The 57,671-nt window shown below is 61.6% G+C and carries 49 protein-coding genes, 1 tRNA gene and 1 riboswitch (2 of these 51 cut by a window edge); of the genes, 28 read left to right on the forward strand and 22 right to left on the reverse strand.

Features of this window, described 5'->3' with window-relative positions; all coding sequences use genetic code 11:
* The 13 genes from AC097O_RS00420 to AC097O_RS00480 all read right to left on the reverse strand — a co-directional run.
* Nucleotides 1-3,408, reverse strand: partial view of a YDG domain-containing protein gene (locus tag AC097O_RS00420; RefSeq protein ID WP_479590746.1) — the start only. The gene continues 4,164 nt to the left of window position 1, outside the view; only the first 3,408 of its 7,572 coding nucleotides appear in the window; its start codon is at nucleotides 3,406-3,408; the stop codon falls past the left edge of the window.
* A gap of 11 nt (nucleotides 3,409-3,419) precedes the next feature.
* The gene (locus AC097O_RS00425; protein WP_479590748.1) at nucleotides 3,420-5,171 is read right to left on the reverse strand and encodes a ShlB/FhaC/HecB family hemolysin secretion/activation protein; all 1,752 of its coding nucleotides are present in this window, start codon (nucleotides 5,169-5,171) and stop codon (nucleotides 3,420-3,422) included.
* Between the two features lie 140 nt (nucleotides 5,172-5,311).
* The gene (locus tag AC097O_RS00430; RefSeq protein WP_479590750.1) at nucleotides 5,312-7,951 is read right to left on the reverse strand and encodes a putative bifunctional diguanylate cyclase/phosphodiesterase; all 2,640 of its coding nucleotides are present in this window, start codon (nucleotides 7,949-7,951) and stop codon (nucleotides 5,312-5,314) included.
* Nucleotides 7,952-8,405: 454 nt separating this feature from the next.
* Entirely contained in the window at nucleotides 8,406-9,950 is a 1,545-nt protein-coding gene (ntrC, locus tag AC097O_RS00435; RefSeq protein WP_479590752.1) for a nitrogen regulation protein NR(I), read from the reverse strand.
* A 37-nt stretch (nucleotides 9,951-9,987) separates the two neighbouring features.
* Nucleotides 9,988-11,061, reverse strand: coding sequence for a nitrogen regulation protein NR(II) (gene glnL / locus AC097O_RS00440; protein WP_315186801.1), 1,074 nt, complete (start codon nucleotides 11,059-11,061; stop codon nucleotides 9,988-9,990).
* Complete coding sequence (locus AC097O_RS00445) at nucleotides 11,061-11,561, reverse strand: hypothetical protein (RefSeq protein ID WP_479590755.1); 501 nt, start codon at nucleotides 11,559-11,561, stop codon at nucleotides 11,061-11,063. Before AC097O_RS00445 ends, glnL begins: the two co-directional genes overlap by 1 nt.
* A 161-nt stretch (nucleotides 11,562-11,722) precedes the next feature.
* Entirely contained in the window at nucleotides 11,723-13,138 is a 1,416-nt protein-coding gene (gene glnA / locus AC097O_RS00450) for a type I glutamate--ammonia ligase (protein ID WP_315186806.1), read from the reverse strand.
* 226 nt (nucleotides 13,139-13,364) lie between these two features.
* Nucleotides 13,365-14,204, reverse strand: coding sequence for a competence/damage-inducible protein A (locus tag AC097O_RS00455; RefSeq protein WP_479590757.1), 840 nt, complete (start codon nucleotides 14,202-14,204; stop codon nucleotides 13,365-13,367).
* Complete coding sequence (locus AC097O_RS00460; RefSeq protein ID WP_479590759.1) at nucleotides 14,170-15,066, reverse strand: EI24 domain-containing protein; 897 nt, start codon at nucleotides 15,064-15,066, stop codon at nucleotides 14,170-14,172. The genes AC097O_RS00455 and AC097O_RS00460 overlap by 35 nt, the downstream gene beginning before the upstream one ends.
* Before the next feature lie 24 nt (nucleotides 15,067-15,090).
* On the reverse strand, nucleotides 15,091-16,056 hold the full coding sequence (locus tag AC097O_RS00465; RefSeq protein WP_479590761.1) for a sterol desaturase family protein: 966 nt from the start codon (nucleotides 16,054-16,056) through the stop codon (nucleotides 15,091-15,093).
* Between the two features lie 9 nt (nucleotides 16,057-16,065).
* Nucleotides 16,066-16,887 (reverse strand): polysaccharide deacetylase family protein, encoded by an 822-nt coding sequence (locus tag AC097O_RS00470; RefSeq protein ID WP_479590763.1) that lies wholly within the window; start codon nucleotides 16,885-16,887, stop codon nucleotides 16,066-16,068.
* Nucleotides 16,853-17,812, reverse strand: coding sequence for a YVTN family beta-propeller repeat protein (locus AC097O_RS00475; RefSeq protein WP_479590766.1), 960 nt, complete (start codon nucleotides 17,810-17,812; stop codon nucleotides 16,853-16,855). The genes AC097O_RS00470 and AC097O_RS00475 overlap by 35 nt, the downstream gene beginning before the upstream one ends.
* Before the next feature lie 81 nt (nucleotides 17,813-17,893).
* Nucleotides 17,894-18,649: a 16S rRNA pseudouridine(516) synthase gene (locus AC097O_RS00480; RefSeq protein WP_479590768.1), complete on the reverse strand. Its 756-nt coding sequence runs from the start codon at nucleotides 18,647-18,649 to the stop codon at nucleotides 17,894-17,896.
* 144 nt (nucleotides 18,650-18,793) lie between these two features.
* Here AC097O_RS00480 and AC097O_RS00485 point away from each other — a divergent pair, with 144 nt between their 5' ends.
* The 23 genes from AC097O_RS00485 to AC097O_RS00595 all read left to right on the forward strand — a co-directional run bounded on the left by AC097O_RS00485 (nucleotide 18,794) and on the right by AC097O_RS00595 (nucleotide 42,452).
* A complete protein-coding gene (locus AC097O_RS00485) occupies nucleotides 18,794-19,282 on the forward strand; it encodes a hypothetical protein (protein ID WP_479590770.1) in 489 nt (162 codons plus the stop codon).
* Between the two features lie 78 nt (nucleotides 19,283-19,360).
* Entirely contained in the window at nucleotides 19,361-20,860 is a 1,500-nt protein-coding gene (locus tag AC097O_RS00490) for a Do family serine endopeptidase (protein WP_479590772.1), read from the forward strand.
* A gap of 614 nt (nucleotides 20,861-21,474) precedes the next feature.
* Nucleotides 21,475-22,314: a lytic transglycosylase domain-containing protein gene (locus AC097O_RS00495; protein WP_479590774.1), complete on the forward strand. Its 840-nt coding sequence runs from the start codon at nucleotides 21,475-21,477 to the stop codon at nucleotides 22,312-22,314.
* A 14-nt stretch (nucleotides 22,315-22,328) separates the two neighbouring features.
* Nucleotides 22,329-22,492, forward strand: a riboswitch (ZMP/ZTP riboswitch).
* 48 nt (nucleotides 22,493-22,540) lie between these two features.
* Nucleotides 22,541-23,785 carry a serine hydroxymethyltransferase gene (gene glyA, locus AC097O_RS00500; RefSeq protein WP_479590776.1) on the forward strand — a complete coding sequence of 415 codons (1,245 nt, stop codon included), beginning with the start codon at nucleotides 22,541-22,543 and terminating at the stop codon, nucleotides 23,783-23,785.
* 19 nt (nucleotides 23,786-23,804) lie between these two features.
* On the forward strand, nucleotides 23,805-24,248 hold the full coding sequence (gene nrdR, locus AC097O_RS00505; RefSeq protein WP_479590778.1) for a transcriptional regulator NrdR: 444 nt from the start codon (nucleotides 23,805-23,807) through the stop codon (nucleotides 24,246-24,248).
* A gap of 93 nt (nucleotides 24,249-24,341) precedes the next feature.
* On the forward strand, nucleotides 24,342-24,968 hold the full coding sequence (locus AC097O_RS00510) for a GspH/FimT family pseudopilin (RefSeq protein ID WP_479590780.1): 627 nt from the start codon (nucleotides 24,342-24,344) through the stop codon (nucleotides 24,966-24,968).
* Between the two features lie 12 nt (nucleotides 24,969-24,980).
* Entirely contained in the window at nucleotides 24,981-25,760 is a 780-nt protein-coding gene (pilV, locus tag AC097O_RS00515) for a type IV pilus modification protein PilV (RefSeq protein ID WP_479590782.1), read from the forward strand.
* On the forward strand, nucleotides 25,757-26,869 hold the full coding sequence (locus AC097O_RS00520; RefSeq protein WP_479590784.1) for a PilW family protein: 1,113 nt from the start codon (nucleotides 25,757-25,759) through the stop codon (nucleotides 26,867-26,869). Before pilV ends, AC097O_RS00520 begins: the two co-directional genes overlap by 4 nt.
* Before the next feature lie 9 nt (nucleotides 26,870-26,878).
* Entirely contained in the window at nucleotides 26,879-27,589 is a 711-nt protein-coding gene (locus AC097O_RS00525) for a pilus assembly PilX family protein (protein ID WP_479590786.1), read from the forward strand.
* Nucleotides 27,590-27,757: 168 nt separating this feature from the next.
* The gene (locus tag AC097O_RS00530) at nucleotides 27,758-32,875 is read left to right on the forward strand and encodes a pilus assembly protein (RefSeq protein ID WP_479590788.1); all 5,118 of its coding nucleotides are present in this window, start codon (nucleotides 27,758-27,760) and stop codon (nucleotides 32,873-32,875) included.
* Nucleotides 32,872-33,357 (forward strand): type IV pilin protein, encoded by a 486-nt coding sequence (locus tag AC097O_RS00535; RefSeq protein WP_479589438.1) that lies wholly within the window; start codon nucleotides 32,872-32,874, stop codon nucleotides 33,355-33,357. The genes AC097O_RS00530 and AC097O_RS00535 overlap by 4 nt, the downstream gene beginning before the upstream one ends.
* A gap of 207 nt (nucleotides 33,358-33,564) precedes the next feature.
* Nucleotides 33,565-33,993, forward strand: a complete 429-nt coding sequence (locus AC097O_RS00540; protein WP_479590790.1) for a hypothetical protein — start codon at nucleotides 33,565-33,567, stop codon at nucleotides 33,991-33,993.
* A gap of 67 nt (nucleotides 33,994-34,060) precedes the next feature.
* Nucleotides 34,061-35,146, forward strand: a complete 1,086-nt coding sequence (gene ribD / locus AC097O_RS00545) for a bifunctional diaminohydroxyphosphoribosylaminopyrimidine deaminase/5-amino-6-(5-phosphoribosylamino)uracil reductase RibD (RefSeq protein ID WP_479591458.1) — start codon at nucleotides 34,061-34,063, stop codon at nucleotides 35,144-35,146.
* Nucleotides 35,147-35,276: 130 nt separating this feature from the next.
* Complete coding sequence (gene ribBA, locus AC097O_RS00550) at nucleotides 35,277-36,404, forward strand: bifunctional 3,4-dihydroxy-2-butanone-4-phosphate synthase/GTP cyclohydrolase II (protein ID WP_479590792.1); 1,128 nt, start codon at nucleotides 35,277-35,279, stop codon at nucleotides 36,402-36,404.
* 17 nt (nucleotides 36,405-36,421) lie between these two features.
* Nucleotides 36,422-36,898, forward strand: coding sequence for a 6,7-dimethyl-8-ribityllumazine synthase (gene ribH, locus AC097O_RS00555; RefSeq protein ID WP_479590794.1), 477 nt, complete (start codon nucleotides 36,422-36,424; stop codon nucleotides 36,896-36,898).
* Nucleotides 36,895-37,437: a transcription antitermination factor NusB gene (nusB, locus tag AC097O_RS00560; RefSeq protein WP_479590796.1), complete on the forward strand. Its 543-nt coding sequence runs from the start codon at nucleotides 36,895-36,897 to the stop codon at nucleotides 37,435-37,437. Before ribH ends, nusB begins: the two co-directional genes overlap by 4 nt.
* A 10-nt stretch (nucleotides 37,438-37,447) precedes the next feature.
* The gene (locus AC097O_RS00565; protein ID WP_479590798.1) at nucleotides 37,448-38,647 is read left to right on the forward strand and encodes a pyridoxal phosphate-dependent aminotransferase; all 1,200 of its coding nucleotides are present in this window, start codon (nucleotides 37,448-37,450) and stop codon (nucleotides 38,645-38,647) included.
* Entirely contained in the window at nucleotides 38,640-39,041 is a 402-nt protein-coding gene (ybgC, locus tag AC097O_RS00570; RefSeq protein WP_479590800.1) for a tol-pal system-associated acyl-CoA thioesterase, read from the forward strand. The genes AC097O_RS00565 and ybgC overlap by 8 nt, the downstream gene beginning before the upstream one ends.
* Nucleotides 39,038-39,748 carry a protein TolQ gene (gene tolQ / locus AC097O_RS00575; RefSeq protein ID WP_479590802.1) on the forward strand — a complete coding sequence of 237 codons (711 nt, stop codon included), beginning with the start codon at nucleotides 39,038-39,040 and terminating at the stop codon, nucleotides 39,746-39,748. Before ybgC ends, tolQ begins: the two co-directional genes overlap by 4 nt.
* Nucleotides 39,749-39,751: 3 nt before the next feature.
* Nucleotides 39,752-40,171 carry a protein TolR gene (gene tolR, locus AC097O_RS00580; protein ID WP_295960785.1) on the forward strand — a complete coding sequence of 140 codons (420 nt, stop codon included), beginning with the start codon at nucleotides 39,752-39,754 and terminating at the stop codon, nucleotides 40,169-40,171.
* Between the two features lie 8 nt (nucleotides 40,172-40,179).
* Nucleotides 40,180-41,172 carry a cell envelope integrity protein TolA gene (gene tolA / locus AC097O_RS00585; protein WP_479590804.1) on the forward strand — a complete coding sequence of 331 codons (993 nt, stop codon included), beginning with the start codon at nucleotides 40,180-40,182 and terminating at the stop codon, nucleotides 41,170-41,172.
* A 13-nt stretch (nucleotides 41,173-41,185) separates the two neighbouring features.
* The gene (locus AC097O_RS00590; protein ID WP_479590807.1) at nucleotides 41,186-41,881 is read left to right on the forward strand and encodes a fumarylacetoacetate hydrolase family protein; all 696 of its coding nucleotides are present in this window, start codon (nucleotides 41,186-41,188) and stop codon (nucleotides 41,879-41,881) included.
* A gap of 16 nt (nucleotides 41,882-41,897) precedes the next feature.
* Nucleotides 41,898-42,452, forward strand: a complete 555-nt coding sequence (locus AC097O_RS00595) for an NUDIX hydrolase (RefSeq protein ID WP_479590809.1) — start codon at nucleotides 41,898-41,900, stop codon at nucleotides 42,450-42,452.
* A gap of 95 nt (nucleotides 42,453-42,547) precedes the next feature.
* Here AC097O_RS00595 and AC097O_RS00600 read toward each other — a convergent pair whose 3' ends face one another.
* On the reverse strand, nucleotides 42,548-43,126 hold the full coding sequence (locus tag AC097O_RS00600) for a lytic transglycosylase domain-containing protein (protein ID WP_479591459.1): 579 nt from the start codon (nucleotides 43,124-43,126) through the stop codon (nucleotides 42,548-42,550).
* A gap of 55 nt (nucleotides 43,127-43,181) precedes the next feature.
* A complete protein-coding gene (locus AC097O_RS00605; RefSeq protein ID WP_479590810.1) occupies nucleotides 43,182-44,939 on the reverse strand; it encodes a proline--tRNA ligase in 1,758 nt (585 codons plus the stop codon).
* A 103-nt stretch (nucleotides 44,940-45,042) separates the two neighbouring features.
* Between AC097O_RS00605 and AC097O_RS00610 the strand changes: the two genes are divergently transcribed.
* Nucleotides 45,043-45,654 carry an RNA pyrophosphohydrolase gene (locus tag AC097O_RS00610; RefSeq protein ID WP_315244830.1) on the forward strand — a complete coding sequence of 204 codons (612 nt, stop codon included), beginning with the start codon at nucleotides 45,043-45,045 and terminating at the stop codon, nucleotides 45,652-45,654.
* A gap of 3 nt (nucleotides 45,655-45,657) precedes the next feature.
* On the opposite strand, the gene proB is transcribed toward AC097O_RS00610, so the two are convergent.
* From proB to rplU, 4 genes are all read right to left on the reverse strand, one after another.
* A complete protein-coding gene (gene proB / locus AC097O_RS00615; RefSeq protein WP_479590813.1) occupies nucleotides 45,658-46,821 on the reverse strand; it encodes a glutamate 5-kinase in 1,164 nt (387 codons plus the stop codon).
* Between the two features lie 51 nt (nucleotides 46,822-46,872).
* Nucleotides 46,873-47,958, reverse strand: coding sequence for an Obg family GTPase CgtA (gene cgtA, locus AC097O_RS00620; RefSeq protein ID WP_479590815.1), 1,086 nt, complete (start codon nucleotides 47,956-47,958; stop codon nucleotides 46,873-46,875).
* Between the two features lie 167 nt (nucleotides 47,959-48,125).
* The gene (rpmA, locus tag AC097O_RS00625) at nucleotides 48,126-48,386 is read right to left on the reverse strand and encodes a 50S ribosomal protein L27 (protein ID WP_315186898.1); all 261 of its coding nucleotides are present in this window, start codon (nucleotides 48,384-48,386) and stop codon (nucleotides 48,126-48,128) included.
* A 12-nt stretch (nucleotides 48,387-48,398) separates the two neighbouring features.
* Entirely contained in the window at nucleotides 48,399-48,710 is a 312-nt protein-coding gene (gene rplU, locus AC097O_RS00630; protein WP_295960805.1) for a 50S ribosomal protein L21, read from the reverse strand.
* A 201-nt stretch (nucleotides 48,711-48,911) separates the two neighbouring features.
* Between rplU and AC097O_RS00635 the strand changes: the two genes are divergently transcribed.
* From AC097O_RS00635 to AC097O_RS00645, 3 genes are all read left to right on the forward strand, one after another.
* On the forward strand, nucleotides 48,912-49,841 hold the full coding sequence (locus AC097O_RS00635) for a polyprenyl synthetase family protein (protein WP_479589116.1): 930 nt from the start codon (nucleotides 48,912-48,914) through the stop codon (nucleotides 49,839-49,841).
* 26 nt (nucleotides 49,842-49,867) lie between these two features.
* Nucleotides 49,868-49,944: transfer RNA gene (locus AC097O_RS00640), tRNA-Pro, on the forward strand.
* 166 nt (nucleotides 49,945-50,110) lie between these two features.
* On the forward strand, nucleotides 50,111-51,715 hold the full coding sequence (locus AC097O_RS00645; RefSeq protein ID WP_479590817.1) for a tyrosine-type recombinase/integrase: 1,605 nt from the start codon (nucleotides 50,111-50,113) through the stop codon (nucleotides 51,713-51,715).
* Between the two features lie 469 nt (nucleotides 51,716-52,184).
* Here the strand turns inward: AC097O_RS00645 and AC097O_RS00650 are convergent, their stop codons facing one another.
* The 3 genes from AC097O_RS00650 to AC097O_RS00660 form a co-directional block, all read right to left on the reverse strand.
* Entirely contained in the window at nucleotides 52,185-54,851 is a 2,667-nt protein-coding gene (locus AC097O_RS00650; protein ID WP_479590819.1) for a hypothetical protein, read from the reverse strand.
* Nucleotides 54,852-55,294: 443 nt separating this feature from the next.
* Nucleotides 55,295-55,882, reverse strand: coding sequence for a hypothetical protein (locus tag AC097O_RS00655; protein WP_479590821.1), 588 nt, complete (start codon nucleotides 55,880-55,882; stop codon nucleotides 55,295-55,297).
* A 309-nt stretch (nucleotides 55,883-56,191) separates the two neighbouring features.
* Complete coding sequence (locus AC097O_RS00660) at nucleotides 56,192-56,455, reverse strand: hypothetical protein (protein ID WP_479590823.1); 264 nt, start codon at nucleotides 56,453-56,455, stop codon at nucleotides 56,192-56,194.
* Nucleotides 56,456-57,335: 880 nt separating this feature from the next.
* Between AC097O_RS00660 and AC097O_RS00665 the strand changes: the two genes are divergently transcribed.
* On the forward strand, nucleotides 57,336-57,671 hold the 5' portion of the coding sequence (locus tag AC097O_RS00665) for a hypothetical protein (protein WP_479590824.1). Its footprint extends 213 nt past the window's final position; the window shows 336 of its 549 coding nt (coding positions 1-336); the start codon lies at nucleotides 57,336-57,338; the stop codon falls past the right edge of the window.

The following is a 57,671-nucleotide window of genomic DNA, read 5'->3' on the forward strand; positions in this document are numbered from 1 at the left end:
GTCGTTGTCGCTACCCACGGTGCCGCCGCCCGTTCCCACCAGCGAGATATTGCCGCCACTGGACACGGCCTGGCTGTTGCCGAACAGGTGCACGCCATAGTTCTGGACAGCAGGATTGGTGCTGCCCACGCCGCGCATGCTGATGTTGCCCGTTCCCGCATTCAGCGAAGCACCGGATATCCGCACCCCAGTCGTCCGGGTGCTGCTGCCGATGGCATTGCCCGACCCATCGCCTGCCACGCCACCGCCCAGGGTGATGTTGCCGCCGTTGCTGCTGATGCCGCTATCGAGGTGGATGGCCCCGACACCGCTGCCATCGGCATCGCTGTTCAGCACCACGTTGCCATTGGCCAGGGTGGTAATGCCGGTGCTGGCGTTGGCCACAATATCGCCCCCGGCCTGCAACGTCAGGTCACGCGCCAGCGCAGGCGAAACGGCGGCGCTGATGGTCATGTCACCCGAAGCCGTGGCCCCGGTGCGGCCAATCACCAGCGTACCAGCGGTGATGCGGTCCAGCTCGGCATCGCTCAGGCCCAGCGTGAGCGGGCTGCCGGTCAACACATCGGCTCCGCCCAGGTTGATCTGCGTGCCTGCGGTGAGGTTGCGGATGTTCACAGTGCCAGTACCCGCCGACAAGCTCTCGGTGCCGTTACCGGCGTAGCTGTCGGTCGTCACGGTGATGGGTTGGTTGTTGCTGGTGCTGATGGAGCTGGTCCCCAGCCTCACGCCCACAGCGCCCGCTTGCCCCAGCGCGTCGCCCTGGATGCTGATGGCCCCATTGGCGGTGACCGAACTGCTGCCGTCGAAAAAAACCGCGTTCGATGCACCCGTGGCACCGCCGACCAGCGCGCCCAGGATCTGGACGGTGCCTGCCGTGGTGCTGATGGCTGCAGCATTGGTCAGACGGACACCCCGCGCAGCGGTGCCCCCCCCGGCGGTTCCGGTCAAGGCGATATTGCCGCCGCCGGTGGCTCTTACCTGCCCCGCGCCCACATGCACGCCGTGGGCATCATTGCTGCCAGGCGTTGCTACGCCCGTCATCTGGATGTTGCCGCCCGCGGTGGTTTGCACGGTACCGCCGGGTATGTAGATGCCGTAATTGACCCTGGTGCCGCTGCCTCCAGCACCCGTGATGCTGAGGGTACCCGAGGCGGTTTGCAGCGTGGCACCGGTAAAGAGCGCCACCCCATCTGAATCGCCATCGGTGCCGTTGCCCCCGGCACCGACAATCGTCAGGTTACCTGCGCCGCCCGCGCTGACCAGCGCCGTGCCCGCCACATGCACCCCATCGTTGCTGTCGGACACACTGCCGCTGCCACCGCCCGCGCCCGTGAGGTTGATATGGCCGCCCGTGGTGGTCACTTGTGCACTGCCACCCACCCACACACCGTCTTGCAAGTCGCCCGTGCTGGCCCCACCCGTTCCATTGACGGTGATCGCCCCACTGGCTGTGCTGACGGTGGATGAATCGATATTGACACCCACATCGGCATTGGCAGTGCCCGCACCGCCCGTGCCTATGAGAGTAACCGTACCGGCCCCGCTGGTGGTCAGAGTGCTGCTGCCCCTGAGGTCAATGCCATAGCTGTCGTCGGCACCTATGCCGCGCAGGGCCACATTGCCCCCACCGGCGTTGAGCGCAGCCCCGTTCAGCGCGATGCCGTCCGTGTTGGCCACGCTGCCGCGCGCACTGCCCGAACCATCACCCGCCACACCGCCGCCCAGGGTGATATTGCCGCCGTTGCTGGTGATGCTGGAGCCGGTGTTCATCACAATCGCCCCGGCCCCGCTGCCGTCCAGGTCGCTGTTGAACACCACGTTCAGCCGGTTGGTGCTGGCGCTGATGGCCACGTTCGAGGCCACCACGATGTCGTTGTGCGCCCGCAGGGTCAGCGTGGTGTCCACACCGCCGGTCTTGCTGATGTTGGCGTTGACGTTGATATCGCCCGGGTCGGTGTTGACACCGCTGGAGCCGGTGGCGGGCACATCGACGGACGTGTCCACCGTCACGCTGGTGCCCGCGCTCAGGCTGGCGCTGATGGTGGCGGCCTGGCCTGCACCGATGGTGTAGTTGTAGGGGTCGATCAGCCACAGCCCGGCCTGCGCTTGCCCGCCCGCCTGCACCTGGGCGGTGTCCATCACCACCGTGTGGCCCGAGGTTTCCACCTGCCCGCCCGCAGCCACACCGCTGGCCGTAATGCGGCCGTTGACGGTGGTGACGCTGTTGGCGTTGTGCACATCGCTCCACAGCACCACTGTGCCACCAATGCCGCTCTGGGTGGCACTGGCATCGATGCTGGCACCCTGCGCCATCGCCACCGTGGTGGCCTGGGCCATGCTGCCGCTACCCTGCCAGTCGCCGCCCACCAGCACCGTGCCGCCGCCGGTGGCCCCGCGGGCGTTCAGGCTGCTACCGGCCAGCAAGCTGATGTTGTCGCCCTCCAGCACGATGCGCCCACCCTGGGCCGTCAGGCTGCTGGCCTCTATCTGGCCGCTGTTGATGACGCTGGCCTGCAGGCCGCGCAGGGCCGTGGCGCTGAGGATGATCTGCCCGCCCGGGGCCAGCACAGCGGTGCGGTTCTCCACCAGGGCCTTGATCTGGCTGGGCGTGACGCTGAGGCTGGCCAGGCGGCTGAAGGCATCAAAGTTCAACTGGATAGTTTCGCCCGCCGCCATGGCCACCGCGCTGGCGGTGATGGTGCCCTGGTTGCGCACCTCGGGGGCCAGCAAGGCAATGGTCTGGGCGGCGGTGAGCGTGCCCTCGTTGACCACGCTGCCGGTGGCCCCATTGCGGCTAAAGCGGGCCGTGCCCGCCATGAAGTCGGCATCGGTCTGGTTCATGCTGGTGGCGGTGAGCGCGCCTACGTCGAGCACGGTGCTGGGGCTGAAGTACACGCCCGCCGGGTTGACCAGGGTGACCTGGCCGGGGGCGTTGATGCGGCCAAAGATCTGGCTGGGGTTCATGTCCAGCACGCGGTTCAGGGTAGCGCTTTGCGCATTGGGCTGGTTGAAGTTGACGGTGGCCGCTGACCCGAGGTTGAAAGTATTCCAGTTAATCACCGCGCGCTGGCTGGTCTGGTTGACGTTCAACACCGGGGCGCTGCTGCTGCCTGCGCCTTGCAAGGTGGCCGCGCCCTGGGTGACCACGCCGCCCTGGGGCAAGGTAGTGGGGGCTGGGGTCTGGGCCGACACCTGGGCCGGATTTATAAGAAATAGCCCCCCCGTGCTTATGGCATAAGCACAAGCAGCTACTTTTTTGATAGTAAACCGCACCGGTACCGCACCTTGCCTGCGCCGCTGGTCAGTGGTGGTTCGGTTGCTGCGGCGGCCCAGGCCGCTGGCCACTTCCGATACCGCCACCCAGGCTTGGTGCAGGGCATTCCAGACGAGTTGGTAGATGTGGTTCATGGTGTGTGCCCTCAGAAAGCGATGCTGGCGTGGAGCCAAAAGCGGTTCTTGTGCAGGCTGCCGTCGGTGTCGGCCCCGCTGGGGGTGGCCAGCGGGTTGCTGCCGATGCGGTGGGCCCAGGTGCCTTGTATATGGGTGCCGTGCGGTCCCCGCCAGGTGAGGGCCAGGCCGGCGCCTTGCAGGCTGACACGGTTGTGGGCCAGCAGCGGCGTGGCGCTGCTGCTGGCGTAGCGGTTGTGCTTGTACTGCTGGACCTGGCCCCAGTCGTAGAAGGCGCTGGCCTGCCACTGGGCGCTGAGCTCCTGGCGCAGGTCCAGGCTGAATTGGGTGCCGGTGCTGCCGCCGCCTTCGGCGTTGGGGTAGGCGCGCACGCCGTTCATGCCGCCGAGGTAGAGCTTCTCGGAGGGGTCGAGGTTGGTGCTGGCGAACTGGCCGGTGGCCGAGCCCAGCAGCGACAGGCTGGGGGTCAAGGTTTGCAGGCGGCTGGCGCTCCAGCGCAGCTTGCTGAAGCCGCCTTGGGTGGCGACGGTAGAGGCATCGGCGAACTGGATGGGCGAGCCGTCCAGGCTGAGGCGGCCATGGGTGAGCACCAGGCTGGCGCTGTTGGCGCCGCCGCCACCGAGCCGGTCGAACTGGTTGCCCACCAGGCCGAGTTGCATGGCGCGGCTGCGGGCGCGGCTGGCGGTGTCCAGGAAGCCCAAGGTCTGGTTGTCGTCGCGGTTGTGCAAGCGGGTCTGGACCCAGCCTGCGGAGAACAGCCAGTGGGCCAAGGCGGTGCGCACCAGCGGGTACTGGGCACTGGCACCGAAGCTGGTGCTACCGCCTTCGGGCGGCAGGCCGGTGGTGGTGTTGCGCGCATCCAGCACCTGGTAACGCAGCAGGCTGGCGGCGGCGGCGACCCGCCAACCCTGGGGCCCCACGGGCAGGGTGCCGCCCAGGCTGAGGTACTGGCTACCGCGGCTGACGCTGCCGCCCAGGTTGATCTGTTCGCCCTGGCCCAGGGGCGACAGCAGGCTGAGTTGGGCGGTGGCGCGTGCGCTGCCGGTGGCGCGGTTGCCGCCGTTGTCCAGGCTGGCCTCCACCCGGTACGGCGCGCTGGGGCGCAGGGCCACGACCACATCGGTGCTGCCCGGGGTGTCGCTGGCCTGCAGGCTGCCGTTGACGCGCACGCCGGGGATGTCGTCGGCCAGCAGCAGGGCGCGCTCCAGCGCCGGGAGGCGCAGCGGCTGGCCCGCAGGCAGGTGGTATTGCAGCAGCGCCTGGACCCGGGCGGTGAGGGCAGGCCCCAGAGGGGTATCGCCCGGTTGCAGCACGATGCGCCCCAGGCGGCTTTCGGTGACGGCGAAGCGCACCGTGCCGTCGGTGATGTCCTGGCCCGGCAGGCTCACGCGCGCGAGCCAGCCGCGCCGGCGGTACAGGTCTTCCACCGCGGCGGTGGCCTGGCGCAGATCGGCCAGGCTAACCGGGCGGTTGAGCCAGGGCGAGAGGACGTTTTGGATGGCGGCGGACTCTACCAGGGTGCTGCCATCGACCTGGAAGCGCAGTACGGTCGTGAGCCTGCTGGCCCCGATATCCGTACCGGGTGGCACCGGGGCCGCAGGCAGAACGCCGGGCCCGGGGGCCTGCGGTAGCGCCGGTGGGCCGAGTCGGCGCTGCTGCTCCAGCAGCGTACCGGCGTTGGGGGGTGGAACTGTCGCGGTCTGGGCCCACAGCGGGGGGATGGTGCCCAGGAACAGGGTGGCGAAAGCGAAGGTTTTGTTCATATCCACGCCTAATTTGTATACAAACTAAACGCCAATATAGCAAAAAAATCACAATCGACACATATCGTCACATAGCATTTACCTCTGAAAAGAGTAACTATTTGTATGCAAACAGAATGTAGTTTTTGGTGCGGGGCGCGCTATCGCGTCGCCAGCGAGCGCTGCACAAATTCCACAAATTGCGCTACCGGCAAGGCCCGGCTGAACAGAAAACCCTGGTAGGCATGGCAGCCACACTGGGCCAGAAACTCTTTTTGCGCCAGGGTTTCCACACCTTCGGCCAACACGCCCAGGCCCAGGTTGTTGGCCAGGGCCACCACGGTGCGGGCAATGGCGGCATCGCTGGTGTCGGTGAGCACGTCGCGCACAAACGACTGGTCGATCTTGAGCTGGTCCAGCGGCAGACGCTTGAGGTAGGACAGCGAGGAATAGCCGGTGCCAAAGTCGTCCAGCGACAGGCCAATGCCATGGGCCTGCAGGGCGGCCATCTTGCCCACCATTTCTTCCAGGTTGTCGATCAGCATGCTCTCGGTGAGCTCCAGCTTGAGCCGCTTCGGGTTGGCACCGGTGGCGGCCAACAGGGCCAGCACACCGTCGACGAACTGGGTTTCGCGGAACTGCCGGGCGCTGACGTTGACCGCCAGCACCAGCGGCTCCAGCAGTGGCTGCTGCGCCCATTGCACCAGTTGCTTGCAGGCCGTCTCCAGCACCCAGTTGCCCAGCGGCAGAATGTGGCCGGTGTCCTCGGCCAGCGGGATGAAGCTGGCCGGTGACACCATGCCACGCACCGGGTGCGGCCAGCGCAGCAAGGCCTCGGCCCCGATCACACCGCCCTGCCCGTCCACCTGGGGTTGGTAATGCAGCTCGAACTGCCGCTGGGCGATGGCCAGGCGCAGGTCGGCCTCCAGCGCGGCACGGGCGTTGACCACGGCCTGCATGGCGGGGTCAAAAAACCGCAGGCCGTTGCGCCCAGCCGCTTTGGCCTGGTACATGGCCAGGTCGGCCTGCTTGAGCAGCTCGTCCATGGACAGGCTCATGCCGCTGTACAACGCCACCCCGACGCTGGCCGTGCTGTTGAAGTCGAAGTCGCCCAACTGGTAGGGCTGGTTCAGCGCGGCCACGATCTTCTCGCCCACGGCGCGCACATCGGCTGCGGCCACCTCAAAGTTACCGTCCAGGTTCTCCAGTACCACCAGAAACTCGTCGCCACCCAGCCGGGCCACGGTGTCGCAGTCGCGGATACAGCCGGACAGGCGCTTGGCCGCCTGGCGCAGCAGCTGGTCGCCCTGGTCGTGGCCGCGGGTGTCGTTGAGGGTTTTGAAGTTGTCCAGGTCGATGAACAGCAAGGCCCCGGTGCGCTTGTTGCGCTCGCTGGAGGAAAGCGCGCGCTGCAACCGGTCCATCAGCAGGCGGCGGTTCGGCAGCTCGGTCAGGGGGTCGAAAAAAGCCAGCTGGCGGATCTGGTCCTCGGCGGCTTTGCGCAGGGTGATGTCGGACAGCGTGGCCACAAAGTAGCTGACCTCGCCCTCCACGTCGTACACCGCGTTGATGTTGACCCACTGCGGAAACACCTCGCCGTTTTTGCGCCGACTCCAGATTTCACCGGCCCATTTGCCGGTGCGCCGCAGCGCCTGCTGGATGGCCACGAAGTACACCTCGGTATCGCGCTCGGATTTGAACAGCGCCAGCGTCTTGCCCAGGGCTTCGGCATCGCTGTAGCCCAGGCTCTGGGTAAAGGCCTTGTTGACGCGCAGGATGCGCTGTTCGGGGTCGGTCACCACCACCCCCTCCTGGGCATCGAAGGCGGTGGCGGCGATGGCCAGCTCGGCCTCGGCGCGGTAGCGGGCCGACAGGTCAATGTCCACGCAAAACATCTCCGGCGAGCGCCCCGGGGCCTGCACGTATGCATGGCTGGAGAACACCGGCACGCGGCTGCCATCCTTGTGTTGCAGCACCAACTCGCCCGCAGGAATCGCGTCGCGGGTCGCAAACATCTGCGCCATCGCCTGGCGCACGCCCTCGCGCATCGGGGGTGGGATGATCAGGTCGCGCAAATTGCGGCCCAGGGCTTCCTCGGCGGTAAAGCCGTAGAGCCGTTCAGAGGCCTTGTTCCAGTAGCGGGTGGTGCCGTCGGGCGCATAGGCTTGCACCGACACGCCGGGAATGTCCTTGATCAGCGTGCGAAAGCGGGCTTCGGACTCGCGCAACGCCATATCCAGCACGTCACGGCGCTGCCCTTCCTGCAGCACCATGGCCAGCAGCAGCGTGGCAGGGGTAAACACCAGAATCAGCGCAATGGCGGTCGACACCGTGGCTTTGGGGTCCAAGGGCGACAGGGCCAGGAATCCAATCTGGCACAGCTGCAGCACCAGGCCGAACACCAGCAGCGAGGGCACATCCGTGCGCAGATGCGCGCTGGCCACGGCACGGCGGTACAGCAGACCCAGGCCCACACTCACCAGCAAGACCGCCAGCACCGTCACCACCTGCGGCGAACCCTGCCACAGGTGGAAAATCCCCACCACCACCAGCGCCACGCTGGCCGACAACAGACCGCCAAACAGCCCGAGGATTCCCATCACCACCGAGCTGCCGTCCACGGCAACGCCGGGCATCGGCATGTACGGCTCGGCCATGCCCAGCACGCACACCACGCCAAACAGCAGGCCGGTGGCCACCTGGCCCGCGCGACGCCGCTCATGCCACAAACGCACATGCAGACACTGCATCACACCCAACACCAACATCCAAGCCACGTCCTGGGCCAGATAAACAACCATGGATACGGTCTCCTACCGAAAGCACACGCGAAGGAGCCCGCGCGCGCTCAAGACCACGCTACAGCCACCCCCCAAAGACGCACAGAGGCGCGCCACCAATAGGCATATTGTTACAAATGAGGCTGACTTTAGTATGCATTACTTGTACGAAGGAAAAAATAGGTGGTAAAGACCACCCGGTACAAGCGCTACTAAAAAAATAGCTGCCCACGCTTATGGATAAAGCGCTGCAGGCTATTTTTAGCAGGAAATATGGCGTAGCACCGGTTACATATTCGCAGAATATTTCATCGATATTGTGGAACCGAGGCCACCACACCTGGCTCACGGCCCGGCCGGTGCACCTGCCAGCCAAGCTATATATTCAATAGCTGCTCACGCCCATTCCATGGGCGCAAACAGCCAAAAACACCCCCAACACCCCAGCAACGCCCCCCCGGCCAGGGGGCGGGCCCTATTCCAGACCCAGCTCCTGGATCTTGCGGGTAATGGTGTTGCGGCCAATGCCGAGCTTTTGCGCCGCTTCGATGCGCCGACCGCGGGTGTTGTGCAAGGCGGTGAGGATCAGCTTGGACTCGAACCGGCGCGACAGCACGTCCCACACGTCGTGCCGGTCGTTGGCCAGCAGCTCCAGCGCCTCGGCCTCCAGGCCCAGCTCCCAGCCGGTCTGTGCGCTCGGGGCGTGGGCATGGGCATCTGCGGGGCGCAACGGCTCGGCACTGGCGGGCAGGAACACGGGTTCAGCATCGGTGTGCGGGCCCATGTCCGCCTGCGCCAGCGGTACGCCGACGATGCGGGTGGCCGTGGTGTGGCCCAGGCTGGAGGGTGGCACGGTCACGCCCAGCACATCGGGCGGCAGGTCTTTGGGCTCGATGGTCTGGGCCGGGGCCATCACGGTCAGCCAGTGGCACAGGTTCTCGAGTTGGCGCACATTGCCGGGAAACGGGAACAACGCAATCTGCGCCAGTGCCGCATCCGAGATGCGCTTGGGCTCCACGCCGAGCTGCTTTGCGCTTTGCTGCAAAAAGTGCCGGGTCAGCATGGGCACGTCTTCCACCCGCTCGCGCAGCGCAGGCAGGCGCAGGCGGATGACGTTGAGGCGGTGGAACAAGTCTTCGCGGAACACGCCGTCGCGCACGCGCTGCTCCAGGTCCTGGTGGGTGGCGGCAATTACGCGCACCTGGGCCTTGACGGCGTTGTGGCCGCCGACACGGTAGAAGTGCCCGTCGCTCAGCACCCGCAGCAGCCGGGTTTGCAGATCGAACGGCATGTCGCCGATTTCGTCGAGAAACAGCGTGCCGCCGTCGGCCTGCTCGAAGCGGCCACGGCGCATGGTTTGCGCGCCGGTGAAGGCACCGCGCTCATGGCCGAACAGCTCGCTCTCCAGCAAATCCTTCGGGATTGCTGCGGTATTGATAGCTACAAACGGCCCATTGGCGCGCGGTGAGTGCTTGTGCAGTGCGCGGGCCACCAGCTCTTTGCCGGAGCCGGATTCACCGGTGATCATCACCGTGACGTTGCTCTGGCTGAGTCGACCGATGGCGCGGAACACATCCTGCATGGCGGGGGCCTGGCCCAGCATTTCGGGGGCACCGGCCATGCGCTCTTCGGCCACTTCCTCGCGCTGGCTTTCTTCCACCGCGCGGCGGATCAGCTCCACCGCCTTGGGCAGGTCGAACGGCTTGGGCAGGTACTCGAACGCGCCGCCCTGGAAGGCCGAGACGGCGCTGTCCAGGTCGGAGAAGGCGGTCATGATGATCACCGGCAGGCCGGGATGCATGAGCTTGACCTTCTCCAGCAGGTCCAGGCCCGAGCCGCCGGGCATGCGGATGTCGCTGACCAGGATTTGCGGGCCGTCTTCGTCGGTGGCGGATTCCAGCGCGGTCAACACGTCGCGCGGGTTGGTGAAGCTGCGGGTCGGCAGGTCTTCGCGCAGTAGCGCTTTCTCCAGAACAAAGCGGATGGATTGGTCGTCGTCTACTATCCAGATCGGCTTCATAGTGGGGGTCACCTCGGGTCAGGATGCCTTGGTTTTTTCAAGGCAGGGGTATGAGTAATTTGAAATCCGTGCGGCCCGGAACACTGTCGCATTCGATCAAGCCGTGGTGTTGCTGAACAAAGGTTTGCGCCAACGTCAGCCCCAGCCCGGACCCGCCTTCCCTGCCCGACACCAGCGGGTAAAAAATGCGGTCCTTGATCGACTCGGGAACCCCCGGGCCGTTGTCGATGACATGCAATTCCAGTGCCAATCGGTAACGCTGCTTTCCAAATGTGACCTGGCGTGCAATCCGGCTGCGGAAAGTGATTTCGGCATCGCCCTCGGCAATGCGCTCGGCCAGCGCCTGGGTGGCGTTGTGGGCCACGTTGAGCACCGCCTGGATGAGCTGTTCGCGGTCACCCCGGAACTCGGGGATGGACACGTCGTACTCGCGCTCGATGCGCAGCCCGCGCGGGAATTCGGCCAGGATCAGGGAGCGCACGCGCTCGCAGATTTCGTGGATGTTCACGTCGCCCACCACGTGCGGACGGCGGTGCGGGGCCAGCAGGCGGTCAACCAGGCTTTGCAGGCGGTCGGCCTCGTGGATGATGACCTGGGTGTACTCGATGAGCTCGCGCGACTCGATCTCCATCTCCAGCAGCTGCGCCGCGCCGCGGATGCCGCCCAGCGGGTTCTTGATCTCGTGGGCCAGGTTGCGGATCAGCTCCTTGTTGGCCTGGGCCTGGTCGATGAGTCGCTCTTCGCGGTCTTGCTTGGCCTGCTGCTCCTGCGGCAGCAGCTCGATGATGATCTCGCCAGGGCGCTCGGTCTGCGCCAGGATCACGTGCACCGGCACCGGCTCGTGGTTCAGGCGCTTGAGCCAGGCGTCGTAGCGCAGCGCGGCAAACTCGTTGCTGCCCGCGCCTTCCAGCGCGTTTTGCAGGATGTGCGGCTCGGTGAAGCAGTCGGGAAAGTGCGAGCCTTCGATGGTGCGGCGCGAGGTGCCCAGGGCATCTTCCAGGGCCGCGTTGGCAAACAGCACCGCGCCGTCGCTGCCCAGTACCGCCACCAGGGTGGCCAGCAGGTCAAACGCGTGAAAGCGCGTGATGTAGGGGTGGGTGGGGTTGGTCATCACTGTGTGCTGCGGGGTGGGGGCAGGCGCGCAATCTCGCGGCGCAGACCGGCCATGTCGGCCTCGTTGCGGGCGATGCTGGCTTTCAGCTCGGCCACGCGGTCCAGGTATTTTTGGTAGTTGCGGGCCTCGCCGCCTTGTTTTTCGGGCTCGCCGCCGTTGAATTCTTTGAGCAGATCGGACTGGCGGGCTTCGGCTTTGCGCAGCTCGGATTCGAGGATCATGCGGGCATCGGAGTCGCGGGCGCGCTGCTCGGCACCGTCGTTACGCGGGCTGGCGCTGGGCACGGGGGCACGCACGGGCGCAGATGCCGTTCCTGGCGGTTTGCTGTGGATGATGGTGACGTTGCCGCCTTCGACCAGCTTGCAGCCCCGGGCCTTGGCATCTTTGGCATCCCGCACGGCATTGGTGTATTCGTTGCCGCAGCGGTAGACAGCCGTGTCCTGCGCCCAAACGGTGGCCGATGCCCATACCAAAATCAGACCAAAAAAGTGTTTCATGCGTAAAAGGTGAAGCCCTGCCGGGCTTGATCTAGGAGAAGTGCGCAACGGTACTCTGTTTATCAGCGGTCTATAAGCCGTAACGAAAAAAGGACGGCTTGCGCCGTCCTTTTGAGAGCCCGGGATGTCGCAAAAAGTTGCGCCTCCGAAGGCCGTCGCTTTTAGAGCGAGTAGTACATGTCGAACTCGACCGGGTGGGCCGCCATGCGCATGCGGGTGACTTCGGTCATTTTCAGCTCGATGTACGCATCAATGTACGCGTCGGTGAACACGCCGCCCTTGGTCAGGAACGCACGGTCTTTGTCCAGGCATTCGAGTGCTTGGTCCAGGCTGTGGCAGACGGTGGGGATCAGCTTGTCTTCTTCGGGAGGCAGATGGTAGAGATCCTTGGTGGCGGCTTCGCCCGGATGGATCTTGTTTTCCACGCCGTCCAGACCGGCCATCAACAGGGCTGCAAAGCCGAGGTAAGGGTTCATCAGTGGATCGGGGAAACGTGCTTCCACGCGGCGGCCCTTGGGGTTGGCCACGAAAGGAATACGGATTGAGGCCGAGCGGTTCTTGGCCGAGTACGCCAGCTTCACCGGGGCTTCGTAGCCAGGCACCAGGCGCTTGTAGCTGTTGGTGCCGGGGTTGGTGATGGCGTTCAGGGCACGGGCGTGCTTGATGATGCCGCCGATGTAGTACAGGGCGTACTCGCTCAAACCGGCATAGCTGTCGCCAGCAAACAGGTTCTTGCCGTCTTTCCAGACGGACTGGTGCACGTGCATGCCGGAGCCGTTGTCGCCGACGATAGGCTTGGGCATGAAAGTGGCGGTTTTGCCGTAAGAGTGCGCCACGTTCTGGATGACGTACTTTTGCAGCTGGACCCAGTCGGCGCGCTCGATCAGCGTGCTGAACTTGGTACCCAGTTCCATTTGACCGGCGTTGGCCACTTCATGGTGGTGCACTTCGACCGGGATGCCCAGAGATTCGAGCACCAGGCACATCTCGGAGCGCATGTCCTGGAAGCTGTCCACGGGTGGCACGGGGAAGTAGCCGCCCTTGACGGAAGGACGGTGGCCGGAGTTGCCGTGCTCGTATTCCTTGCCGGTGTTCCAGGAGGCTTCTTCGGAGTCGATCTTGAAGAAGCAGCCCGACATGTCGTTGGCCCAACGCACGCTGTCGAAGACAAAGAATTCTGGCTCAGGTCCGAAGTAAGCCGTGTCGCCCAGGCCGGAGGCCTTCATGTAGGCTTCGGCGCGCTTGGCCAGCGAACGGGGATCGCGCTCGTACGGCTTGCCGTCGGCGGGATCGATCACGTCGCAGGTCAGGATCATCGTCGTTTCTTCGAAGAACGGGTCGATGTTGGCGGTGTTGGGGTCGGGCATGAGCTGCATGTCCGAAGCTTCAATCCCCTTCCAGCCGGCGATGGAAGAACCGTCGAACGCGTGGCCCGAAATGAACTTGTCTTCGTCGAAATGGGATACCGGCACGGTCACGTGGTGCTCTTTGCCACGGGTATCGGTGAAGCGGAAGTCAACAAACTTGACTTCGTTCTCTTTCACCATCTTCATCACGTCAGCGACGGTCTTTGCCATCAAGAATCTCCTGGTAGGGGTTGGGTTTAAGAGGGACTACAGTTTTTTAGCACATCAGGCAATGCAGTTTTTGTGCCATCGCGCGGTAAATGCACAATTTGTAACTACACGCACGCTTGCGACTTTACGCCCACGCATTTTGCGCCAGAAAGCGGTGTCCAAAGCCCGGGACCACGCCGCATTGCACCAATAAAGAGCATTCCAAAGACGCACCAAAAAAGTGCAATCAACTACGCACCAGTTCGGGGCCCAGCTTGGCATCGAAACTGTGCAAGCCCGCCAGCAGCGCCGGATAAGCGTGCGCCACCTGCGCCGGCGTGCCCTTCACCCCCAGCTCGATATGGCGGCCATATTCGGGGTGGTCCACGCTAGGCAGGCTGAACACCTTGACGCCGTCAAACTGGCGTTCCAGAGCCTCCATCAGCGGGGTCAAAGCGGCCTCCATGCTGCCAAACACGATCACCGACTTCTCGATCCAGGCCGCTTGCTGGAACCACGGGGTGTAGTGCTGGTCCAGCACCCACTCCACCATCGGCCAGGCCATCACCGGAAAGCCGGGCACAAAGTGCACATGGCCCATGCTGAAGCCGGGGATTTTGTTGTAGGGGTTGGGGATGATCTGCGCGCCCTGCGGAAACACGCCCATGTTCAGGCGGTGGATGTTGTCCGGGTGCGCGGGCTCGTAGGGCAGGCCCTGGGCGCGGGCGGTGTCCTGCATGCGTTCGCGGATCAGGGCCTCGGCCTGCGGGTGCAGCGCCAGCGGCAAGTCCAGGGCACGGGCGGCGCACTGGCGGGTGTGGTCGTCGGGCGTGGCACCGATGCCGCCGGTGGAGAACACCACATCGCCCGAGGCAAAGGCCCGCTGCAAGGTCTGGGTGATGCGCGCCGGGTCGTCGCCCACGTAGTCGGCGTAGCTGAGCTGCAGACCGCGCGCGGCCAGCAACTCGATCACCTTGGGCAGGTGCTTGTCGGCGCGTTTGCCCGACAGGATTTCATCGCCGACGATCACCAGCCCGAAGGTGGGCGCGGACTCAAGGGGGCGGAAGGTAGGAAGATCCAGCGTCATAAGTGGGTTTGGGTTGAACAGGTTCCAGAATTTCCAGGGGTGTGGCCACCGGTGCGGCCTGTACCGCCGTCTCGGCCCGCAAGGCCTCCAGCGCGGCCAGTACGTAATGGGCAAACCACAGCGACGAGAAAGCAAATACCAGGGTGTAGATCCAGATCGCCAGCGGCACCAGCACCACGAAGGCCGCAGCAAACAAGGCCCCCGATGCCCAGACCAGGCTGGGGGCCGCACCCAGATAGCCGGTCAACACGCCAATACCCAGCAGGGTCATGCGGTGGCGGCGGTAGATTTCACGGCGCTCTTCCTTGCTGGCGTGCAGGGCCAAGGCATCGTAGGACATGACGCGGTAGGTCAGCCAGCCCCAGATCAGCGGCGGCAGCACCAGAATCAGTGGCGGCACCAGCCACAGGGGAATCGACACCACCAAGGCCACCAGCGCCAGCAAGATGGAGCCCAGCGACCACAGCAGCCCGCCGATAAACGTTCCGCCCTTTTTCTTCTCCAGTTGGGGAAAGCGGCGCTCGGCCACCAGGGCCACCAGGGCCGGGGTCATCATCAAGGCCACCGCCAGCAGGGACAACACCACGATGAAGGGCGTGACGGCAAAGATCACCAGCAAGGGTGCCAACGCCACCTTGAGCTGACCTACGCCCGCGCTCTCCAGCCAGGTCCACATACGGCCCACCCATTCGGACGCGTCCAGCATGCCGCGCACCGTATCGAGCGCAGGCTCCCAATAAAAGTAGCCCACGCCCAGGGACAGGGCCACCATCAGCAGCAAAGGCAGGAACGACAGCGCAATCACGCGGTGGTGCATGCAGTAGGCCGCAGCACGCCAAAAAGAATCCAAAAGCAATTTCATAAGGGCAAGGATACCCGCATCAAATTAACGCAGCACCGTCCACAGCCGCCGCAGGCCCAGCCACTGCTGCTGCCAGAAACCCTGTCCGTAGTTGTGCCCGCCCTCCTCGGCCAGCTGGTCGCGGATACCGGTGGGGTCATAGCGCAGCTCGAAATTGGCGGTGCCAAACAGCATGTCCCACCAGGGCAGCAAGACCCCGAAGTTGTGCCCGCCCAGGGTGTTTTTGCCCGCCGACTCGTGGCCGATGCCGATGCTGTGGTGCCGCCGATGAAAACGCGGGCTGACCCACAGGCGCTCGCCCACCCGGCCAAACCAGAGCCGCACATTGGCGTGCTGCAGGCTTTCGCTGAGCTGGGTAAAGGCCACGATGGCAATGAACTGGCCCGGGGCCACGCCCACCATCTGGGCCACCAGGGCGACGACGATGTCGCCGATCACGTCGTCCAGCAGGTGGTTGCGGTTGTCGCTCCACAGGGTCATTTGGCGCTGCGAGTGGTGCAGCGCATGCAGGCTCCACCACCAGGCAAACTGGTGCTGGCCGCGGTGCACCCAGTAGCCCAGAAAATCGAAGGCCACCAGGTACAGGGCAAAGCTGAGCAGCGCCTGGTCGGTGATGCCCGGCCACAGCGCATCCAGGTGGAAAGTGGCGATACCCGCCACCCGCAGTTCGCCAAACAGGCCGTCCATCAGCGGGTCGAGGGTAAAAAACAGCAGCAGCCGGATCGCACCCAGCCGGTGCAACAGCGTGTAAATAATGTCAATGCGCACTGCTGTGTGGTCTTGCAGCGGCTCTACGGGTCGCCAGCGTTGCAGCGGCCCCAGTACCGCCACCAGCACCAGCAGCTGCAACACCCCCACCAGCAGCCAGCCGGTGGCGGTATAGGCATCTTCCAGCCAGCCGCCCAAGCCCAGGCCGAACACCAGGGGCTGGACGGCCGCCTCAAACAGCCACTGCTGCACGTCGGAAAAAATATTGCTCAGAAAATCCATGGGGCGAAGCTATTGGAGATGGGCGCTGATCCACGCCGTGTAGCCGGGGTGCTCGCGCAGGGTGCGAAAGCAAAAGCCGCGCTCTTTTAGACCGACGATCAAGGGCTCCAGCACCGCTGGGGCCCAGGGGTCTTTGCGCGACCAGATGCCCAGGTGGGCCAGCAGGATGTCGCCGCTGCGGATGCCGCGCAGGGCCTGGGCCAGCAGCGCGGGGTTGCTGGCACGCTCGCTGGCCAGCTCATCCCCCAGAAACCCGGCCGGTGCCCAGCCCACATGGGCATAGCCGCAGGACCGGGCCGCCGCCAGCAGCGCGGGCGAAGTCTTGCCGCCGGGCGCGCGGAACAGGGGCAGCGGGGCCTGGCCGGTCAGCGCCTGCATGCGCTGGCTGGCGCGCTGGATTTCGGCGCAGTACTGGGCGGCGGTCCAGGTGGATTCGCGGTCAACATCCGGCCCGGCCGAGGGCTTGACGCGAAACTGCACCGGCGTGCCCGGCACGTCCGCCTTCCAGTACACGTGGTCGAACGTGTGCGAGGCGAAGGCATGGCCCTCGGCGGCCCGGGCCTTCCACCACGGAGCCCAGTGCGCGCCCAGGCTGCCGTCGCCCTCTTGCGTGCGCTCGTTGGCACCGAAGAAAGTCACCTGGACCTGCTGGCGGTTGAGCACCTCGGCCACCAGCGGGGCGATGCCCATGTGGCCGGTGTCAAACGTCAGGTAGAGCGGTTTTTCACAAGGTTTTTGGCCGCTAGCGCTTATGGAATGGGCGCAAAAAGCTATCAATACCGTAGCAAAAACAACTTTAGCGGGCTGCGTGGTCCAGCGTCCAGACACCATGGGGGGACCTTCCAACATTGATTTGACGCACCACTTGCTTCGATTCCAGGTCGATCACCGTGAGCTTGCGGGCCCAGCGCGATGTGACCATCAGCAGCTTGCCGTCGGCTGACACATCCATGCAGTCCGGCCCACCGGGTGCCGGGTAGGTGGCCACCGACTCCAGGGTTTGCAGGTCGATCTTGCTGATGGTGTTGGCCACCCGGTTGCTCACATACACGTGGCGCTTGTCGCCCGCTGCGCGGAACGCATGCGAGCCCTTGCCGGTGGCGATGACCTTGGTGCGCACAGGGGTCTTACCCGACACGTCGTACACCTCCACGCCCTCGCCGCCCGTCAGGCCGACCAGCAGGGTTTTGTCATTGGCCGTGCCATAGACATCGGCGGGCATGGCCCCGGTGGGGATGCGCCACTTGATGGTCTGGGTGGCCAGGTCCACTGCCACCAGCTCATCGCTGTCTTGCATGGTGGAGTAGATGGTGGTGCTTTTGCTGTCGATCCACAGGTGGCTGGGTGTTTTGCCGGTGGCCACGCGCTTGACCAGCGCCATGTTCTTGCCGTCCCAGCGGTAGATGTCGATGTGGTTGAGCCGGTTGGCTGCCGTGACAAACCACTTCATGTTGGGCGAAAAACGCAGCTGGTAAGGATCGAGCACATCGGGCACCACGCGCTGGATCTCGGCCGTGCGGGGGTCGATGAAGGTCAGCGTGTCGGACAGCGCGTTGGCAATCAGCAGCGACTTCTCGTCGGGGCTGAGGTACATGTGGTGCGGTTCTTTGCCGGTAGGGATGCGCTTGGTTTCGCTCCAGCTACCGGGGTCGATCACGCTCACGCTCGCGTCCAGCGAGTTGAGGACAAAAATCGGGGGTTTTGCCGAAGTGGGCTGGGCCTGGGCGGCCACGGTAACAACAAGAAAAGAGGCCAAAAAGGCACAACGTCGGACAAACAACTTCACAAGGCACCACAGGTAACAGACAGCCCGGAAGTGTAGCCGCCGGGCAAGTCGCTAAAGTTTTTGCAAAGCGGACAACTGCGCCAGATCGTCCGCGCTCAGCCAGCGCCACTGCCCCGGCAGCAGATCGGCAGGCAGCGCAAAACTGCCCATTTGCGAACGGTGCAAGCCCTCCACCCGGTTGCTCACCGCCGCCAGCATGCGTTTGACCTGGTGGTATTTGCCCTCGGTCAACGTCAGGCGCAGGTGGTGGCTGCTGACGGCCTCGCACGCGGCGGCCCGGACCGGCTTGGGATCGTCGTCCAGCACCACACCCGCCAACAGTTTGTTCACTTGTTGTTCGTCTAGCGGGTGCTTGGTGGTCACCTCGTAGACCTTGGGCACATGCTTTTTGGGCGAGGTCATGCGGTGGATGAACTGGCCGTCGTCGCTGAGCAGCAGCAGGCCGGTGGTGTCCTGGTCCAGCCGCCCCACGGCCTGCACGCCTTGCAGCGCGCCCTTCTGGGGTCGCAACCGTAGCGGCGACGGCAGCAGTGTGTAGATACTGGGGTAGGTGGACGGCTTCTGCGAGCACTCTGTGCCGGCCGGTTTGTTCAGCAGTACATAGGCCTGGCGGTGGTACGGCCAGTCCACACCCTGCACCCGAAAGCGGAGGCCTTCTTGATCAAAATCCATAGCTGACTCTGCACACAGGACGGGCGCTGGAGCCTCTTTTTCCATGTATACCTCAACCAGGCCCTGCTGGACCAAACCGGCGCACACACGGCGCGTACCAAAGCCCTGTGAATAAAGAATGTCTTGAAGCTGCATCTCCCGAGTATCGCAAACACCCAGCGCCGCTCTGTGAAACAGATTGATACCATATGTCCACAATATGGAGCATAAAGCGTGAAGCAAGTCACACCCATTGGTAACGTATGCGGCTACAAACGTGGCTCTACCGGAGCCCCCCCAATGCGTGAACTATTTACGACCCTGTTTGTTTTTGCCGCCGCCTTCATGCTGTGGCGGACCGTACGCCCCCAAAACCGCCAAGGCGGCTACCAAACCGCCGCCTCGCCCCAGCTCTACAGTATCGATACAGCCGACCAGCCCATTTATAAATGGCCCGCGTTGGGTTTGTTCCAGCTGGGTGCGGCAGACAGTTCCCGCTACCAGGCCGCGCTGAAACTGGTGGCCGATGGCACCCCCATCAGCACGGCCGGTACGCAGGTGCTGGCCTATTTGCACACCGGTGGCACCGATGCCGAGATCTGGAAACCAGTGGAAATCCGCATCCACGGCGCACGGGTAGGTTTTTTGTCGAGTGGCGATGGCAGCCGCTTTCAGCGTCGCCTGGCCCACGCAGGGCACGCCGGGGAAACCACCTGCTGCAATGCGCTGATCACCTGCACCAACAACCACTACGACATCCGGCTGGACCTGAAAGAATTCCGCCACTGATCTGCCTGGGTTTAAGTCTGGCCTAAGCCAGCATCCTGATAGTGGGGCATCGCCACCCACCAATCCAAGGATGCTCTCATGCCAGTTCTGTCTCTCCACAACACCAAACTCGTTATCGCCCTCGTAGCCGCCGGAGCCATTGGCGGCATGGGGGGCTCCCTGTTGCACCACATGGGCGAAGCCCGCGCAGCAGCCCCCCTCTCCAGCACCGCCAACACCACCGGTTCGCCCGCCACACCCGTGGCATTGCCCAATTTCTCGCAGATCACTACCCAGTACGGTCCGGCAGTCGTCAACATCAGCGTGACCAGCGTCGCCCAAGCCGGTGATGAGGGTGGCGAAACCGCCCAGCGCCCGCAACGCAACGATCCGTTTGGCAACGACCCCTTCTTTGAGTTCTTTCGCCGCTTCCCGCAAGGCCAGGACGGAGCCCCCGGACAGAAGCAAGCCCCAGCGCGCAGCCAGGGTTCGGGCTTCATCGTCAGCGCCGACGGTATCGTGATGACCAACGCCCACGTGGTCAAAGATGCCAAAGAAGTGGTCGTCAAACTCACCGACCGCCGCGAATTTGTCGCCAAGGTGCTGGGAGCCGACCCCAAAACCGACATCGCTGTCCTCAAGATAGAGGCCAAGAACCTGCCCGTGGCCACCATCGGCGATTCCAACGACCTGAAAGTCGGCGAATGGGTACTGGCGATTGGCTCGCCGTACGGATTTGAAAACACCGTCACCGCCGGAGTGGTCAGCGCCAAGGGCCGCTCTCTGCCCGACGACAGCGCGGTGCCCTTTATCCAGACCGACGCAGCCGTCAACCCCGGCAACTCCGGTGGGCCTCTATTCAATAGCCGGGGCGAGGTGATCGGCATCAACTCCCAGATCTACAGCCGCACCGGCGGCTACCAGGGACTGTCGTTTGCCATCCCCATGGAGTTGGCAAGCAAGGTCAAGGACCAGATCGTCGCGCACGGCAAGGTCGAACATGCTCGGCTGGGGGTATCGGTGCAAGAGGTCAACCAGGCCCTGGCCGACTCGTTCAAATTGGACAAACCGGAGGGCGCGCTGGTGTCCAGCGTCGAAAAGGACGGCCCCGCAGGCAAGGCCGGCTTGCAGCCCGGTGATGTGATCCGCAAGGTGGACGGGCACGCCGTGGTGTCGTCCGGCGACCTGCCCGCCGTGATCAGCCAGAGAGCCCCTGGTGACAAGGTCCAGCTGAACGTATGGCGCAAAGGTGCCGTGTTGGAAATCGAGGCCCAGCTGGGCAGCGCCAATGACAAACCGGTGCAGGTCGCGACCAGCAAAGAGACCGTACCGCAAGGCCGCCTGGGGCTGGCGTTGCGCCCCTTGCAACCCGAGGAGCTGCGCGCTGCGGGCATCGCCAACGGTCTGCTGATCGAGTCCGCTGCGGGACCAGCAGCCATTTCCGGCGTGGAAAGTGGCGATGTTTTGCTGGCCATCAATGGCACGCCGGTGAAGAGCATCGACCAGGTACGGGCAGTCGTCGCCCGATCGGACAAATCGCTTGCGCTGTTGATCTTGCGCGCGGGCGACACCATATTCGTGCCGGTACGGATGGGCTGATCCGCACCCAAAGCAGGTAGCCCGCACAAGAGTGGGCTACCTAAAAACAGGCTATTTCAGGGGTCTGTGGTGTAAAACACAACGGCTGCAACCGTATTCCAAAGGTTTCTCAGAGCCTGTTTTTGGTATACAAAATAAAAATATTGGCTGGCAAATAAACCCGTAAAACCCGGGAAAAAAGAAGGTTTCAGACACCAACACCATCGCAGCCGCACTCCGCATGTGCCCGGTCACTGGTGTCCAGTTGCTGCTTTTTCGGTAGCAGTAGCATTTTGTAAGCAAATTGAAACAAAGTCGCCTATGTGCGTTCTTGCACACCCTCCTAGTGGCCGAATTGGGCAAAAATCTGGATGCAAATACAGTAAATATATGCATATCAACTACATTTGATATTCTTGACTCGATATTAATAGTCCTCCTAGAATCCGCCGTCCCCCCTACAACCCTAGGGACAACCCGAACCCGCTGCCGAACCCCGGCTAAGTCAAATCGCTGCCAACACCCCCAGGGCACCGCAGGATTTTGATGGCGTACCCACCCAATCGAGGTGCCCCAAGCGAATTGCTCTTACGCAAACTCCATCGCTACAGGCCTTCGCTAGATGAGGAAGTGCTATGACAGCGTTACACAAGATAGGCCAAGGGCTGCGAACCTTCGCAGCAGATATTGCGCAAGGCTTTTTTGAGATTACCCATAACGGATTTGCCCTGCTGGGCTTGGTGGTCGCATTTTCGGTCGTGACCATGACCGCCCGGCCTGATTTGCGCCAGATTGCAGAGGTCCAACTGATGGGCTGGCTGCAAGAGCGCCAGGTCGTGCCCGGCACCGACACCGACACCGAATGGGTGGCAGATGCCAATGTCGACGCGGTAGACCGCGCCACCGCCAGCAATCCGCAAGACCTGCCCAAGCAACAGGCCGCCGTGGCTTATTGGCTTAGCAAAAAATACCGCGTGGCGGCTGAACCGGTCAGCGCCCTGGTTGCGGAGGCGTACGACCTCGGCAAGCGCGCCAAACTGGACCCCACCTTGATCTTGGCGGTGATGGCCATCGAGTCGGGTTTCAATCCCTTCGCCCAAAGCCCCGTGGGGGCCCAAGGTCTGATGCAGGTAATGACCCGTGTCCACACAGAAAAATACGATGTATTCGGCGGAAAATTGGCGGCATTTGATCCCTTGACCAATTTGCGCGTAGGGGTCAAGGTCTTGCAGGAATGCATTGCCCGCGCAGGCTCGGTAGAAGGCGGCCTGCGCTACTACGTGGGTGCAGCCAACATCCCGGACGATGGTGGTTATACAAGCAAAGTGATGGCCGAGCACGGCCGCCTGCAACAGGTCGCGGCGGGCCGCGCGACATCCACCGCCGCCCCGCGTTCCGTACCGGTAGTTGCACCCGCATTGAAGACACAAGCTCCGGCAGAGGAAGACAAAGTCGCCTTGCTCGCCAACTACTAAGCCTCCGTTACACTAATGAGGTACGCAACTGGCGATAGGCGTGACCCCTTGCGGGTGCTCACGCTGACGTGGACCACCGGTGCAGGCTTTTTCACAAGGCCCACCGGGCAACCACTGGGAAGCGTACCGCCAAGGCCGAAAGGCCTTCGGCGTTCAGCCGTTCGCCTGGGCAGCACTTGCTTCACCGCAAGGACCACCGTATTGACTACCAGGTTAAAGGACTGCCATGTACGACCGTACGATTCTCGTAGAACAAACCGATCCCGAGCTGTTCGCTGCCATCCAGGCGGAAAACGCCCGCCAGGAACACCACATTGAGCTGATCGCCAGCGAAAACTACGCCTCGCCCGCCGTGATGGCCGCGCAAGGGTCGCAGCTCACCAACAAGTATGCCGAAGGCTACCCTGGCCGCCGCTACTACGGTGGCTGTGAATATGTTGATGTGGCCGAGCAACTGGCAATTGAACGCGTCAAGCAAATCTTTGGTGCTGAAGCAGCCAACGTACAACCGCACTGTGGCGCATCGGCCAACGAAGCCGTATTCCTGGCCTTTCTGAAGCCCGGCGACACCATCATGGGCATGAGCCTGGCCGAAGGTGGCCATCTGACCCACGGAATGGCGCTGAACATGAGCGGCAAGTGGTTCAACGTCGTGTCATACGGCCTCGATGCCAATGAAGCCATTGACTATGACGCAATGGAACGCAAGGCCCATGAATCCAAGCCAAAACTAATCATTGCGGGTGCCAGCGCTTATTCTTTAGCTATTGATTTTGAACGCTTCGCCAAAGTGGCCAAAGACGTGGGTGCGATTTTTATGGTGGACATGGCCCACTACGCCGGGCTGATTGCTGCTGGCATCTACCCGAATCCCGTGCCGCATGCCGACATCGTGACATCGACCACGCACAAAAGCCTGCGTGGCCCCCGTGGCGGCATCATCCTCATGAAGTCGCAGTTTGAAAAAGCCATCAACAGCGCCATCTTCCCAGGCCTGCAAGGTGGTCCGCTGATGCATGTGATTGCGGCCAAGGCGGTTGCTTTCAAGGAAGCACTTGCCCCAGAATTCAAGATATACCAACAACAGGTGCTGAAAAATGCCCAGATCGTTGCCGAAACCCTGACCCAGCGCGGTCTGCGCATCGTCAGCGGGGGCACCCAAAGCCACCTGATGCTGGTCGATTTGCGCGCCAAGGGCATTACTGGCAAAGAAGCCGAGGCCGTGCTGGGCAGTGCCCACATGACCATCAATAAGAACGCCATCCCCAACGATCCCGAAAAGCCCATGGTCACCAGCGGCGTGCGCATCGGCACCCCCGCCATGACCACGCGCGGTTTCAAGGACGAAGAGGCCCGCGCCACCGCCCATTTGGTAGCGGATGTGCTGGACAACCCGCGTGAAGAAGCCAACCTGGAAGCCGTGCGCGCCAAAGTAGCGGCACTGACCAGCCGTTTCCCCGTCTACCGTTAAGCACGGAACCACAGCCCCCATGAAGTGCCCCTTCTGTGGCCATAGCGAAACCCAGGTGGTCGAGACCCGCGAGTCCGACGACGGCGACCTGGTACGTCGCCGCCGCCGATGTGGGGGCTGTGAGCAGCGCTTTACCACCTACGAACGTGCCGAGGTGGCATTGCCGACCGTAGTCAAAAAAGACGGTAGCCGCGCAGATTTTGACCGCAAGAAACTGCACGCCTCCATGCGGTTGGCGCTGCGTAAACGCCCAGTCGGCATAGAGCAAGTCGATGCCGCGATGGACCGTATCGAGCGCACGCTGCTGTCCAGTGGCGCCAAAGAAATGGCAACCTCCAAGCTGGGCGAGTTGGTCATGCGCGAACTCAAGAACCTAGACAAAGTAGCTTACGTGCGTTTCGCTTCGGTGTACCGCAGCTTCGAAGATGTCGACGAGTTCAGCCGCTTGATCAAAGACATCTGATAAAGCCGCAAAAGACCGCTGCAATGGTGCCAGCGGTCAATTTCTCGGGATAAGCGGCAGGGTAAATCCAGCGTATGGCTGCAAAATCCCGCCATGCGTGCTCAAACGACCCAAGACAACCCAGACCGGCAACGAGGTTTCACTCTCATTGAAATGCTGGTCACGATTGCCATTTTGGGCATATTGACGGCGCTGGCGGCCCCATCTCTGCGCACATTTATCGTTCGGAACACCTTTTCGACTATCAACAACGAGTTCAGCGCCAGTATTTTGCGGGCCCGCAACGAAGCAGTCAGCAAAAACATGTGCGTCACCATGTGCATGAGTAGTTCGGTGGACACAACTACTGGTAACGGCCTCACATGCCTGGGGAGTGGACAGGATTGGCAAGTCGGCTGGATTGTGTTTTTGAATCCCGAATGCAACACCACCATAGACAGGCCTCGGGAAACGAACGCCGCAGGCACGTTGGTAAATGCACCTGAGAACATGCTCCTCGTCCGGCGTGCAGGCAACCCTGACTACAGCCTGATGTCCCAAAGCACCACCCAGAAAATTCTTTTCAACCCTCGCGGCAATGCCACCTTGGGTGCTGCAGGCCGATTCGATCTCACCTACACCAACAACACATTGTCCAACGCCTACGGCTCCAGCATCTGCATGGACCAGATGGGGCGTACCCGGCCAGTACCGGCGGCAGCGGTGTGCAATACGTATTAACAGGCGAATACCGTGCGGAAAACACTGCCCCACTCTTCTCCACGCCCCAGCCAGGCCAGGGGTGTCACACTGATCGAGGTGCTGATAGCCATTGTGATTCTGTCCATAGGTTTACTGGGCATCGCTGGCTTACAGGTAGCCACCGCCAAATTCAAACTGGGTAGCCAAACCCGCGCCATTACTGCATCGCTCTATGCCGAGTACGCCGACATGGCACGGCTCAACCCCGATATGCTGGGAAAAAACTGGATGGATGGCGGGGCAAACAAAGCGATTCCTACGCATACGGGCTACAGTTCGCTTTATGCATTCCCAGCCTACTCAGACACTGCCACCTATGCCCAAAATCCGGATGCGTTAGCCAATAGCTACCCCACGGGTAGCAAGTGGGCCACCCAGCAAGCCGTGACCGATGCCAGCCTGGCCAGCCAAATAGCGACGGCCAATTGCGAAAGCGGTAGCGACATATGTGCACCGGACGAACGCGCAACCTTTGAAATGCTGACCTGGCGCCAGCGGGTACGTGCCAGCCTGCCACAAGGCGCAGTGTTTGTGACAGGCGACCGTAGCACGGGCATCGTCGTTACCCTGATGTGGATGGACAAGGACAACACCGACAAAACGGCCTCTACCAACGATGGCACCACCGCCACACAAGCCAATTTGGTGACCGCCACGCAGTGCAGCACACTTAGTAGCACAACGATCGGACTGGCTCGCCAAACCTGCTGTCCTGATGCCGCAGAAGCACCTGCCGGCGTACGCTGCAACCGTTTCTCGTTCACACCATGACACCGATGCCCCACCACTCCGCACGCCAGCGTGGGGTCACGCTGGTAGAACTGATGGTCACGATTGCCATCACCTTGTTTTTGATCGCTGCTGCCGCCTATGTGTACCTGGGCACGCGCGAAACACAGAGAGCCATCGATCGCAATGGCAGCAACGCAGAAACCGGCACTTTCGTGTTGCAGTTGATTGGTCGCGACATCATGAAGTCAGGCTACTACCCCGCCAATGTCTCGCGAGTCACCCCAGACGAAGGTTTCCCCGAGCTCGCAAGCTACCCGCCGATCAAGCTCGCAGAGAACAGCGCACTGGCAACCGACTGGACACCGCCTACTCCGCAAGCCGCTTATCTGTCCGGCCTGTTCGGCTGCGACGGAGCCCGTTACAACCCTGCAGCCACTCCTCCCTGCGGTACACCATCAGACACTGAACCCGACTCGCTGGTAGTTAATTACTTTACCAACGACACCATGGACATCAATGTGGGTGACCGGTTTGACTGCACCGGAGCGGACGTCACCAACAACGTCAGTACCAGCAACAACAACCGGCGAAACACCGCACAACCCAACTTGCCCCCGTTGCAACCCTTGTTTGTGTCCAACCGGTACGCCATCTCTGACCTCAAAAAAACCGAGATAGATAAACAAGAGGTCACCACGCGCAGCTTTGCGTGCGTCGGCAATGGCAGTGGCGACAACGCCGGCAGCTCTGGCATCCCATACCAACCCATGATGGCAGGCATTGAAGACATGCAGATCACGTACGGGGTTTTTGCAACCACGGCTCCCAGTTCCGACAACATGGCCCGCCGAACGCCTGACAAGTACCTCACGGCCACCGAAGTGAGTGCGCTGTCCACGGTGTCGGTAGAGTTTGGCGCTTTGGGGGTAACGCCTTTGCCGCCATGGTCGCGGGTTGTTTCCGTGCGCGTGTGCGTGATGGCCAGAAGTATTGGAGCCAGCCCCAAGATCACCGCCGCAACCGATGCAGAACGCAAATACCTGGACTGCAAAGGTGTGGAGCAAACCCAATCTGCCAGCGACAAGAGCTTGCGCAAACGCTTTGTCCAAGAATTTGCGGTACGCAACCGGCTGAACCAGGCTTACTAGTCTCCCAACATGACACGGTCCACAAACCTCACGCCGCGCCCACGCCCCCAAAAGGGGGTGGCCTTGGTCATGGTGCTGCTTTTTTTGGTCGCCATTACCGGTATCACGGTATGGGCGGCGCGCCAGTCCATGCTGGGTGAAGGCATGGCCCGCAACCAGCAAGACATGGAAGTTGCACGGCAGGCGGCAGAGTCTGCTCTGCGCGATGCCGAACGGGATATCGAAAATTCGGGGCTTATTCAAACGGCTTGGGCAGTTAAACCCAGTAGTCTTGCGGGCCTGTCGTGTACGCGAACCCGCAAATTGATCGCCATCGACTTCACCCCCACCTGCGACAAAGGTCTATGCGTACGTACCGACGCGCAGTATGCGAACTACCAATGGACCTCTGCCAACGCATCCAACGGCGGTGAACCTTGGTGGCCTACGGGTAAGGGCGGTCAATGGGTAAATGACTTCAATGGGACTACGGTCACCAAGCCCGGCAGAACCCCTGTAGATCAAGCCAACTGCACAACCTTCAAAGGGGGTGTACCCCTGGGCACTTACACCGGCGCAGTGGCGATCAAAGGCGTCTCGGTACAGCCCGAATACCTGATCGAGTACTTCAAGCGCGCAGTTCCCGGTCAGCAAGAAAAAGACATGTACCGCATCACGGCACGTGGCTTTGGTTACACGCCACGCACCCAGGTCGTAGTGCAGTCTATCTATCTGCCTTAACAGCGCAGATACACCCGGGTACGGTGCGCCGGCCAACATGAACGATTTTCTGGAGTTTTTATGCATTCAATAGCCCGCACCCTACCCCAGTGCCTATTTGTGGCTGCGGCCCTGTTAGGAGTTTTGCCCGCAAACGCAACGCCCGTTGAAGTGTCTGCGCCGCGGCCCTTGATTCCACCCAACGTCACCACGGCCTCCAACCGCCCGATGATCATGCTGGCCGCGTCCAAAGACCACAGCATGTTTGGCCCGGTCTACACCGACTTTGAAGATCTGGACGACGACGGCACCATCGATACCACCTTCAAACCCACCTTCAAATACTACGGGTACTTTGACCCGACCAAGTGCTACGCCTATGACAATACGGACAAGCAATTCAACCCCGCCGCGCTGGCAACTATCACCACCTCCACGGTCACCGTCACGGTGAATGGGGTTAACAGCACCAAAACCTTAGAAAAATACAGTTGCAGCGCCAGCCAAAGCTATTGGAGTGGTAATTTTCTCAATTGGTCGAGCATGACGCGCATGGACGTGGTGCGCAAAATGCTTTATGGCGGCAGGCGCAGCACCGACACCAATGGCAGTACCGTGCTGGAACGCACGCCCATGAACTGGGATGCGCATTCGTTCGTCAAGTACTACAAGGGTACCGACATTCGCGACTACACGCCTTTTACTGTGGCGAGCCTTACCAAAACAAACGGCACACCCTCCGGCTACACCACCGCTAATTCAGGTATTTATGCAGGACTGAGTATCTGCAACCTCGGCACCAACGATGCCACCAATACCGCCGCCCCCATCATGCGTATGGTGCGCGGCAATGTGCGGTTTTGGGCCACGGTCGAATATGAGGTTTGCCAATGGCGCGACACCTATAGCTCCGGCACCTTTGGTCCCAAACTCGCTAGGTATTACAAAAATTCCGATGACCAAGGTATTTCGCATGAAGTCACCATTCCTTCCATCAGCACGGATGGTGCTAAATATGGAAGCATTGGCCCTGAACTGACCGTGCGGGTGAAGGTGTGCGACCCCACCTTGATTGGCGAAGAACGCTGCCAGGCTTTCCCGTCAGACTCCACCACCAACCTGAAGCCCTATGGACTGTTTCAGGAATTTGGCTATGCGCCGGCCGGTACCGCTGCACGGGCCGAGTTTGGCGTTATCAGCGGCAACTACAGTGAAAATTACACAGCCGGTGCCTTGCGCAAAAACATGGGAGATTTTGCCGATGAGATCAACCCCAGCACCGGCGTTTTTTGCCACGCCAGCAGTTCAGGCTGCGCAGCCAACCTGGCTTCTCCGGACGGGCGTGCCACCGGCCAGGGTGCCATCAAGGCGTTCGATGCCATGCTACTGAACGACCGCAGCAGCCGTAGCTACGGTGCTGCGGGCACGCCCAGCTCTGTCGGGCAAGGCACACTTTCGTCTTGGGGTAACCCCATTGGCGAAATGTTGGTGCAAACCCTGCGGTATTACGCCTATAACGGCTCATCGCCCGCCGCGATAAACCCCACCACCACGACCAAAGACAACACCCTGGGTCTGCCCACCAAAAGCTGGAGCGACCCCTTGTCCACCAGCAACACCACCCGCACTAATCTCTATGGCAACTCAATTTGTCGCCCACTCAACACCTTGCTGCTGTCCAGCAGCAGCCTGAGTTTTGACATGGAGGCCAATGCGGCCTTCACCCTCTTGCCCAACACAACAAAAACGCTGGCGGGCTACACCGACGCAATTGGCGACGCAGAGGGCATCAACAATACAGACCGCTCCATCGGCTCCACCACCTTGGCATATGGATCATCCTGCTCGGCCAAGCGGGTCGGCAATCTATCGAATGTCACCGGCATTTGCCCAGAAACCCCAGCCATGGGTGGTACCTACCATGTAGCCGGGGCGGCCTTGTACGGCAATACCGCCAAAATCCGCACCATCACCAATCCGCCGAGCGATCTGAAGTACGTGAAAAATGCGCTCAAGGTCAAAACCCTGGCGGCATCGCTCACCGGTGGAGCCCCCCGAGTCGATGTACTGGTACCGGGCACAGGCACAAACCCTGTCACCAACCCCGCCAAATACGTCTATATCACGCCAGAAAGCATCCAGTCAGGCGGTGGCATCAGCGCGCCACTGACATTTGCGTCCATCAGCGCCGATTCAACCCACGGAGCCTTCATCGTGACCTGGAACGACATTTTGATGGGCGGGGACTACGACATGGATGTGGTGGGCTATTTGCGTTACGACATCATCACCAACGCCACTACCCCCGTCACCTACGACATCAAGATCACTACCGATATCCCTGGCGTGTGCGGTGGCGGCGCAGCTACCCACGGCTTCAGCATCATTGGGGTCAACAACCAGTTGGGCACCAGTGCCAATGGCCGTTACCTGACGCACCAGCATTACAGCGGTGGCATTTTGAGCGGTATGCCACCTACCAGCGAGTACCTTTGTGGCGATACCAATTACCGTGATTTGCGCAGTCCTGTAGATAACCAGGGGAACCCCACCGTGTGCGGCCCCGCTGGTGCCCTGTGCCCCCTCAACACCACCTACAGAAATCTGGCGTTGTATAGCCCCGGGTTTGCGGGCAGATACTCCGGCAACGTCTGCAATGTCACCGGCAACGGAGCCACCGGTGACCCCGGCATTCCCAGTGCGAACGACTACTGCACTGTCAAAAATGCCGACTACCCCGTATCTTTGACGTTCCGCATGAGTGGGTCTGCCGGTGCTCTGATCGAAGACCCCCTGCTGTATGCAGCCAAGTACGGCGACTTTGACTCCAGCACCAAAAACAACGACAACACCTACACCGATGTGGCCATGCCACCGTCGGTGGAGTCCTGGGACAAGACCAATGTAGACGGTACTGCTGGGGCAGATGGTTTACCGGATGGCTACTTCTTGGCCCGCCGCCCGGATTTGCTGGAAGCGCAGTTGCGCAAGGCGCTGGACAGTCTGGCCAAAAATGCCAACGCTGCACCGGCCACCACGTCTGGCCAACTAACCGCCGGTAGCTACAAATATGTTGCTAGATTTGACTCCACTACAGTGACCGGTGATGTAGTCGCTTACATGCTGAACGACGACGGGGCCTTCAACACAACCGCCACCTGGGATGCAGGCAGCATGCTGAAAACCCGCGCCAACACCGACTACGTGTCGCCCAACCTGCCAGGCCATTCGCGCCAGATCATCACCAACTTTGGCAACACCAGCACCACCAACACCACCGCCGCCATGCGCTTTCGCTGGGCCGATCTCCCTACCGGGTATGTCACCCAGATGACCACCAGCGGCACCAACACACTCAACACCACCAATGCCGAGCGGGTACTGAACTACATGCGAGGCGACCAGTCGCTGGAAGGTGCTTCCACCGGTCTGCGCGAACGGGGTAACAACCTGCTGGGACCGGTGGTCAACGCCACCCCCTGGGTGCAAGGTCCGCCGGCAGCCAATTTCCTTGAGTACCAGAGCCCAGGTTACAGAGATTTTGCCAACGACCAAAATAATATGAACCGCGAAAAGCTGCTGTGGGTATCGGCCAATGATGGCATGCTGCACGCGTTTTGCGCCGAGCCCGGTGGCACCGTTTGCCCCACGGGCGGCAGAGAAGTGTTTGCCTACGTTCCAGGCATGCTGGCCAACCGGTTGAACGAGATTCCGATGCAGCGCGGCACCATCGCCAGAACCCGCGTACTCGGGGCCAACTTCACCACCAACTCCCCAGAAGTGCAACCCACCAGTACCGTATGGGCCTATGTGGATGGCAACCCTTTCACTGCAGATGTCAAAACCAACATCGTGCCGGCGGTAGGCGCTGTGGCTGAGACCGGTACCTGGAAGACCATGCTGTTTGGCAGCCTGGGGCGCGGCGGACGGGGGGTGTATGCCCTGGACGTCACCGACCCCAGCGTGCTGGTTGCCGGCGAAAGCAACCCCAGCAGCATTTTCAAGTGGCAATTTACCAGCGATGACGACCGCGATCTGGGCTACCAGATCAACGACATCGCCGTCAATGCCAACACCCGGCAGGCCATGCCCGTGGTGAAACTGAACAACGGTCAATTTGGACTAGTGATGGGCAATGGCTACCAGTCTATCGATGGCAAGGCCGCGCTGTTCATTCTGTTGGTAGATGGTCCCGCCAGCGCCACGGGTGTCTGGACAGGCCGATATGTCAAACTGGTGGCGGACGCTACTGTCCGCACAGGCACCGACAAAAATGGCCTGATGGGCGTGACCTGGCTAGACCGCGACAACAACGGCACCGCCGATGCGGTGTACGCTGGCGACCTTAAGGGCAACCTGTGGAAATTTGACATCAGCGACGTCCTGACCACCAACTGGAAGGTCGCCTACAAAGGCAGTGGGAACGTCAACCGGCCTCTGTTTACCGCACAGTTCAGCGCCACATCGGGCACCACCACTACGGTGACCCCTTTGCCGATCGTGTCGGCTCCAGAGTACGTGTACCCCGCTTTTGACGGTGTGATCATCAACTTTGGAACGGGCAGTTCCCTGGAGTCCACCGACTACCCCAAGGTCTCGGTGCCGCAGCGCTTCTTCGGTGTCTGGGATCGCCCATCTTTTGCCGTCAGCGCTGCTTCCGGTACCGGACCCATGGTCAAGGCGGACCTTTCCACCATGGTGACCCGTTCCTATACCCGCGACTCTGCGGGACAAGTAACGGCGACCCCCAACACCACCACAGGCGGGGTATCCACCTACACGGCCATCGACTGGACCGCCAAAGACGGCTGGTACTTCAACTTCCCCGGTGCTTCGGCACCGCCGAGCACACCCAACCTGTCAGAAATGCTGGTGGCCGACCCCGATGTGCAAGCGGGTTACCTGATCTTCCCCACCATCCGCAAGAAATCGGGGACCGAAAGTTGCTACGACACCCCCGATATCACCCTCTACATCATTGACCCTATCGCTGGCATACCCACGCGCAAAGCCCAAGGCCTGATGTCGGACGGCACCTTGGTCGCGGGCAGCGCAGTACTGAGCCAAAAATGGGTCACGGTTAACAACCGTTCGTCCTCCCCATTCCAGCCGACGACCTGTGTAGAGGGTGCAGCAGGCTGCACCAGTACCGACTGCAACAATGGCATTTGCAGGGTAGAGGCCACCTGCCCGCCTGGCAGCAAAGTGCTGGCGATCGTCAGCGGCGACGATAGCCGTGCCCTGTGTTACAACCCGCTGGGCCGCGTGCAGTGGCGCGAGATCCCTGGACTAAGGACGGACAAATGAAGCAATTGAAAGCCCAGCAGGGTTTTACCCTGATCGAGCTGATGATCACCGTTGCGGTGATCGGCATACTGACGGCCATCGCATTGCCCAGCTATACCGAGCAGGTAGCGCGTGGTCGCCGGGCCGATGCGCAAACCGCCCTGATGGGCGGCCAGCAGTGGATGGAACGGTTTTATTCAGAAAACTTTCGCTACGACCAGAATAGTGGTGGCGTGGCCGTCACGCACAGTAGCCAGTTCCCGGCACAAATGGCCGCCCTGCCCTCCGCCAAGTACTACGACATTGCCGTCGCCGTCGCAGCCTCCAGCCCTCGCACGGCCTATACCATCACCGCTACGCGCAAAACCGGCTCCAGCATGGCCGCAGACCGCTGCGGCAACATGACCGTGGACAACCTGGGTCGGCGCAGTATCGAGGCGGGCACCTACACAGCCAAAGCCGGATCTGACCTCAGCTCCGCCATTGCCTACTGCTGGAGATAAAGGCTGGCAACGCAGCCGCTTCGCCCGCACCAGGGCTTGCGCCGATGGGTAGGTGCCTGCCTGGGATCGGTGGCACTCCATTGGGTTGCCCTGGCTGTGTTGTCGCCCCCCGCACCGGAGAAGCGCATAGCGCTGCTTCACCAGGAGTCAGTGGTCCAGGCCCGGCTAATCCCAGATGCCGATACCCACACCACCGCCACCACACCAGTGCCTGGCCCTTCCCCCGAAGCGCCTGCACCACCCAATACACCGGTCACACCCCAGCCACCTCCAGCCGCAGTGGTCCCGCCTGAGCCCGCCGCTGCAGAAGACCCTCCCCCAGTCCCCGCCAGTCCGTCACTGCAAGGCTATTTGCCGATTGATGCCGTAGACCAGGCCGCGACCCCCCTTGGCGACTGGGAGATCAACCCCGACAGCCTGCCCAGGGACACAACGCTGCGGGTAAACATACAACTCTGGATATCGGCACAAGGCACGATCGACCAGTGGGACTTGCTGGATGCCTCTCAGACCGATGCGGATTTGGTACACAAAGCCTTGTCCAACTTGCGGCAAACCCGCCTGCAACCCGCACTGCTCAACCATGTAGCGGTGCCCAGCGTGCGCCGACTGGAGCTGGTCGTCAGCCGTGAATAATGCGCAGCCCGTATACGCCCACACTTTAGGAATGCACTCCGTGACCGAAACACCCCACCCGCACTGGATGCGCCATGCCCTGGACCAGGCCGCCCAAGCCCGCCTGCTGGCCCCGCCCAACCCGGCGGTGGGCTGCGTGATCGTGGATGCCCAGGGCCAGATCCTGGGCCAGGGCCACACCCAGCGCGTAGGCGGCCCCCATGCCGAGGTGATGGCTCTGCGCAATGCCGCTGCGCTGGGCCACAGCACCCAGGGAGCCACCGCCTACGTCACCCTGGAGCCCTGCTCCCACCAGGGCCGTACGGGCCCCTGCTGCGATGCCCTGGCGGCCGCAGGCATCCGCAAAGTCGTCGCGTCGATCGCCGACCCCAACCCGCAGGTGGCTGGCAATGGCTTTGCCCGCCTGCGCGCAGCCGGTGTAGAGGTGGAAGTCGGCCCTGGCGCTGCCGAAGCACGCGAACTCAACCTCGGCTTTTTCAGCCGCATGGTCCGCAAAATGCCCTGGGTGCGCATGAAAATCGCCGCCTCGCTCGATGGCCGCACCGCCCTGGCCAACGGCGACAGCCAGTGGATCACCTCCCCCGCCGCCCGCGCCGACGGCCACACCTCACGTGCCCGTGCCTGCGCCATCCTGACCGGCATTGGCACCGTGCTGAAAGACCGGCCCACACTCGATGCTCGGCTGGTCAACACCCCCCGGCAGCCCCATCTGGTGGTGGTAGACAGTCGACTGGAGACACCACCCGATGTTTCTATTTTTATAGCTGGTCGTGCTGTATTTATAAGCGCCAGCAGCCAAAATGATATTAAAAAACAGGCCCTGGAGGCCGTCGGGGCCACCGTGCTGCACCTGCCCGGCGCAGCGGGCCGGGTCGATCTGACAGCCCTGCTGCACGAACTGGCCCGGCGCGAGATCAACGAAGTGCATGTGGAGGCCGGCCACATCCTTAACGGTGCACTCATCCAGGCCGGCCTGGTGGACGAATTTCTGGTCTATCTGGCCCCCAAACTGGTCGGCCCGGGTCTGGATATGGCCCGGCTCCTGCCCCTGGCAGGCCTGTCGGATGCCGTGCCGCTGCAGTTCACCTCGGTCGGCCTGGTGGGTCCGGATATCCGCATCACCGCACGCATCCCTGGCCGCGACCAGTTCTGACCCGACAGGCCAGGCGACGGGCAATTGCGACGATAATTACCGGCTTTGCAAGCGTTGCCCGCACACCCGCGCGGTTTGCAACCCCCACGCAGCGCATACCCAGACGCTTCGGTTATCAAAATTGCACCCTATGACATCGCCCTCCCCCCTCCAGCCGGTATCCATTTCCCCTGTCGAAGACATCGTGGCCGACATGCGCGCGGGCCGCATCGTGATCCTGGTCGATGAAGAAGACCGCGAAAACGAAGGCGACCTGGTGATTGCCGCCGACCACATCACGGCAGAGGCCATCAACTTCATGGCCCGCCATGCCCGTGGCCTGATCTGCCTGACCCTGTCGCGTGCGCTGTGCGAGCGCCTGCAGTTGCCGCCCATGGTGGCCCGCAATGGTGCCAAGCACGCCACGGCATTTACCGTCTCCATCGAAGCCGCCGAGGGCGTGACCACCGGCATCTCTGCCGCCGACCGTGCCCGCACCGTGCAAGCCGCCGTGGCCCCCAATGCTGTCGCCGCCAACCTGGTGCAACCCGGCCACATCTTCCCCTTGCAGGCGGTGGACGGCGGCGTGCTGATGCGCGCGGGCCATACCGAAGCCGGTTGCGACCTGTCGGTAATGGCAGGTTGCAGCGCCGCATCGGTCATTTGCGAAGTAATGAACGACGACGGCACCATGGCCCGCCTGCCGGATCTGCAAATCTTTGCCGCCCAGCACGGCCTGAAGATCGGCACCATCGCCGACCTGATCGAGTACCGCAGCCGCAACGAGTCGCTGATCGAGAAAATGGGCAGCCGCCAGATCGAAACCGCCTTTGGCAGCTTCACCGCCCACGCCTTCCGCGACAAGCCCAGCCAGGGCGTGCACCTGGCGCTGGTCCAAGGCAGCTGGCAGCCCCAAGACACCGTGCCTGCCCGTGTACACGAACCGCTGTCGGTGCTGGATGTGCTGGAAGTCAACCGCAGCCTGCACTCCTGGAGCCTGGATGCCAGCCTGCGCCATATCGCCGCGCAGGGCCAGGGCGTGGCCGTGCTGCTGAACTGTGGTGAAAGCGCCGCCGACCTGCTGGCCCAGTTTGACGGCACCGCCCGCCCCGCCCAGGCCCCCGAGCGTGGCCAGATGGACCTGCGCACCTACGGCATCGGCGCGCAAATTCTGCTGGCCTGCGGTGTGCACAAAATGCAGCTCATGGGCAGCCCGCGTCGCAGCCCTGGCCTCACTGGCTACGGGCTGGAAACCGTTGGCTACCTGTCACCACAATAAGAACACAAGGAAAACCTATGCAGCAAGCAGACCAAGGCGCACTAGCCGCCCAAGACCCGCGCATGGACGGCAGCAAGCTGCGCATCGCCATCGTGCAGGCCCGCTTTAACGCCAGCATCACCAACGCCCTGGCCGATGCCTGCAAGGCCGAACTGGCCGCCCTGGGCGTGCAGGCCGACAACATCCAGCACGTGCAAGTGCCCGGCGCTTTGGAGGTGCCGCTGGCCCTGCAAGCCCTGGCCGAAACCGAGCAGTTCGACGCGATGGTGGCCCTGGGCTGCATCATCCGGGGCGAAACCTACCACTTTGAGCTGGTGGCCAATGAATCCGGCAGCGCCGTGACCCGCATCGGGCTGGACTACCAAATCCCGATTGCCAACGCCATCATCACCACCGAAAACCTGGCGCAAGCCGTGGCCCGCCAAACCGACAAGGGCACAGACGCTGCCCGCGTCGCGGTGGAAATGGCCAATTTACTAGAGCAATTGGCATGACCAACCCCGACACCCCATCCTCCTCCGCACCCAAGCGTCCGCGCCAATCCCGCAGCGGCCTGACCGACACCGGCGTGCGCAAAGCCGCCGCCAAGTCCGACCGCAGCCGCGCCCGCGAGTTTGCCCTGCAAGCGCTCTACCAGCACCTGGTGGGCCGCAACGATGCCGAATCCATCGACCACTTCACCCGCGACCTGGCCGGTTTCCACAAAGCCGACTCGGTGCATTACGACGCGCTGCTGCACGGCTGCATCGAGCAATCTGCCGAGCTGGACGCACTGATCGTTCCCCTGCTGGACCGCAAGCTGGAAGAAATCTCGCCGGTCGAGCGCTCGGTGATGTGGATCGGCGTGTACGAGATGCGCAACTGCCTGGACGTGCCCTGGCGCGTGGTCTTGAACGAATGCATCGAACTGGCCAAGGAATTTGGCGGTACCGACGGCCACAAATACGTCAACGGCATCCTGAATGGGCTGGCCCCAAGCCTGCGCGCACTCGAGGTCGAGGCGGACAAGGCTGGCAAAACCCGGTCCGAATAAGGCGCTACGGATGCGGATTTCCCGGCGCGCACAGGCCATCGAGCCGTTTTACGTGATGGAGGTGGCCAAGGCCGCGTCCGAGCTGGCCCAGAAGGTGGCCCACACCGACCGGCCCATGGTGTTCTTGAACATCGGCGAACCCGACTTCACCGCCCCGCCCCTGGTGCAGGCCGCCGCCGTGCAGGCCATCCACAGCGGCAGCACCCAGTACACCCAGGCCACCGGCCTGCTGGCCCTGCGCGAACGCATCAGCGCCTGGTACACCAGCCGATTTGGTGTGGAGGTGCCCGCCAGCCGCATCGTGGTGACTGCCGGGGCATCGGCCGCGCTGCAGCTCGCCTGCCTGGCGCTGATCGATACAGGCGACGAAATCCTGATGCCCGACCCCAGCTACCCCTGCAACCGGCATTTCGTGTCGGCTGCCGATGGCAAAGCCGTGCTGCTGCCCACCACCGCAGCCGACCGCTACCAACTCAGCGCCGACATGGTGGCCGCCGCGTGGAACAAAAAGACCCGGGGCGTGCTGCTGGCATCGCCCTCCAACCCCACCGGCACCTCCATCGACCCCGCCGAACTGCGCCGCATCCACAGCGTGGTGCAAGCCCACGGTGGCATCACCCTGGTGGACGAGATCTACCTGGGCCTGAGCCATGACGACCGCTTTGGCCAGACCGCGCTGGCTATCGATGACCAGATCATCAGCATCAACAGCTTCAGCAAATACTTCCACATGACCGGCTGGCGGCTCGGCTGGCTGGTGGTACCCGAGGCGCTGGTGCCAGTGGTGGAGCGGATTGCGCAAAACCTGTTCATCTGCCCCAGCACCATTGCCCAGCATGCCGCGCTGGCCTGCTTTGAAGACGACAGCATCGCCGAGTTCGAGCGCCGCCGCGCCGAGTTCAAAGCCCGGCGCGACTACTTCATTCCGGCCCTGAACGATATTGGATTCTTGGTGCCAGAAATGCCCGATGGCGCTTTCTATGCCTGGGCAGACTGCTCTTTAATTTGCAGCAAACTGGGCATCAAGGATAGCTGGGACCTGGCCTATGAAATCCTGCACCGCGCCCACGTGGCCGTCACCCCAGGCCGCGACTTCGGCAGTGCCGACACCCACAAGTTCCTGCGCTTTTCCACCGCCAGTTCGATGCAGAACCTGCACACCGCCATCGCCCGCCTGCGCGACATGCTGAAACCACACTCCCATGCTTGACAACACCTTCACCCACCCCATCCGCGTTTACTGGGAAGACACCGATGCCGGTGGCATCGTCTTCTACGCCAACTACCTGAAGTTCTTTGAGCGCGCCCGCACCGAATGGCTGCGCTCGCTGGGCATCCACCAAAGCACCCTGAAGGACAGCAGCGGCGGCATGTTCGTGGTGGCCGAGACCACGGTGAAATACCTGCGCTCGGCCCGGCTGGACGACCAGCTCATGGTGACAGCCCAGCTGGAACAAATCGGCCGATCCACACTCACAATCACACAGCAGGCCATTCTGGATGGCACGGTGCTGTGTGAAGGCAGCATCCGCCTGTGCTGGGTGCGCTACGACACCCTCAAATCCGACCGCATTCCGGCCCCTCTTTTAGAAATTTTGCAATGACCCAAGACCTGTCGATCTGGACCATGGTGCTGAATGCCAGCATCGTGGTGCAACTGGTGATGCTGCTGCTGGTGGTGGTGTCCATCTCCAGCTGGGCAGCGATTTTTCGCAAGCTGATTGCGCTGGGCAAAGTCAAGTCGCTGAACGAAAACTTCGAGCGCGACTTCTGGTCGGGCACCAGCCTGAACGACCTGTTCAACACCGCCTCGCGCAACGCCCAAAACGGCCAGGATGCAGGCCCGATGGAACGCATTTTTGCCAGCGGCATGCGCGAATACCAAAAACTGCGCGAGCGCCGTATTGCCGACCCCGGCACCCTGATGGACGGTGCCCGCCGCGCCATGCGCGCCAGCTACCAGCGTGAGATGGACGTGATCGAGTCCAGCCTGTCCTTTCTGGCCTCGGTCGGCTCGGTGTCGCCTTACGTGGGCCTGTTTGGCACGGTCTGGGGCATCATGCACGCCTTCACCGGGCTGGCCAGCATGCAGCAGGTCACCTTGGCCACCGTGGCCCCCGGCATTGCCGAGGCGCTGGTGGCCACCGCCATCGGCCTGTTCTCGGCCATTCCCGCCGTGGTGGCCTACAACCGCTTTGCCCGCGACATCGACCGCACCGCCATCCGGCTGGAGACCTTCATCGAAGAGTTCTCCAACATCTTGCAGCGCAACGTGGCGGCCCAGTCGCCTGCCACGTCTGCGGGGCACTAAGCCATGGCCAGCATGGTGTCACGGGGGCGCGGACGGCGCACCATCAACGAGATCAACATGGTGCCCTTCATCGACGTGATGCTGGTGCTGCTGATCATCTTCATGGTCACCGCGCCCATGATCACCCCCAGCGTGGTCGATCTGCCCAGCGTCGGCAAGGCGGGCAAGCAGCCCGACCGGGTGATCCAGATCGTCATCGCCAAGGACGAGTCGCTGGAGCTCACCCAGAAAAGCAAAACCACCAAACTGGGCAAAAGCGATGTCGCCAGCGCCGTGAAAACCGCGCAAGACGGCGATGCCAGCGTACCCGTGGTCATCAGCGCCGACCGCAACGTCAAGTACGAATCGGTAGTGAAGGTGATGGACACCTTGCAGCGCGCAGGCATCCAGCGCGTAGGCCTGTCGGTCCAGCTCGGCAAATAAATTCCGCCATGCACGCCGCCCAGGACACGCTCAACCTCGCCCCGCCCCAGCCCCCCGGCATGGTGCGGGCGTTGGGCCTGGCCCTGCTGGCCCACGGCCTGTTGCTGGTGGCGCTGGTGATCAACGTGCAGTGGAAGCAGACCGAGAGCGCCACGGTAGAGGCCGAACTCTGGTCCTCCTCGGTGCAAATGGCCGCGCCCAAGGCGGTGGACGTGCCCCCGCCGCCACCCGCCGAAGCACCCCGGCCCACCCCACCGCCGCCCGTGGCCAAGGTCCAGCCGCCCCCGCCCGCGCCAGACGTAAAAGATGCCGACATCGCCCTGGAGCGCGCCAAAAAGAAGCGCGAAGCCGAAAAGCTGGAGCAGGCGCAGCAAGAGAAAGCGGATAAAGCCGAAAAGGCCAAGCGTGACAAGCTTGAAAAAGACAAGGCCCTGAAAGCCAAAATCGCCGAAGAGAAAGCCGAGGAAGCCGCCGATAAAAAAGTCGCCGAAGACAAGCGCCTGAAAGACAAGAAAGCCGCCCAGGACAAGCAGGACGCGCTGGACAAAAAAGCCAAAGCCACCCAGGACGCAAAAGACGCAGCCAAAGCCGCCGCCGAAAAAGCCAGTGCCCAGGCCGATGCCAAGGCCCTGGCAGCCCAACGCGCGGACAACCTGAAACGCATCGCCGGCATGGCTGGGGCGACGGGTGGGGCCAATGCCACCGGCAGCGCACTGCAATCCTCCGCACCCTCCGCAGGTTACGGCGGCAAGGTGGTGGCCAAGGTCAAGCCCAACATCGTGTTTCCCGACGATTTCGAAGGCAACCCCAAAGCCGAAGTCGAAATTCGGCTCTCGCCCGATGGCACCATCCTGAGCAGCAAACTGGTCAAGCCCAGTGGCAACAAGGCCTGGGACGATGCCGTGCTCAAGGCCATCGAGAAGACCCAAACAATGCCCCGCGACAACGATGGCCGGGTGCCGTCTTCGATGATCATCGGCTTCAAGCCTCGCGATTTTTAACCCCAGGAAAACCATGGACTACGTTGTTTCGCCCCCTGCTGTCGTCTCCATCCCCGTCGTCGGCCAGCCTGCCCGCTTCCCCGTACACCGCATCTACTGCGTGGGCCGCAACTACGCCGAGCACGCCAAGGAAATGGGCTTCACCGGGCGCGAACCACCGTTTTTCTTCATGAAACCTGCCGATGCCGTAGTGGCCGTCGAGGCGGGCCAGACCGGCTCCGTGGCCTACCCCACGCTGACCGGCAACCTGCACCACGAGATCGAGCTGGTGGTGGCCATTGGCAAGGGTGGCAAGAACATCACCGCGGCCGATGCGCACCTGCACATCTATGGCTACGCCGTGGGCCTGGACATGACCCGCCGCGACCTGCAAAACGAGATGAAAAAGCAGGGCCGACCCTGGTGTATTGGCAAAGGTTTCGAGCAGTCCGCACCCATTGGCCCCATCACTCCGGTGGCGCTGGCGGGCAAAGTCGAACAGGCCGAGATTGCCCTGCAGGTCAACGGCCAGGAGCGCCAGCGCAGCACCGTGGCCCAGCTGATCTGGAGCATTGCCGAGACCATCGAACACCTGTCTGCCGCCTGGGAATTGCAGCCTGGCGACCTGATTTACTCGGGCACGCCCGAAGGCGTGGGTGCGGTGGTGCGCGGCGACACGCTGGCGGGCAGCGTGGCCGGGCTGGAGCCCCTGACCGTGCGCATCGTCTAAAAAGCGGTCCATCGCCATGCACCGCAGCCCCATCAAATTCTGCAAAGACTGCGGCTCCGCCGTGGCGTACCGCGTGCCCGACGACGGCGACACCAAGCTGCGGGCGGTCTGCCCCGCCTGCCACGCCGTGCACTACGAGAACCCCATCAACGTGGTCGGCACCGTGCCGCACTGGGGCACCACGGGCGACAGGGTGCTGCTGTGCAAGCGCAACATCGAGCCGCGTTACGGCAAATGGACCCTGCCCGCAGGCTTCATGGAGCTGGGCGAAAGCACCGCCGACGGAGCGGCCCGCGAAACGGTGGAAGAAGCCGGTGCCCAGTTTGAAATGCAAGACTTGTTCAGCGTGATGAGCGTCATCCACGTGGGCCAGGTGCACCTGTACTACCGCGCCAAGCTGCTCAGCGAGGTGTTCGACCCCGGTTTTGAAACCATCGAAGCCCGGCTGTTCACCGAGGCCGAGATTCCCTGGGACGAGATTGCCTTTCGCACCGTGTCACAGACCCTAAAGCATTACTTTGCCGACCGCCGGGCAGGCCAGTTTGGTTTACACCACGAAAGTCTGGTGTAGCAATTGCTATTATTTATATAGCTTCTCACGCTTACTCCATAAGCGTGAACGGCCTAAAACGCTTATAAACCCCTGCGCAGCGGCTGGAACCCTGGTTACGCGGTGAGCAGCCAGTTCTTGCGGGCGGCCAGCACCGCATCCGGGTACGGCGCTTTGCCCCGTGAGCCGTTGTAGCGGCCCAGGCCCATGAACAGGTCGCCGCCCTCGCGGTCCAGGTAGTGGCGCAAAATCACGCAGCCAAAGCGCAGGTTGGTCTGCATGTGGAACAGCTTGCCCGCATCGCCATCGCCCAGCACCCGGGTCCAGAACGGCATCACCTGGGTGTACCCGCGTGCGCCCGCACTGCTGACGGCAAATTTGCGGAAATTGCTTTCCACCTGGATCAGGCCCAGCACCAGGGAGGTGTCCAGACCAGCACGCTGGGTTTCGTACCAGACGGTTTCCAGAAATTCCCTGCGCACCGCCCAATCGGGCTTTTTGGACCGCAGGCGGTCGCTCATGGCCGCCAACCAGCGCAGATAGGCTAGGCGGGCATCGGTGCTGGAGAACTCGGGCACGGGCGGCGCAGCGTTGCGGATGGCCGAACCCAAAGCCCCGCGCACCGCATCGGCCAGGGGTTCCTCGATCTGGCCTCCGGCGTGCGCCAACTCCACATTTGATAGCAGCTCTAGCATGCCACATGAGCGCAGGACTGCATTTCTTCGGGTCATGCTGCGCGGGTCCAAGGTGTCAGGCTCCGGTGGCGGGTGCCAGCCGCGACTGCACAAACGCAAACACCTCGGCCACGGCCACCTTGGTGGCGGCGGCATCGCGGCGGTGCTGGTACTCGACCTGGCCGTCTTTCAGGCCCTTGTCGCCCACGGTGATGCGGTGCGGCACGCCAATCAGTTCCCAGTCGGCAAACATGGCACCGGGGCGCTCACCGCGGTCGTCCAGGATCACGTCCACGCCCACCGCCAGCAACTGGGCGTACAGCGTGTCGGCAGCGGCCTTCACGTCGGGGCTGCGGTCGGGGCTGATAGGGCAGACCACCACGGTGAACGGTGCCAGCGCATCGGGCCAGATGATGCCGCGTGCGTCGTGGTTCTGCTCGATGGCCGCCGCAGGCAGGCGGGTGATGCCGATGCCGTAGCAGCCCATTTCCATGAACTGCGGCTTGCCATTCACGTCCAGGAAGCTGGCGTTCATGGCCTGGCTGTACTTGGTGCCCAGGTAGAAGACATGGCCGATCTCGATGCCGCGCTCGATGGCCAGCACGCCTTTGCCGTCGGGCGATGGGTCGCCTTCGACGATGTTGCGCAGGTCGGCAATCGCGTCGGGCTCGGGCAGGTCGCGGCCCCAGTTCACGCCGGTGTAGTGGTAGTCGGCCTCGTTGGCACCGCAGACCCAGTCGGCCATCACGGCCACTTCGCGGTCGACCACCAGCTTGATGGGCAGTTTGGTGTTCAGCGGGCCCAGGTAGCCGGGCAGGCAGCCAAAGTGCGCGTCGATCTCTGGAATGGAGGCAAAGCGGAAGCCGTCGCCCAGGCCCGGCACTTTGGCGACCTTGATCTCGTTCATGGAATGGTCGCCGCGCAGCAGCAGCAGCCACACCTGTACCTTGACCACTGCGCCTTTATCGTCGAGCTGCTCGGTGGCCAGCACCAGCGACTTGACGGAATTCTTCAGCGGCAGGCCCAGGTACTCGGCCACGGCAGCGCAGGTGCTCTTGTCGGGCGTGGAGGTCTTGGCCAGGGCCTGGCTGGGGTCGGGGCGCGCAGCCTGGGGGGCCAGGGCCTCGGCCTTTTCCATGTTGGCGGCGTAGTCGCTGGTGGGGCAGTAGACGATGGCGTCTTCACCGGTGGCGGCAATCACCTGGAACTCTTCGCTCAGGTCGCCGCCAATCGCGCCGCTGTCGGCAGCCACGGCGCGGTAGGTCAGGCCGAAGCGGTCAAAAATCTTGCGGTAGGCCTGCGCCATGTTTTGGTAGCTGGCTTTGGCGGCCTCCGGGTCGCGGTCGAAGCTATAGGCATCCTTCATGGTGAACTCGCGGCCACGCATCAGGCCGAAGCGGGGGCGGCGCTCGTCGCGGAACTTGGTCTGGATCTGGTACAGGTTTTTTGGCAACTGTTTGTAGCTGCGGAATTCTTGCCGGGCGATGTCGGTCACCACTTCTTCGCTGGTGGGCTGCATCACGTAGTCGCGCTCATGGCGGTCCTTGAAGCGCAGCATCTCGGGCCCCATCTTTTCGAAGCGGCCTGTCTCCTGCCACAGCTCGGCGGGCTGCACCACCGGCATGGCCAGCTCAATGGCACCGGCGCGGTTCATCTCCTCGCGCACGATGGCTTCCACCTTGCGGATCACCCGCAGGCCCATGGGCATGTAGCTGTAGATGCCTGCGCCCAGTTTTTTGACCATGCCCGCCCGCGTCATGAGCTGGTGGCTGACCACCTCGGCATCGGATGGCGCTTCTTTGAGCGTGGAAATGAGGAACTGGGAGGCTTTCATGGGCGAGTTTCAGGGCTAGTGGGGTCGGGAAAACAGGCTGCATCGCTTGATACACAGGCATCGCTGTGCATAATGGATACAGTTTAAAAATTGGGGTTTGATTATGCTTGACCGCGAAGGCTTTAGGCCTAACGTCGGCATCATCCTGCTCAACCAGAGAAATCAGGTATTTTGGGGCAAACGCATACGTACCCATTCTTGGCAGTTTCCGCAGGGTGGCATTGACCGGGGTGAAACCCCCGAGCAGGCCATGTTCCGTGAACTGCACGAGGAAGTAGGTCTACATCCTGAGCATGTACGCGTTGTGGCCCGCACCCGTGACTGGTTGCGCTACGAGGTGCCGGACCGCTTCATCCGTCGGGATGCACGCGGCCACTACAAAGGCCAGAAACAAATCTGGTATTTACTGCAACTGGTCGGGCACGACTGGGATCTGAATCTGCGCGCCACCACCCACCCGGAGTTCGATGCCTGGCGTTGGAACGACTACTGGGTGCCGCTGGACGTGGTGGTGGAGTTCAAACGCGGCGTGTACGAGATGGCGCTGACCGAGTTGTCACGCTTTTTGCCGCGCTGCGACTACCGCAACCGCTTCCTGCGCAGCAATATGCGGGGCCGCGAGGGCGAAGGCTGCTTTGAAGAGGCGCAAGGTGCGCATTTCGAGCTGCCACCGGGTGCCACTTTCGACCCGGACCCGCAGCTCAGCCATCCCTAGAAATTACCGCGACAGCACCAGGTTGTCGCGGTGCACCATCTCGGCTTCGGCCACATAACCCAGCAGGCTCTCGATTTCGCTCGAAGGCTTGCGGCAAATCAGCCGCGCCTCGGCACTGGCGTAGTTGGCCAGGCCCCGGCCAATGGCCACGCCGTCGGTGCCCAGGATGGCGATCACGTCACCACGCGAGAAATCACCCTCGACCTGCGTCATGCCGATGGGCAGCAGGCTCTTGCCGCCATCGCGCACCTTGGCGGCGGCACCGGCATCTACCGTTACCGCGCCGCGCATCTGCAGATGGTCGGCCATCCACTGTTTGCGGGCCTGGGTTTTCTGGGTTTGCGCCACCAGCAAAGTACCAATGGCTTCGCCGCGCGACAGGCGCACCAACGCGTCGGGCTCGCGACCCCAGGCGATCACGGTGGAGGCCCCCGAGCCGGCCGCCCGCTTGGCCGCCAGAATCTTGGTGATCATGCCGCCGCGCCCCAGGCTGGAGCCCGCGCCGCCCGCCATCGCTTCCAGCGCCGGGTCGCCCGCATGGGCCTCGTGGACGAAGGTGGCGGTAGTGTCCTTGCGCGGGTCGGCGGTGAAAAGGCCCTTTTGGTCGGTCAGGATCACCAGCGCGTCGGCCTCGACCAGGTTAGCTACCAGCGCACCCAGGGTGTCGTTGTCGCCAAACTTGATTTCGTCGTTGACGACGGTGTCGTTCTCGTTGATGACCGGCACCACGCCGTGCTGCAGCAGGGTCAGCAGGGTGGAGCGGGCGTTGAGGTAACGCTCGCGGTCGGCCAGATCGGCATGGGTCAACAGCACCTGGGCACTGCCCAGGCCGTTTTCACGCAGCTTGGTTTCGTACATCTGCGCCAGGCCCATCTGGCCCACCGCCGCGGCCGCCTGCAACTCATGCACAGCACGGGGCCGGTTGGTCCAGCCCAGGCGCTTCATGCCTTCGGCGATGGCCCCGCTGGAGACCATGATGACCTCGCGCTGGCGCACCGGTTGGCCTGCGTTCTCCAGGCCTTTGACCAGCACCGCCAACTGGCGGCACCATTCGCCGATGGCCTGTTCGTCCAGCCCCCGGCCTTCGTTGGTGACCAGGCTGGAGCCCACCTTGACCACGATGCGCCGGGCATCCCGCAATACCGTTGAAGCAAAAATAGGTGTCATTTAGGCCTGTAGCGCTTATGGAATAAGCGTGAGCAGCTATTATTTCAGGAGTTATTCTTCGGCAGACTTTTCCGATGGGAGCACGACAAACCGGGGATCGATTTCCACCGGGGTTTGCTCCGCCAGTTGCTCGGCCTTGACGTGCTTGTAAATCGCCTTCACCAGCGGCTCGCAGCCTTCGCGGGTCAGGGCCGAGATTTCGAACACCGGGCCCTTGAACTTGAAGCGCTTCACAAAATCTTTGACCAAGGCCGCACGCTTGTCGCTCTCGGCCATGTCCAACTTGTTCAGCACCAACCAGCGCGGCTTCTTGTACAGGCCATCGTCGTACTTCTTCAGCTCGCCCACGATGGCCTTGGCCTGCGCCACCGGATCCACCGCATCGTCAAACGGCACCATGTCCACAATGTGCAGCAGCAAACGGGTGCGCTGCAGGTGGCGCAAGAACAGGTGACCCAAGCCCGCACCTTCGGCCGCGCCTTCGATCAGACCAGGTAAATCGGCCACCACAAAGCTTTGTTCAGGGCCGACGCGCACCACACCCAGGTTGGGGTGCAAGGTGGTGAACGGGTAGTCGGCAATGCGCGGGCGGGCGTTGGAAATCGCAGTGATGAAGGTGGATTTACCGGCGTTCGGCATGCCCAGCAGGCCCACGTCGGCCAGCACGCGCAATTCCAGCTTCAGGCTGCGCTTTTCGCCGGGCCAGCCCGGGGTTTTCTGGCGTGGTGCGCGGTTGACGGCACTCTTGAAGCGCATATTGCCAAAACCGCCGTCGCCGCCTTTGGCGATGGTGATCACTTCACCTTCGACCAGCAGCTCAAACAATTTCTCGCCGGTTTCGGCATCGGAAATGATGGTGCCCACCGGCATTTTCAAAATGATGTCGTCACCGGCAGCGCCGAACATGTCGGAGCCCATGCCGTGCTCGCCGCGCTTGGCATCGTGGCGGCGCGAGAAACGGAAATCGACCAGGGTGTTCAGATTGATGTCGGCCACGGCATACACATGGCCGCCTCGGCCACCGTCGCCACCGTTGGGGCCACCGAATTCCTTGTACTTTTCGTGACGAAACGACACGCACCCTGCCCCGCCATCGCCTGCGGAGATGTCAATGAAGGCTTCGTCAACGAATTTCATACCGATTCCAATATCAAAATTGTGAGTCCTCTCGAAATATGATTCCCGGGCGGCATCCCTGCAAGCCCAAAATCAAATTTCCAGAAGCCTCTTTGGTGTCCCTGAAACACCGAAGCCCCGACGAGGCGGGGCTTCGGAGGGATCAAAGTGATCTATCTAACCAGGGCTTAGGCCGCAGGTGTGATAACCACTTGGTGCTTGTTCATCGAACCCTTGATAGCGAAGGACACATGGCCCGCCACCAAAGCAAACAAGGTGTGGTCCTTGCCGATACCGACATTGTTGCCGGGATGGAACTTGGTGCCACGTTGGCGAACGATGATCGCGCCTGCGCTCACCAGTTCACCGCCGAACTTCTTCACACCCAGCATCTTGGGGTTGGAGTCACGTCCATTTCGCGTAGAGCCGCCGCCTTTTTTCTGTGCCATGACCTGTGCCCGTTATGCTGCAATCACGCCGATTTGCAGTTCGGTGAACTGCTGGCGGTGACCTTGGCGTTTCATGTAGTGCTTACGACGGCGCATTTTGAAAATGCCCACTTTGTCGTGCTTGCCGTGAGCCACTACCGTGACCGTAACCGTTGCGCCGGAAACCAAGGGGGTGCCAACCTTGATCTCGCTGCCGTTGCCGACTGCCAGAACCTGATCAAACACAATCTCTTGGCCTACGTCCGCAGCAATCTGTTCTACTTTAATTTTTTCACCAGAAGCAACACGATACTGTTTGCCTCCGGTTTTTATGACCGCGTACATACTTGACCTCTTCACTTAATCTGCAGACGGATTTCCACAGAGCCTCAGATTCTAGCATTGTCTAGCGCATACCACCAATCAACGTGTTTTGGTGGGTAATTTGGGCTTGCGAACTTCCTATAATTGCGTAACTAACCGTTTTCTACCTTGTCCGTCAATTCCTCCCGCACCGCCGCCGCCCTCGCCCTCATTGCCGATGACATGCGCGAGGTGGATCTAGTCATTGCGCAACGCCTGGCCTCCGGCGTACCACTGGTGGGTACCGTGTCGCAGTACATCATCTCTGCGGGTGGCAAACGCCTGCGGCCGGCGATTTTGCTGCTGATGTGCGGAGCCTTGGGCTATACCGAGGCACAGCGCTTCAACATGGCAGCCGTGGTGGAATTCATCCACACCGCCACCCTGTTGCACGACGACGTGGTGGACGAATCCACCCTGCGTCGGGGCCGCCCTACCGCCAACGAGGCCTTCGGCAACCCGGCCAGCGTACTGGTGGGCGACTTTCTGTATTCGCGCGCCTTCCAGATGATGGTCGATGCCAAAGACATGCGCATCATGCAAATTTTGGCCGATGCCACCAACGTGATTGCCGAAGGTGAGGTGATGCAGTTGGTCAATATGCACGATGCCTCGCTCGATGAAGCCGCCTACCTGCGCGTGATCCGCTCCAAGACCGCCAAGCTGTTTGAAGCCAGCGCCCGGCTGGCGGCCATCCTGTCGCACAGCTCGCCCGAGGTGGAAGCGGCTTGCTCCGCCTATGGCCAGGCCTTGGGCACCGCCTTCCAGGTGATTGACGACGTACTCGACTACGACGGCGATGCCGCCGAGATGGGCAAAAACCTGGGCGATGACCTGCGTGAAGGCAAGGCTACCCTGCCGCTGATCGCCGCCATGCGGCGCGGCAGCCCAGAACAATGCGCCTTGATCCGCAGCGCCATCGAAACCGGCGAAACCGAGCGCCTGGACGAGATCATTGCGATTGTGAAAAGCACCGGTGCGCTGGATCTCACACGCCAAGCCGCAGCCGCCGAAGCCCAGCGCGCGGTAGAGGCCACGAAGCACTTCCAGCCCAATGCCTACACCGATGGCTTGCTACAATTAGCCGCGCAATTATTGGAACGCCGCTCCTAGTTTTGCGGCGTTCCCACCAGCTTTATCGGGGTGTAGCTTAGTCAGGTAAAGCGCTACGTTCGGGACGTAGAGACCGGAGGTTCGAATCCTCTCACCCCGACCAAAAATCCTTATAAATCAAACACTTGCAGACGCGCAACGTGCTCGTATTTTGAGGCAACTTCAAAACTGTGCCAAAACTGTGCCAAATCAGGCCGTTTTAAGCGCATGGATTGGATCAACGGATAAACAACGATCGCTACAGAAGACTCCTCAACTCGGAGTCCTTCATGGCATCTATCGAAAACCGCTCTCGCTACACCGTCACCGTCAAAAACCGGGACGACCTCACCCAAGCATTCCCCTTCAGCAAAACCAAGGCCGTCCAAGCCCATATTGCGTCGCTGCGCGAAAAGGGCTTCAAGCCCAAACTGACCCAGGCAGAAAACCTCTTTCTGGTACGTATCCGTCAAAAGGGTTACGACGAAGACCAGTTGATGTGCCGCTCGCGCGAGGAAGCGGACGCCTACATCAAAAAAATCGAAGAAGAACGCCATCGCGGCCTGTTCATCGACTACACCGCCGCCCACAAGACCAGCTTCGCTAGCTTGCTGATTCGCTATCTGGAGGAAGAAGTCCCCAAGCTGAAAAGCAGCCGCTACCTCACCACCATAAAGGTTGAAGGCTGGCTTGAAGACAGCGGCCCCGAGGGCATCCAGCTTCTGGAGGTCTACCGGGAACGCTTGAAGGCAAAGAACCTCGCCAGACGCCCCGCCAAACACAGGATGCGCGAAGTATCCACCTGCTTGGCTTGGATGCATAAACGATTGTCCGAGGTCACCACAGCCGACATTGAAGACTACAGCGCGGAACGTTTACTGAGCGTGATGCCAGCCACCGTAGACCGCGAATTCGACATCCTCCGGGCCATTTTTACCGTACTCACCAAGATATGGGACTTCAACCTTGCCAAAAATCCCCTGGATGCGGCGCGACGTCCCCAGTATTTCAATGAGCGGGATCGGCGTATCCCCCCTGCGGAAGAACTTAGGCTCATCGAGGCCCTGGCGGCAATTGACCGTGAACGCGCCATCAAGACTTCCCTTGCCGCCTTGGTTGACAGTGCCATGCAAGGGATGGCGTTCGACAGCGCCAGCGCCCGAAAGAAGGTACACGCTAGCGAGAGCAAACGACTGCGCCCGCTCGCCGAAGAAATATGTGAGCCCATCCCCCTGTTGGAGACCTTTGCGCATTTTCAGTTGATGACCGCCGCACGCAGAAGTGAAGCCTTGAACCTGACCTGGGAGAGGATTGACTTCGAGGCGGGCACCGCCTTCCTGCCGGAAACCAAGAATGGCCGGCCCCGCAAACTCTCCCTGCGCAAAGAGCTCGTGGAAATGCTTGCTGAGCTGCCTCGTACGAGTGAGTTCGTATTTCCGATGAGCGTCAGACACCTTTCGGCCATGTGGAACCAGGCATGCAAAACCGCAGAACTAGCAGACCTGCATATCCATGACTGCCGGCATGAAGCCATCAGCCGCGCAGCCGAGACGGGTCAGTTCACCCTCATTGACCTGCAACAGTTCAGTGGACACCGGGATACACGCATGCTGATGCGCTACGCCCATTTATGCGCTTCCAAGCTCGCCCGAAAATTGGATGCCGCATTCAAGGATGAGCAGACCCATCGGATACACAGAGGCCGAAAATATCTGTCCAAGGATGCAACCATCACGCTTGGCGATATCGTGGCGGAAGGCAGCAAGGCGACCGCCCTCATGGGCCAGGTCAAAGCTCCGGTCGTTGGGGTGCTGGCGCGCAATGCAACTTGCCCTACTTCGCTCAATCCGCCAACGGGAAACGTTATTCCTTTCCCGAATAGGCGCGTAGCCTAATCCGTACTGCCGGAGCTCACAAAAATGCGCCTATCCCAGGAGGGGCGCAAAACAAAACCAAGTTCCAAGCATGCCACTTGCGCGCACCAGCGCGACCAGGGTTGTCCAAAAAACAGGTGATCTTTCCGCGGTACCCTTCGAAAACGCAGTCCGGCACTCTATCCATATCCCAAACCGCTGGAGATCCTGAGCCCGACACCGTCAACTCTGATCAGAGCTTTGGCTGCAAATCGTGGTGCCGGGTAGTGCAAGTAGTTTCCCAGTGAAGCCAGAAAGGTTGTAAATGCTCGACCTCTGATACCACCTACGCTCCAAATAAAAAGCGGACCCCAAAGTCCGCCTTCACCAGTTCAGCGCCGCACGCACGGCCTCAAAACTCACCATCAGACCCATGCAAGGGCAAGCCAGGAGCCAATTAAGAACACTGCTCCTGCACCATTGAATGTGGACCCACTTACGTAGACGACTTCTAATACGTGCGCTCGAACACCTTCCACCCCGCCTGGTCAATCAACGGTGACAGCACCAACTTCAGGCTTGGATTGAGAGCAGGCATGATTTCGGCGAGTCGAGTTTTGAGCTGCTCAGGAAGATTTCTGCCGGGGTACGAAGACAAAACATGGATGCTTTCTGAGTCCGGGCGCACATCCTTCGGTATCGCATCTGCCGACCAAGGAACAGAAACCGCTTGTCCTCGCCCGTTGTGCCAGTTCTCCAGCCACAACGAGCACCTTCCCTCGGCGGCCCAGGTGTATATCGCAGTGGCAAAGCGCGGGTCGCTCGGGTCGACCAATACCGCAGCGATGTGCTCGCCACACTTGGCGACGACCAACAACTGGGCAATCGACCGACCACCAACCCCGTCTACCTCGATGTGCTCCATCCACGCCTCGCACACCTGCGTCTGCATCTCGTCAAACATGCCCGCATCAACGGTCATCCGCAACCACGTACCCGACACCTGGCGCATCGCGGGCGGGAGCCAGGGCACGATATGCGGCAACTCGCCGACCACGGCGGGGCGTATGGCGCCGTGGTGGCCGTGGAAGACAAAGCTGGGTTGCTGAATTTCCGTATACACGGGAGCACCTCCCTGCAGGAGCGGTACCACGTTCATTTCCAGCACGCCGTGGTGCTGCTCCATCGCACGTGGCAACCCATCCTCCTGGGCCCGCAGTATCTTCTGCTTCGCGTTCCAGCTCCTCCATTTGGGTTCATGCCTGACAAACCGGGAACCCTCGTACCGTTCCAGCTCGCTTCCGTGCATGAGCGAAACAGAAGACACATAGCGTTGCCCTGCACATTCCACGACCAGGATGAGCATGTCCGTCACATGGCCAAGAAACAAGCGCCTGCCGAATCGCCCTCTCCCTCTCAAGGTTGTGAATGTGCGACTGAGCATGGCGGGGACGTGGATATCAAAACCCCATTCGTCGAATCCCGGGTCGCTGGACCAAACGACCCGGCTCGACGCCACGACATCGCCCAACAGAGCTGGGACATCCTGTTGCAGGTGGTCTGGAAAACAGATGTACCAGACACTGTGACCGGCAAGGGATGCGGGCAACAGTTCCGGCAAGGCGTCGGCATCCAGCGGGAACAACTGGGTCGTTTCTGCGTTCAGGTGACGTTCCCGTTGAATCCGCTGCAGTACCCACGACTGTGGGGGCACCGTGGGGACGGCCAATTGCACCTGCGCACCGGCCTGGGCCAAGCGCGCATCCCGCTCTTGCTTCGTCAACCGGGCACCTGCCCGATCTGACCAAGTCCATACATCGTCTGCATCGCGAATCATGTCCTGCCAGGCGGCTTCGCCCAGCAGGTCCGATGGATACAGGTATAAAAGCGGCGGACCATCCGACATCTGCGCCAAATACCGGCAAAGTGCATAGCCTGGCTGCTTGAATCGGTTCGGTCGACCGGCTACAGACACCTGCCCCGGGGCGACGGCCGCAGCCTCAGTGGGCCACGGCAGGGTAAACACCAGCGTCGCCCCGTTGTGCTTGTTCTGGACCACCAGAGGGCATTCGCCAGCTTGGGCCCAGGTGGATAAGGCGTCCGCAAATCGACCGTCGGCATGGCCCAACTGCGTCGCAGCGGCCAGAAGGCCGACCTGAACGTATACGACGTAAAAACCGCCCTCCCTCGGCTGTTGATACGCAATCGAGCTTTCCAGCCGTACCGCACCAGGGGTGCCAATGCCTTTGGCTAGCTCCGCAAATAGGGTGGGCGCAACATTCAGGCAAACCCATGTGCGTTCATCGCTCTCCAGGCCAGGTGGAACTGCATCCAGCAGGACGGAGAGGCGTCCAATGCCTGCAGGTACGCCACTAAGTTGGTAGAAATCGGTGGCAGCGGTGCCTGGCAAAGGTGCGACGCCGAGGATTTCCAGGTCGCTTTGAGAAGACGCCTTGTATGCGGGCACCGACAGCGTGCGGAAATACGCAGCCGCCTCACTCGCGCGCCGGCCGGCTTCCCAGTCACGGGTACGGGCCTGCAGCTTGCGAAACACCTTGTTGATACGACTTTCCGCATCGACCAACCACTCCGCTTCGTCATCATCTGGAGTGGGGTCCCGCATCCACAGCTCCGTACGGCTCATCTGGTAGACCATGCCCTCGCACTCATAGACGATGTGTATGCCCCAGGTAGGGTCTTTCCAGACCCGCTCATGAGGCTCTATGCTCAACATCAGGCACCCTTGCGGCTCTGGATGGTCATCAGCCACCGAGATGGTGACCCAGTTCATATTCCACGGGTGGTCCAGCTCGGGCGGGGCCAGACTGACCTGGCTTTTTCTGCACAGCACCTTGAGCGCGGAATGCTCCGCTGACGGCATCCGGATGTACCAAACGCTGTCATATCGATTCTTTGAGGATATTAATCCGGGCAGCAGGGTGCCCTCTATTACGTAGAGCCGTGGCAACACGACCTGCTGCGGGGCGTGGGTGTGGATAAGCTGTAGCCATGGAGATGCGCTAAGCGCCTCTGCGAGAGGCAGGGTTTGCTGCAGAACCAGGGGTGCCGGACGGCAGTCCTCATCCCAGTCAGGGGTGTCGTCGGCAGTTGGCCACTGCGGAAGCTCTGCGCCGAGTGTGTCCAGTTGTGTCTCTTGGCTGTTGGATATTGAATTCACTAGAAGTCCTTTTTAGATGGGGGACTCCTATAGAGCAAATGGTTTATATCCAAGGCAAGGGCACACATGCACCCCCTGCACCTACGCGCGGATGGATATATATTGATCTTGAACGCTTGCCTAGGACAGCCAGTTTGAAGTCGTCTAGGGCATGTTCTGTGTCGACACACGCTGGGGATTGGCTTGGTCGCTCAGTCCACAAGACCTGCGATTCATCGGTGCACACGCAGAAAAAGCGGGCCCAAACGGGCCCGCTGTGAATCACCATCGCCACGCTCTCGCATGAGACATATCCAGTCCTGCCTGATTTCGATGCATATCTGCTACCCCAAGGCACCGACCTACCGCTTGCTTGGCCTCAAGTTGCACGACGACCGATACCTCAATAAATGCCAAGCGCCAGAACAAGCAAAGACGCGAATCAGAACTCGCCGCCGAACCGTCTAGAAAAGACCCTCCGTCGGATCCACCCTACTTCGCAGCGTCTCCAATCCAGCTTGGGCTTCGGCATTCCCCACCGCGGCCTGGTGCAATAAGGACATCCAGCGGTAACTGGGCTCCCGACCTGTTGCATTACCGCTCAGTTCGTGGAACAGAAACGCCACGAACAGCTTCACCGACGGCTCAGCAGACGCAAGTTCTGCCGGCACAAACGGGCCTATGAAGGGATGCTGCCGAAGGCGCTCCAACTCTCTTGCCATTCGCTCACCCATCGCCCCCTTTTGCGGCCATATGAACTGTTCCAAGCTGATAGTGCCGGCCATGGCCAAAATGAGCACGGTGGGCACACCCAAGTAGCGTGCAGCGTTCTGGTGCACCGAAGGACGGGCACTTCTGATATCCGCGTCCCCACGCCGCCAAGTGGCCAGGCGTTCATAGCTGACACCCAGCGCCTTTGCCAACGCTGCGAGGGTATCGCCTTGCCGGGTAGCCTCTGCAACCAACGCATGCAACAGGGGTTGGGAATCGTGGGGTGTCGGGGAAAGATTTCTTCCTGTCCGCCGGCTTAGCTTGTTGACCTTTGCTGTCATCCGTTTCCTCTATACGTGTACAGCCAATTGCTGCAGGACGTATAGCGAATGGAGACCGAGATCCAACGGCAGAGATCAGGAGTGCCACCTCCCCTCGACTGAGCAACGCTAGCAGCTTGTGCGGCACGTGCACTGGACTCATTCTGAGCCATCATTTCGCCACGTTCGAAGGTGACCTCGCAAAAGGACTTCATGCCGGTGATGGTGGCGTTCAGCTTCATCGGTGCTCTCAGCCTTGAAGTCGTCCATGGCCACCAGATCGTCAATGGAGCCGTTCACCTGGTTGGGCTCGATGAACTTGTGCGACTGTTATTGGGCCTTGAGCTGAACATACAGAAATGCCAGCACGCCCAATGTCAGCGCCACCGACAATATGCTACTGTCACCCGCGCGCCAGCAGCCAGCAGCCAGCAGCCAGCAGCCAGCAGCCAGCAGAATACCTTCTTGATAGAAAACCAAAGGCCGTTTAGGGCAAGTGCTGCGTCGCCAGGTTTTGATACATCTACCATGGCCATTCTTCGTGGTGCACACCACGCCAAGTTCCGGCGGTGCCAACCGCAGTTGCAATGTCACACCGGGCCAAAGCCTAATGAATGGAATAGTCGGGGCTAGAGCCTCAAAGAACCTCAACTGATGGCCATTCAAGGCACAGTCTTTTAGAGTTTGTGTGCGCTAGCACACAGACAGCCCTGGCAGCAAGCGTTTGAATAGCAATTGGTGGCGTACACAGCTTCAGGCACGGTATCTTGTCTTTCCCTCTCTCACATCTTCCAAAAAGGAGCACTCCATGAACAGCATCGTCTATCTAGTTGGCGCAGTCGTGATCATCATCGCTGTCTTGTCATTCTTCGGCCTTCGCTGATTGGGTCGGACAGCTGCGGCAAGCGACGGACCAGTTCCGCACAACTTTTATCTTCTTGAGCAACACCGACATCATCGTTCGGACGTAGTAGTTGGCATCAATGATGGCAAGCACCAATAATCGAGATGCTCCAGCCATAAAATTGTTGACAGCAAGTCCAAGTTGACCGGGATGGCCAGCAACTTGATGACCACTTCAAGTTCTTGCCGGACTAAGCTCGAAATAGCCTTTATGGTAGGTGGTCAGTTCGGGGTTGTCACTAACACCTAAAGAGCACGTTGCCGACACGAATCGCCCTCGTTGCGGATGCCGCTATAGGTTCACTCTAGCCATTTTCGACAACAAACCCCTGTCGCGTCCAGACCCAGGTGCAGCAGTCCTCTCTCGTCTCGCGCCGCGAGCTTGGGTTGGCCCCCCCTAGACCCACTTACGGAATCAGCTCCACCCAAAGCCGCCTACAGATGCTGGCTGGGAGGAAATGGGTAGCAAACCCACCACAACATGAAGCGCCCGACGGTTCCTCCATCTTGTGGCTTCATGGTGACTTGCTCCAAAGTCAGGGTTTAACGCTCCAAACTTCAGTATCACCACATGCCCGGTATTTCTCCGCGTTCGGAAATCGATGCCCTTTTTGCATCGGGCTGCAACTTGCCGGAAATCGATACGCTTTTGGCGTCATGCATGCCATTCAGTGTCGATGGCATTGACGGAAAAAGCGTAACCGCCATGATTTGGCCCAACGAAATGAGCGCCCATAAAGTGACCGCAACAGTAGAGTGGCTCGGCACAGACATGGTCTCCTACTTCATCAAAGGTGAAGGTGACCGGTCCGCTTGGTCCCAGAGATTTGCACTGCTGCACCTTGCCGCGGGGCCGCAATTGGTAACCAAGATCCCGGTACTCGCAGCAGACAAATGGCATGTTGCG

This window comes from Rhodoferax sp. LS1P39 (genome assembly GCF_056521425.1).

Coding starts and splice junctions, on each gene's coding strand:
- AC097O_RS00425 (WP_479590748.1), bottom strand. CDS start 5,171: ATGAACAAAACCTTCGCTTTCGCCACCCTGTTCCTGGGCACCATCCCC.
- AC097O_RS00430 (WP_479590750.1), bottom strand. CDS start 7,951: ATGGTTGTTTATCTGGCCCAGGACGTGGCTTGGATGTTGGTGTTGGGT.
- ntrC (WP_479590752.1), bottom strand. CDS start 9,950: ATGAAGCCGATCTGGATAGTAGACGACGACCAATCCATCCGCTTTGTT.
- glnL (WP_315186801.1), bottom strand. CDS start 11,061: ATGACCAACCCCACCCACCCCTACATCACGCGCTTTCACGCGTTTGAC.
- AC097O_RS00445 (WP_479590755.1), bottom strand. CDS start 11,561: ATGAAACACTTTTTTGGTCTGATTTTGGTATGGGCATCGGCCACCGTT.
- glnA (WP_315186806.1), bottom strand. CDS start 13,138: ATGGCAAAGACCGTCGCTGACGTGATGAAGATGGTGAAAGAGAACGAA.
- AC097O_RS00455 (WP_479590757.1), bottom strand. CDS start 14,204: ATGACGCTGGATCTTCCTACCTTCCGCCCCCTTGAGTCCGCGCCCACC.
- AC097O_RS00460 (WP_479590759.1), bottom strand. CDS start 15,066: ATGAAATTGCTTTTGGATTCTTTTTGGCGTGCTGCGGCCTACTGCATG.
- AC097O_RS00465 (WP_479590761.1), bottom strand. CDS start 16,056: ATGGATTTTCTGAGCAATATTTTTTCCGACGTGCAGCAGTGGCTGTTT.
- AC097O_RS00470 (WP_479590763.1), bottom strand. CDS start 16,887: ATGGTGTCTGGACGCTGGACCACGCAGCCCGCTAAAGTTGTTTTTGCT.
- AC097O_RS00480 (WP_479590768.1), bottom strand. CDS start 18,649: ATGCAGCTTCAAGACATTCTTTATTCACAGGGCTTTGGTACGCGCCGT.
- AC097O_RS00485 (WP_479590770.1), top strand. CDS start 18,794: ATGCGTGAACTATTTACGACCCTGTTTGTTTTTGCCGCCGCCTTCATG.
- AC097O_RS00490 (WP_479590772.1), top strand. CDS start 19,361: ATGCCAGTTCTGTCTCTCCACAACACCAAACTCGTTATCGCCCTCGTA.
- AC097O_RS00495 (WP_479590774.1), top strand. CDS start 21,475: ATGACAGCGTTACACAAGATAGGCCAAGGGCTGCGAACCTTCGCAGCA.
- glyA (WP_479590776.1), top strand. CDS start 22,541: ATGTACGACCGTACGATTCTCGTAGAACAAACCGATCCCGAGCTGTTC.
- nrdR (WP_479590778.1), top strand. CDS start 23,805: ATGAAGTGCCCCTTCTGTGGCCATAGCGAAACCCAGGTGGTCGAGACC.
- AC097O_RS00510 (WP_479590780.1), top strand. CDS start 24,342: ATGCGTGCTCAAACGACCCAAGACAACCCAGACCGGCAACGAGGTTTC.
- AC097O_RS00520 (WP_479590784.1), top strand. CDS start 25,757: ATGACACCGATGCCCCACCACTCCGCACGCCAGCGTGGGGTCACGCTG.
- AC097O_RS00525 (WP_479590786.1), top strand. CDS start 26,879: ATGACACGGTCCACAAACCTCACGCCGCGCCCACGCCCCCAAAAGGGG.
- AC097O_RS00535 (WP_479589438.1), top strand. CDS start 32,872: ATGAAGCAATTGAAAGCCCAGCAGGGTTTTACCCTGATCGAGCTGATG.
- ribD (WP_479591458.1), top strand. CDS start 34,061: ATGCGCCATGCCCTGGACCAGGCCGCCCAAGCCCGCCTGCTGGCCCCG.
- ribBA (WP_479590792.1), top strand. CDS start 35,277: ATGACATCGCCCTCCCCCCTCCAGCCGGTATCCATTTCCCCTGTCGAA.
- ribH (WP_479590794.1), top strand. CDS start 36,422: ATGCAGCAAGCAGACCAAGGCGCACTAGCCGCCCAAGACCCGCGCATG.
- nusB (WP_479590796.1), top strand. CDS start 36,895: ATGACCAACCCCGACACCCCATCCTCCTCCGCACCCAAGCGTCCGCGC.
- AC097O_RS00565 (WP_479590798.1), top strand. CDS start 37,448: ATGCGGATTTCCCGGCGCGCACAGGCCATCGAGCCGTTTTACGTGATG.
- ybgC (WP_479590800.1), top strand. CDS start 38,640: ATGCTTGACAACACCTTCACCCACCCCATCCGCGTTTACTGGGAAGAC.
- tolQ (WP_479590802.1), top strand. CDS start 39,038: ATGACCCAAGACCTGTCGATCTGGACCATGGTGCTGAATGCCAGCATC.
- tolR (WP_295960785.1), top strand. CDS start 39,752: ATGGCCAGCATGGTGTCACGGGGGCGCGGACGGCGCACCATCAACGAG.
- tolA (WP_479590804.1), top strand. CDS start 40,180: ATGCACGCCGCCCAGGACACGCTCAACCTCGCCCCGCCCCAGCCCCCC.
- AC097O_RS00590 (WP_479590807.1), top strand. CDS start 41,186: ATGGACTACGTTGTTTCGCCCCCTGCTGTCGTCTCCATCCCCGTCGTC.
- AC097O_RS00595 (WP_479590809.1), top strand. CDS start 41,898: ATGCACCGCAGCCCCATCAAATTCTGCAAAGACTGCGGCTCCGCCGTG.
- AC097O_RS00600 (WP_479591459.1), bottom strand. CDS start 43,126: ATGCTAGAGCTGCTATCAAATGTGGAGTTGGCGCACGCCGGAGGCCAG.
- AC097O_RS00605 (WP_479590810.1), bottom strand. CDS start 44,939: ATGAAAGCCTCCCAGTTCCTCATTTCCACGCTCAAAGAAGCGCCATCC.
- AC097O_RS00610 (WP_315244830.1), top strand. CDS start 45,043: ATGCTTGACCGCGAAGGCTTTAGGCCTAACGTCGGCATCATCCTGCTC.
- proB (WP_479590813.1), bottom strand. CDS start 46,821: ATGACACCTATTTTTGCTTCAACGGTATTGCGGGATGCCCGGCGCATC.
- cgtA (WP_479590815.1), bottom strand. CDS start 47,958: ATGAAATTCGTTGACGAAGCCTTCATTGACATCTCCGCAGGCGATGGC.
- rpmA (WP_315186898.1), bottom strand. CDS start 48,386: ATGGCACAGAAAAAAGGCGGCGGCTCTACGCGAAATGGACGTGACTCC.
- rplU (WP_295960805.1), bottom strand. CDS start 48,710: ATGTACGCGGTCATAAAAACCGGAGGCAAACAGTATCGTGTTGCTTCT.
- AC097O_RS00635 (WP_479589116.1), top strand. CDS start 48,912: ATGCGCGAGGTGGATCTAGTCATTGCGCAACGCCTGGCCTCCGGCGTA.
- AC097O_RS00645 (WP_479590817.1), top strand. CDS start 50,111: ATGGCATCTATCGAAAACCGCTCTCGCTACACCGTCACCGTCAAAAAC.
- AC097O_RS00655 (WP_479590821.1), bottom strand. CDS start 55,882: ATGACAGCAAAGGTCAACAAGCTAAGCCGGCGGACAGGAAGAAATCTT.